Annotated in this window: 53 protein-coding genes (1 of these 53 only partly in view); 35 read left to right on the top strand and 18 right to left on the bottom strand. The window is 69.9% G+C overall.

Translation table 11 applies throughout. The features are described 5' to 3' along the window. Positions 1 to 112 precede the first annotated feature (112 nt). The 3 genes from ABZ434_RS13180 to ABZ434_RS13190 form a co-directional block, all read right to left on the bottom strand. On the bottom strand, positions 113 to 754 hold the full coding sequence (locus tag ABZ434_RS13180) for a DUF305 domain-containing protein (RefSeq protein ID WP_359134946.1): 642 nt from the start codon (positions 752 to 754) through the stop codon (positions 113 to 115). Beyond that, on the bottom strand, positions 751 to 1,401 hold the full coding sequence (locus ABZ434_RS13185; RefSeq protein ID WP_359134948.1) for a DUF3105 domain-containing protein: 651 nt from the start codon (positions 1,399 to 1,401) through the stop codon (positions 751 to 753). The genes ABZ434_RS13180 and ABZ434_RS13185 overlap by 4 nt, the downstream gene beginning before the upstream one ends. A gap of 82 nt (positions 1,402 to 1,483) precedes the next feature. Then, the gene (locus tag ABZ434_RS13190) at positions 1,484 to 1,909 is read right to left on the bottom strand and encodes a hypothetical protein (protein ID WP_359134950.1); all 426 of its coding nucleotides are present in this window, start codon (positions 1,907 to 1,909) and stop codon (positions 1,484 to 1,486) included. A 113-nt stretch (positions 1,910 to 2,022) separates the two neighbouring features. On the opposite strand from ABZ434_RS13190, the gene ABZ434_RS13195 reads away from it, so the two are divergent. Then, on the top strand, positions 2,023 to 2,913 hold the full coding sequence (locus ABZ434_RS13195; protein ID WP_359134952.1) for a phospholipid scramblase-related protein: 891 nt from the start codon (positions 2,023 to 2,025) through the stop codon (positions 2,911 to 2,913). A gap of 131 nt (positions 2,914 to 3,044) precedes the next feature. On the opposite strand, the gene ABZ434_RS13200 is transcribed toward ABZ434_RS13195, so the two are convergent. Further along, positions 3,045 to 3,740, bottom strand: coding sequence for a hypothetical protein (locus tag ABZ434_RS13200; RefSeq protein ID WP_359134954.1), 696 nt, complete (start codon positions 3,738 to 3,740; stop codon positions 3,045 to 3,047). Between the two features lie 353 nt (positions 3,741 to 4,093). Further along, positions 4,094 to 4,858 (bottom strand): VOC family protein, encoded by a 765-nt coding sequence (locus tag ABZ434_RS13205; protein WP_359134956.1) that lies wholly within the window; start codon positions 4,856 to 4,858, stop codon positions 4,094 to 4,096. 139 nt (positions 4,859 to 4,997) lie between these two features. Between ABZ434_RS13205 and ABZ434_RS13210 the strand changes: the two genes are divergently transcribed. Both ABZ434_RS13210 and ABZ434_RS13215 read left to right on the top strand, forming a co-directional pair. Then, on the top strand, positions 4,998 to 6,689 hold the full coding sequence (locus ABZ434_RS13210; RefSeq protein WP_359134958.1) for an FUSC family protein: 1,692 nt from the start codon (positions 4,998 to 5,000) through the stop codon (positions 6,687 to 6,689). Then, complete coding sequence (locus tag ABZ434_RS13215; RefSeq protein WP_359134960.1) at positions 6,686 to 7,192, top strand: MarR family transcriptional regulator; 507 nt, start codon at positions 6,686 to 6,688, stop codon at positions 7,190 to 7,192. Before ABZ434_RS13210 ends, ABZ434_RS13215 begins: the two co-directional genes overlap by 4 nt. A 27-nt stretch (positions 7,193 to 7,219) precedes the next feature. On the opposite strand, the gene ABZ434_RS13220 is transcribed toward ABZ434_RS13215, so the two are convergent. Then, positions 7,220 to 7,978, bottom strand: coding sequence for an IclR family transcriptional regulator (locus ABZ434_RS13220; RefSeq protein ID WP_359134962.1), 759 nt, complete (start codon positions 7,976 to 7,978; stop codon positions 7,220 to 7,222). 518 nt (positions 7,979 to 8,496) lie between these two features. Between ABZ434_RS13220 and ABZ434_RS13225 the strand changes: the two genes are divergently transcribed. From ABZ434_RS13225 to ABZ434_RS13250, 6 genes are all read left to right on the top strand, one after another. Then, positions 8,497 to 10,098, top strand: a complete 1,602-nt coding sequence (locus tag ABZ434_RS13225; protein WP_359134964.1) for an ATP-binding protein — start codon at positions 8,497 to 8,499, stop codon at positions 10,096 to 10,098. Further along, complete coding sequence (locus tag ABZ434_RS13230) at positions 10,095 to 10,502, top strand: roadblock/LC7 domain-containing protein (protein ID WP_024494673.1); 408 nt, start codon at positions 10,095 to 10,097, stop codon at positions 10,500 to 10,502. The genes ABZ434_RS13225 and ABZ434_RS13230 overlap by 4 nt, the downstream gene beginning before the upstream one ends. Further along, the gene (locus tag ABZ434_RS13235) at positions 10,499 to 10,870 is read left to right on the top strand and encodes a DUF742 domain-containing protein (RefSeq protein WP_359134966.1); all 372 of its coding nucleotides are present in this window, start codon (positions 10,499 to 10,501) and stop codon (positions 10,868 to 10,870) included. The genes ABZ434_RS13230 and ABZ434_RS13235 overlap by 4 nt, the downstream gene beginning before the upstream one ends. Then, entirely contained in the window at positions 10,851 to 11,465 is a 615-nt protein-coding gene (locus ABZ434_RS13240; protein WP_359134968.1) for an ATP/GTP-binding protein, read from the top strand. The genes ABZ434_RS13235 and ABZ434_RS13240 overlap by 20 nt, the downstream gene beginning before the upstream one ends. A gap of 93 nt (positions 11,466 to 11,558) precedes the next feature. Next, entirely contained in the window at positions 11,559 to 13,136 is a 1,578-nt protein-coding gene (locus tag ABZ434_RS13245; protein WP_359134970.1) for a cytochrome P450, read from the top strand. Between the two features lie 88 nt (positions 13,137 to 13,224). Beyond that, on the top strand, positions 13,225 to 14,565 hold the full coding sequence (locus ABZ434_RS13250; protein ID WP_359134972.1) for a 6-phospho-beta-glucosidase: 1,341 nt from the start codon (positions 13,225 to 13,227) through the stop codon (positions 14,563 to 14,565). 289 nt (positions 14,566 to 14,854) lie between these two features. Here the strand turns inward: ABZ434_RS13250 and ABZ434_RS13255 are convergent, their stop codons facing one another. The 3 genes from ABZ434_RS13255 to ABZ434_RS13265 form a co-directional block, all read right to left on the bottom strand. Further along, on the bottom strand, positions 14,855 to 18,472 hold the full coding sequence (locus ABZ434_RS13255; RefSeq protein WP_359134974.1) for a DUF4132 domain-containing protein: 3,618 nt from the start codon (positions 18,470 to 18,472) through the stop codon (positions 14,855 to 14,857). 169 nt (positions 18,473 to 18,641) lie between these two features. Next, positions 18,642 to 19,085, bottom strand: coding sequence for a hypothetical protein (locus ABZ434_RS13260; RefSeq protein WP_359134975.1), 444 nt, complete (start codon positions 19,083 to 19,085; stop codon positions 18,642 to 18,644). After that, positions 19,079 to 19,537: an ATP-binding protein gene (locus ABZ434_RS13265; RefSeq protein ID WP_359134977.1), complete on the bottom strand. Its 459-nt coding sequence runs from the start codon at positions 19,535 to 19,537 to the stop codon at positions 19,079 to 19,081. Before ABZ434_RS13265 ends, ABZ434_RS13260 begins: the two co-directional genes overlap by 7 nt. A 205-nt stretch (positions 19,538 to 19,742) precedes the next feature. Here ABZ434_RS13265 and ABZ434_RS13270 point away from each other — a divergent pair, with 205 nt between their 5' ends. From ABZ434_RS13270 to ABZ434_RS13285, 4 genes are all read left to right on the top strand, one after another. Next, positions 19,743 to 20,603, top strand: a complete 861-nt coding sequence (locus ABZ434_RS13270; RefSeq protein WP_359134979.1) for a helix-turn-helix transcriptional regulator — start codon at positions 19,743 to 19,745, stop codon at positions 20,601 to 20,603. Next, positions 20,603 to 20,839, top strand: coding sequence for a DUF397 domain-containing protein (locus ABZ434_RS13275; RefSeq protein WP_219567121.1), 237 nt, complete (start codon positions 20,603 to 20,605; stop codon positions 20,837 to 20,839). Before ABZ434_RS13270 ends, ABZ434_RS13275 begins: the two co-directional genes overlap by 1 nt. Positions 20,840 to 20,922: 83 nt before the next feature. Beyond that, a complete protein-coding gene (locus ABZ434_RS13280) occupies positions 20,923 to 21,729 on the top strand; it encodes an SAM-dependent methyltransferase (protein ID WP_359134981.1) in 807 nt (268 codons plus the stop codon). A gap of 149 nt (positions 21,730 to 21,878) precedes the next feature. Then, positions 21,879 to 22,319 (top strand): YchJ family metal-binding protein, encoded by a 441-nt coding sequence (locus ABZ434_RS13285; protein WP_359134983.1) that lies wholly within the window; start codon positions 21,879 to 21,881, stop codon positions 22,317 to 22,319. An 82-nt stretch (positions 22,320 to 22,401) separates the two neighbouring features. Here ABZ434_RS13285 and ABZ434_RS13290 read toward each other — a convergent pair whose 3' ends face one another. Both ABZ434_RS13290 and ABZ434_RS13295 read right to left on the bottom strand, forming a co-directional pair. Further along, positions 22,402 to 24,474, bottom strand: coding sequence for an MDR family MFS transporter (locus ABZ434_RS13290; RefSeq protein WP_359134985.1), 2,073 nt, complete (start codon positions 24,472 to 24,474; stop codon positions 22,402 to 22,404). A gap of 55 nt (positions 24,475 to 24,529) precedes the next feature. Then, a complete protein-coding gene (locus ABZ434_RS13295) occupies positions 24,530 to 25,357 on the bottom strand; it encodes a hypothetical protein (RefSeq protein WP_359134987.1) in 828 nt (275 codons plus the stop codon). A gap of 78 nt (positions 25,358 to 25,435) precedes the next feature. Here ABZ434_RS13295 and ABZ434_RS13300 point away from each other — a divergent pair, with 78 nt between their 5' ends. After that, the gene (locus ABZ434_RS13300; RefSeq protein WP_359134989.1) at positions 25,436 to 26,689 is read left to right on the top strand and encodes a cytochrome P450; all 1,254 of its coding nucleotides are present in this window, start codon (positions 25,436 to 25,438) and stop codon (positions 26,687 to 26,689) included. Between the two features lie 129 nt (positions 26,690 to 26,818). Continuing rightward, entirely contained in the window at positions 26,819 to 27,274 is a 456-nt protein-coding gene (locus ABZ434_RS13305; protein ID WP_359134991.1) for an SRPBCC family protein, read from the top strand. Positions 27,275 to 27,334: 60 nt separating this feature from the next. On the opposite strand, the gene ABZ434_RS13310 is transcribed toward ABZ434_RS13305, so the two are convergent. The 4 genes from ABZ434_RS13310 to ABZ434_RS13325 all read right to left on the bottom strand — a co-directional run bounded on the left by ABZ434_RS13310 (position 27,335) and on the right by ABZ434_RS13325 (position 30,811). Next, a complete protein-coding gene (locus ABZ434_RS13310) occupies positions 27,335 to 28,549 on the bottom strand; it encodes an acyl-CoA dehydrogenase family protein (protein WP_359134993.1) in 1,215 nt (404 codons plus the stop codon). A 5-nt stretch (positions 28,550 to 28,554) separates the two neighbouring features. Beyond that, positions 28,555 to 29,028, bottom strand: coding sequence for an SCP2 sterol-binding domain-containing protein (locus ABZ434_RS13315; RefSeq protein ID WP_359134995.1), 474 nt, complete (start codon positions 29,026 to 29,028; stop codon positions 28,555 to 28,557). 86 nt (positions 29,029 to 29,114) lie between these two features. Continuing rightward, on the bottom strand, positions 29,115 to 29,378 hold the full coding sequence (locus ABZ434_RS13320; RefSeq protein ID WP_359134997.1) for a hypothetical protein: 264 nt from the start codon (positions 29,376 to 29,378) through the stop codon (positions 29,115 to 29,117). Between the two features lie 218 nt (positions 29,379 to 29,596). Then, complete coding sequence (locus tag ABZ434_RS13325; RefSeq protein WP_359134999.1) at positions 29,597 to 30,811, bottom strand: helix-turn-helix domain-containing protein; 1,215 nt, start codon at positions 30,809 to 30,811, stop codon at positions 29,597 to 29,599. A 582-nt stretch (positions 30,812 to 31,393) separates the two neighbouring features. Here ABZ434_RS13325 and ABZ434_RS13330 point away from each other — a divergent pair. From ABZ434_RS13330 to ABZ434_RS13410, 17 genes are all read left to right on the top strand, one after another. After that, entirely contained in the window at positions 31,394 to 32,011 is a 618-nt protein-coding gene (locus ABZ434_RS13330; protein ID WP_359135001.1) for a hypothetical protein, read from the top strand. A gap of 177 nt (positions 32,012 to 32,188) precedes the next feature. Further along, positions 32,189 to 33,604: a DUF6801 domain-containing protein gene (locus ABZ434_RS13335; protein ID WP_359135273.1), complete on the top strand. Its 1,416-nt coding sequence runs from the start codon at positions 32,189 to 32,191 to the stop codon at positions 33,602 to 33,604. Between the two features lie 79 nt (positions 33,605 to 33,683). Continuing rightward, positions 33,684 to 34,640 (top strand): hypothetical protein, encoded by a 957-nt coding sequence (locus ABZ434_RS13340; protein WP_359135002.1) that lies wholly within the window; start codon positions 33,684 to 33,686, stop codon positions 34,638 to 34,640. Between the two features lie 717 nt (positions 34,641 to 35,357). Beyond that, positions 35,358 to 36,353 (top strand): ATP-binding cassette domain-containing protein, encoded by a 996-nt coding sequence (locus tag ABZ434_RS13345; RefSeq protein WP_359135004.1) that lies wholly within the window; start codon positions 35,358 to 35,360, stop codon positions 36,351 to 36,353. Then, the gene (locus tag ABZ434_RS13350; protein ID WP_359135006.1) at positions 36,350 to 37,198 is read left to right on the top strand and encodes an ABC transporter permease; all 849 of its coding nucleotides are present in this window, start codon (positions 36,350 to 36,352) and stop codon (positions 37,196 to 37,198) included. The genes ABZ434_RS13345 and ABZ434_RS13350 overlap by 4 nt, the downstream gene beginning before the upstream one ends. A 3-nt stretch (positions 37,199 to 37,201) precedes the next feature. Beyond that, positions 37,202 to 38,005 (top strand): ABC transporter permease, encoded by an 804-nt coding sequence (locus tag ABZ434_RS13355; RefSeq protein WP_359135008.1) that lies wholly within the window; start codon positions 37,202 to 37,204, stop codon positions 38,003 to 38,005. Further along, positions 38,005 to 39,318 (top strand): MCE family protein, encoded by a 1,314-nt coding sequence (locus tag ABZ434_RS13360; RefSeq protein WP_359135010.1) that lies wholly within the window; start codon positions 38,005 to 38,007, stop codon positions 39,316 to 39,318. Before ABZ434_RS13355 ends, ABZ434_RS13360 begins: the two co-directional genes overlap by 1 nt. Continuing rightward, on the top strand, positions 39,315 to 40,349 hold the full coding sequence (locus ABZ434_RS13365) for an MCE family protein (RefSeq protein WP_359135012.1): 1,035 nt from the start codon (positions 39,315 to 39,317) through the stop codon (positions 40,347 to 40,349). The genes ABZ434_RS13360 and ABZ434_RS13365 overlap by 4 nt, the downstream gene beginning before the upstream one ends. Next, positions 40,346 to 41,365, top strand: a complete 1,020-nt coding sequence (locus ABZ434_RS13370; RefSeq protein ID WP_359135014.1) for an MCE family protein — start codon at positions 40,346 to 40,348, stop codon at positions 41,363 to 41,365. Before ABZ434_RS13365 ends, ABZ434_RS13370 begins: the two co-directional genes overlap by 4 nt. A gap of 1 nt (position 41,366) precedes the next feature. Continuing rightward, positions 41,367 to 42,482 carry an MCE family protein gene (locus ABZ434_RS13375; RefSeq protein ID WP_359135016.1) on the top strand — a complete coding sequence of 372 codons (1,116 nt, stop codon included), beginning with the start codon at positions 41,367 to 41,369 and terminating at the stop codon, positions 42,480 to 42,482. Continuing rightward, entirely contained in the window at positions 42,479 to 43,633 is a 1,155-nt protein-coding gene (locus ABZ434_RS13380; protein ID WP_359135018.1) for an MCE family protein, read from the top strand. Before ABZ434_RS13375 ends, ABZ434_RS13380 begins: the two co-directional genes overlap by 4 nt. Next, positions 43,633 to 44,895, top strand: coding sequence for an MlaD family protein (locus tag ABZ434_RS13385; RefSeq protein WP_359135020.1), 1,263 nt, complete (start codon positions 43,633 to 43,635; stop codon positions 44,893 to 44,895). The genes ABZ434_RS13380 and ABZ434_RS13385 overlap by 1 nt, the downstream gene beginning before the upstream one ends. Next, on the top strand, positions 44,892 to 45,413 hold the full coding sequence (locus ABZ434_RS13390; RefSeq protein WP_359135022.1) for a hypothetical protein: 522 nt from the start codon (positions 44,892 to 44,894) through the stop codon (positions 45,411 to 45,413). The genes ABZ434_RS13385 and ABZ434_RS13390 overlap by 4 nt, the downstream gene beginning before the upstream one ends. Further along, complete coding sequence (locus tag ABZ434_RS13395; RefSeq protein ID WP_359135024.1) at positions 45,410 to 46,069, top strand: hypothetical protein; 660 nt, start codon at positions 45,410 to 45,412, stop codon at positions 46,067 to 46,069. Before ABZ434_RS13390 ends, ABZ434_RS13395 begins: the two co-directional genes overlap by 4 nt. Positions 46,070 to 46,177: 108 nt before the next feature. Then, positions 46,178 to 46,675, top strand: coding sequence for a hypothetical protein (locus tag ABZ434_RS13400; protein ID WP_359135275.1), 498 nt, complete (start codon positions 46,178 to 46,180; stop codon positions 46,673 to 46,675). A 47-nt stretch (positions 46,676 to 46,722) separates the two neighbouring features. Next, positions 46,723 to 47,442 carry a hypothetical protein gene (locus ABZ434_RS13405; protein ID WP_359135026.1) on the top strand — a complete coding sequence of 240 codons (720 nt, stop codon included), beginning with the start codon at positions 46,723 to 46,725 and terminating at the stop codon, positions 47,440 to 47,442. Positions 47,443 to 47,464: 22 nt separating this feature from the next. Beyond that, on the top strand, positions 47,465 to 48,724 hold the full coding sequence (locus tag ABZ434_RS13410) for a lytic murein transglycosylase (RefSeq protein ID WP_359135030.1): 1,260 nt from the start codon (positions 47,465 to 47,467) through the stop codon (positions 48,722 to 48,724). A gap of 15 nt (positions 48,725 to 48,739) precedes the next feature. Here the strand turns inward: ABZ434_RS13410 and ABZ434_RS13415 are convergent, their stop codons facing one another. After that, entirely contained in the window at positions 48,740 to 49,804 is a 1,065-nt protein-coding gene (locus tag ABZ434_RS13415; protein WP_359135032.1) for an ATP-dependent DNA ligase, read from the bottom strand. A 97-nt stretch (positions 49,805 to 49,901) separates the two neighbouring features. On the opposite strand from ABZ434_RS13415, the gene ligD reads away from it, so the two are divergent. Continuing rightward, entirely contained in the window at positions 49,902 to 50,912 is a 1,011-nt protein-coding gene (gene ligD, locus ABZ434_RS13420; protein ID WP_359135277.1) for a non-homologous end-joining DNA ligase, read from the top strand. Next, the gene (locus ABZ434_RS13425) at positions 50,909 to 51,988 is read left to right on the top strand and encodes an ABC transporter permease (protein ID WP_359135034.1); all 1,080 of its coding nucleotides are present in this window, start codon (positions 50,909 to 50,911) and stop codon (positions 51,986 to 51,988) included. Before ligD ends, ABZ434_RS13425 begins: the two co-directional genes overlap by 4 nt. Positions 51,989 to 52,003: 15 nt before the next feature. Here the strand turns inward: ABZ434_RS13425 and ABZ434_RS13430 are convergent, their stop codons facing one another. Beyond that, complete coding sequence (locus ABZ434_RS13430; protein WP_359135038.1) at positions 52,004 to 54,241, bottom strand: family 16 glycoside hydrolase; 2,238 nt, start codon at positions 54,239 to 54,241, stop codon at positions 52,004 to 52,006. Beyond that, positions 54,238 to 56,730 carry a ThuA domain-containing protein gene (locus ABZ434_RS13435; RefSeq protein ID WP_359135040.1) on the bottom strand — a complete coding sequence of 831 codons (2,493 nt, stop codon included), beginning with the start codon at positions 56,728 to 56,730 and terminating at the stop codon, positions 54,238 to 54,240. Before ABZ434_RS13435 ends, ABZ434_RS13430 begins: the two co-directional genes overlap by 4 nt. 279 nt (positions 56,731 to 57,009) lie before the next feature. Here ABZ434_RS13435 and ABZ434_RS13440 point away from each other — a divergent pair, with 279 nt between their 5' ends. Then, positions 57,010 to 57,111, top strand: the 5' portion of a protein-coding gene (locus tag ABZ434_RS13440) for a multicopper oxidase domain-containing protein (RefSeq protein WP_359135042.1). It continues 921 nt past the right edge of the window; only the first 102 of its 1,023 coding nucleotides appear in the window; the start codon lies at positions 57,010 to 57,012; its stop codon lies beyond the right edge, outside the window.

A 57,111-nucleotide genomic window follows, 5' to 3' on the forward strand; every position in this document is an offset into this window, starting at 1 on the left:
TCTTTGGGTGCCCGTGCTTTCGCGATGCCGTCGGTGAGTGGGGTTGGGGTGGGGGGTGTGCGGGTTGCCGTCCCGCCCCGCCGTGGGGGGCGGGACGGATCCCGTCCGACGCTCAGGCCGCGGCCCCACGCTCCTGGAGCATGTCCGCCATGAGCGCGATCTCCGACTGCTGGCCCAGGACCATGCCCGATGCCAGGTTCCGGATCTCCTCGGTCCCCGCCGCGGTGGCGGCCGCCCGAGCCATCTCCGCCCCGGCCCGGTGATGCCTGGTCATCAGCTTCAGGAAGCGCACCTCGGCGTCCTTGCCCTTCGCTGACCGGAGCGCGTCGAGCTCGGTGTCGGTCGCCATGCCGGGCATCAGCGCGCCGTCCCGTGCGGTGACGGTGTGCCCCATCCATTCCATGGGCGGCCCGGGGGAGCTCTTCGCGCGCCCCCACGTCTCCAGCCAGCCCAGCATCATGCCGCGCTGGTTGGCCTGGGTGTTGATGATGTCGTACGCGAGCCGGCGCACCGCCACGTCGGACGTGCGGTCCCGCACGATGAAGGCCATCTCGACCGCCTGCTGGTGGTGGACCGCCATGTCGCGCGCGAATCCGACATCGGCCGAGGCCTCGGCAGGGGCTGCCGAGGACGCCGCGGCGGCGGGAGCCGAGGAGGGGCGCAGGACCATCAGCGCGACCAGACCGAGCGCGAGCAACAGCACCGCCCCGCCGGCCAACGCCATCGGCCGTGACGCACGGGCCGCGGACGTCACTTGGCGATCCCGCCGGAGCAGGCGGCGCCCGGCTCCGGGGTCTGCGGGCCCTGGACGTACTTCGTGAAGAACTGCGCGACGCGGGCGTCGCCGGCGCTCTTCACGGCCAGCTGCTTGCCCCAGGCGCTGAGCACCAGCGGGGACTTCTGGTCCTCCACCGGGCTCATCAGGGAGTACGGGGTGGCCTCGACCTTCTTCTCGAGCTTCTCGACGTCGGCCGGGCTCGCCTTGCTCGTGTAGGTGACCCAGACGGCGCCGTGCTCCAGCGAGTGCACGGCGTTCTCCTTCGGGATCTCCTCGGTGTAGACATCGGCGTCGCAGTTCATCCACACCGGGTTGTGGTCGCCACCGACCGGCGGGTTCATCGGGTAGTCGACCTTCTTCTGCACATGCTCCTGCGAGAGCTTGTCCCAGCTCTTCTCGCCCTCGACCGGGGATGACTTGGCGGCCGTCTCCGCCTTGTCCTGCTCGTCGGCGGCGTTCATCAGGTAGCCGCCACCGGCGACCAGACCGGCCACGACCACGACGGCCGCGGTGATCGTGATGATGCGGCTGCGGCGCTCGCGGACCCGCTCCTTGCGGCGGGCCTCCTCCAGCTTGGCGCGGCGGGCGGCGGCAGGGGTGTGCTGCTTCTTGGTGGAGGCCATGGCGGGTCCTTCGGTTCGTGACACGGATGGGCTGCGGGCGCGCGGGAGCGCTTCTCGGGCTGTCCGAGAGCGGTAAGGGCCCTTAGATCCGTTGAACCTGGAGGCGCAGACGGTCGACGTCGTCCACGGCCCCGTTCGACGGGCCGCGGATGGCGGCGGCGCCGGTGAGCGGGGCCGAGGGGAGCGGCGCGGCGGCCGACGGGAGGGCGGCCGGAGCGGGCCGGCCGGGCAGCACGACGGGGGCCGAGTGTTCCGAGGCGCCGTGGCAGGAACTCCCCACCCCACGATCACCCGGGGCATCGGCCACCACGACCCGCGCTGCCGGTACCTGAACGGCGAGGGTGATCCGGGGCGCGGCCGCCGAGGTGGGGGCGTGATGCGCGGAAGCGGACGGCCCGGGTGTCGGCCAGCAGCACGAGGCCAGGGCGATCAGGACGAACACCCAGCCGAGCACCACCGACGCGCGGGTGCTCCGCCGCCGGTCCGTGCGCTCGCTCAGCCAGTCCATCCCGGCATCGTACCGGTGTGTGAAGTTTCAATGAGTGCGGGACCGGGATCGGTGAAACTGTGGATCCCGGAGCGACGGGGCCGCCTCCGGGCGTGCCGGGATAGTGTGCCCCGGTGACAACGCACTCGAACGTATCTGCGGGCTGGTATCCGGATCCGCACGGCGCCCCCCAGCTGCTGCGCTACTGGGACGGTTCCCAGTGGACCGAGCACACCAATCCTGCCGGCGGACAGCAGCAGGCCCAGGCTCCCGCCCAGGCGCCGCAGCAGCAGGCGGTCCCGCAGCAGCAGTACCAGCAGCAGGCGGCCCAGCAGCATTATCAGCAGCAGGCGGCCGGCCAGCAGCAGGCCGCCGCTGTTCCGCAGCAGGGCATTCCCCAGCAGCAGGGTGGCGCCCCCGGCGGGGTGACGCTGTTCAACCAGCAGGTCCTGGTCGTGAACCAGAAGGCCAAGCTGATCGAGGTGACGAACGAGTACAGAGTCTTCGACCAGCACGGCAACACGATCGGCTCGGTCGTCCAGGTCGGTCAGAGCGCGCTGCGGAAGGTGCTGCGCTTCCTGACCAGCATCGACCAGTACCTGACCCACCGGCTCGAGATCCGCGACGCCTACGGTCAGCCGCAGTTGCTGCTGACCCGCCCGGCGAAGTTCATCAAGTCCAAGGTCATCGTGCAGCGCCCCGACGGGCAGCCTGTCGGCGAGATCGTCCAGCAGAACGCCATCGGCAAGATCAATTTCGCGATCATGGTCGACGGCCGGCAGGCCGGCGCCATCAAGGCGGAGAACTGGCGCGCCTGGAACTTCGCGATCGTCGACCACAACGACGCCGAGATAGCCCGGATCACCAAGACCTGGGAAGGTCTCGCGAAGACCATGTTCACCACGGCGGACAACTACGTGCTGCAGATCCACTACCAGCTGCCCGAGCCGCTGCTGAGCCTCGTGGTGGCGACGGCCCTGACGGTGGACACGGCCCTCAAGCAGGACGCCCGCGGCCTCGGCTGAGGCCGGACCGCAGACGCGCCCGCCCGTCTCCCTCACCAGTCAGGCGAGGGACACGGGCGGGCGTATCTGCTCGGTGCGGGCCCTGGGACGGGTCCGCCGAGTCGGACGAACACGCCCGCCCGGCACCCGCCCTACGGCCTGGAGCTGGGACGCGGCTGCGGCAGGGGCCGGACGCACTGAAGTCGACGTTCGTGGACGTCACCCAGGGCGTCGATGACCTGAACTCTGATGTCGAACGCGGTCAGCCGCTCCAGAGCCCTCGGACCCAGTGCGAGCAGCTCCAGGCCTTCCCGGCCTGTGTTCGTCATCGGAACGGCCGCCCCGGGACCGAGATGCAGGAGAAAGTAGTCCTCGTCCGGGTCGAGGCCGAGTGCCGTGAGGGACGTGATGACCTGGGGCCGGCTCAACCACCCAGGGAGGATCGCGGCATCCGCCGCGAACGGTTCGGCTGCCCGGATCCGGTAGGTGACGGAGTGCACCACGGATCGCCCCCCACCGGCGTTGATGAGGGTGACCGTCCTCGACGAATCGGCCAGTTCGCGGCTGTGTCCCTTGAACCCGGACCAGCTCAAGGCAGGGCGCATGGTCTGGGACAGCTGGGATCGCGTCACGATGATGCCGGTCAGCAGCGCCACGACGGCCGCACAGGTGGAGGTGTCAAGAACGGTGAACCGCCACGGCCATGCGTCGCGTACAGAGTCGTTCAAGTTGGTCTTGATGACCTCCCAGACCAGATCGACAAGGGTGAAAGAAAGCAGCGCCCGCGGTAGTTGGAGCGTCTTGCCGCTGGTCGAGACCCTCCGCTGAGACCACGTCGACTCATCCACGCTGTTCCCCCGCCCCCGGGCCGTCCTGGTTACGTGGCCTCACCATCCCGCGAGCGGCCGTGCGGGGGCAACACGCCGCTCCCCGGCGCAGGGCCCGGCGCCCATCGACCGTGGAGCCTCACGCGTCCGCAGCCGTCGTCACGATCACCGCGTGGATGGTCGGTCCCACCGCGCTGACCACCGCACGGACGCGCTCGTCGGCCGCCGGTGGCCGAGGGAACCGGGTGCGCGCGTTCGCGTGGTCGGCACCGGCGACCACGTCCAGGTGTAAGAACGAACAGAGCGGCTGACGGAGGGCGACGGGGCTGGGGGCGTCGGGGCTGGAGGGCGACGGGGCTGGGGGGCGACGGGGGCTACCCCTCGTCCGCTGCCCGGTAGATCCCGAACGCGGCACCCTGTGGGTCGCGCACCACCGCGATCCTGCGGCCGCCCGCGATGTCCGTGGGGAGCATCAGCAGGTCGCCGCCCCCGCTCTGCGCGGTGGCCGCCGTCGCGTCGACGTCGGTGACGGCGATGTACGGCAGCCAGTGCGGCGGCACCTCGGCCGGAAAGCTGTCGTCCAGGGTCAGCACGCCACCGAAGTCCTCCCCGTCGATTCCCCACTGCGGGTACGTCTGCGAGGCCTTGACCGTCCAGCCGAAGACATCGGGGTAGAAGGCGAGCGCCCGTGCGCCCTCCCGGGTGACGAGTTCCGTCCATCCCAGCGTCCCCGGTTCGTTGAAGAGGTCGGCACCGGCGAAGGCGCGGCCCTGCCACAGCGAGAACACCGCGCCGGAGGGGTCCGCGAGGACGGCGAACCTGCCCTCCTCGAAGACGTCCATCGGGCCGACCAGCAGCGAACCGCCCGCCCCGGTCGCCCTCCGGGCCGTCGCGTCCGCGTCCTCGACGGCGAAGGAGACCGTCCAGGCCGGCGGCTGTCCGGGCTGGTAGGTGGGGCTGAGTGCCGCGACCCGGTCGTCCCCCAGGTGCGCCACGGTGTAGCCGCCTGCCTCCTCGCGCGGGTCCGTCTCCGCCCGCCAGCCGAAGAGGGCGGCGTAGAACGACTTGGCCGCCGGTACGTCGGAGGTGCTCAGCTCGATCCAGCAGGGACCGCCGGGCACCGGTGCGGTGAGCTTCATTCGGATTCCTCCGGGCGTGGGTGGATGTGTGCCCGGCTTCCCGGCACACGTGCACGCTATGACCGTGCGCCGGGGCGGGCCATCGGGCACGCGGACCGACAAACTCGTTTACGTGTGTAATACCTGCTAAGGTATTTGGGTGAGTAATACAAGCATCAGGTCCCGGCGGTCCTCCGCCCGCAGAATCCCGCTGGCGGCCCCGCTGCGCCTGGCCCGGCCCTCGGACATGTGGTTCAAGCCCGCGACCAGCGTGGTCGTGGCCACGGCGATCCCCAACCTGGTGCTCTACTCCCTGGACCGCCTCGACCTCGTGATGTACACGATGGCCGGTTCGCTCTGCGCCCTGTACGGCCACAACCTGCCGTACGCACGTCGTGCCAGGACCGTCGTCGGCGTCGTCCTCGGGATGCTCGCGGGGCTGGCCGTCTCTCTTGTCGCGGCCTCGCTGACCGGTTCCACCGCGGTCCTCATCACCGTCGGCGCCCTGCTGGCCGCCGGGCAGAAGCTGCTCTGCGACGCCACCCGCATCGGGCCCCCCGGGCCGGTGATCTTCACCTTCGTCAGCTCTGCCGCCCTGTTCTCCCCACAGACGACCGGCCAGGTGCCGGGTCACCTCGCCCTGACCCTGGCCGCGGGTGCGGTCTCCTGGGTCGTGACCGTCGCCCCCGCGCTCGTCCGCCGGGAGGGGCCCGAGCGCCGCGCCACGGCCCGCGCTCTGGACGCCGCGGCAGCGTACGTCGCCGAACCCGGCCACCGCACCCGCCGCGCCGCGGTCGCCGCCGTGCACGCGGCCTGGCAGACCCTCCTCGCCGCCGGACGCCCCACCCCCGTGCGCGACGCACTGGAACGACTCGTCGTCCACGCCGAGACCGCCCTCACCGGGAGTGCGCAGGACGCGGCCGCCGACGTGGCCCGGCTCCGCGACTGGTCCCGGCGGACCCGGTCCCGCGGTCCCGTCCCCACACCGGTGCCCGCTCCCGGGACCGCCGCGGAACTCTTCGGCGTCGACGCCGAACGCACCGCCCGACGCCAGGCCGCCCGCGAGGGTTCCGTGCGCGCGCTGCTGCACCGCCTCGCCCCCGGCTCCCCGCTGCTGCCGGTCGCGGCCCGCACGCTCATCGGCTGCGCCCTTGCCGGGTACATCTGCTCCGCCGTGGGTGTCGGCCGCCCCTACTGGGCGATCGTGACCGCCGCCTCGCTCTACCAGGCCAACGTCATGCTCTCCTGGAACCGCACGCTGCAGCGCACCCTCGGCAACCTCCTCGGCGTCCTCGTCTTCGCCGCCGTCCTCCCGGCCGCCCGGATGGACCCACTGGCCCTGATCGGCTTCTGCCTCCTCTTCGGGTTCGCAGCCGAGGCCCTGATCACCCGCAACTACTGGCTCGGCTCCGTGGCCGTCACCCCGATGGCGCTGCTCGTCCTGGAGTACGCCGGCAGCCACCCGGCCGGTGAGCTCATCGGTGACCGGGTCCTGGACACCGTCATCGGCGCCGGCGTCGGATTCCTCGCTGCGGTGCTCGTCACCAACCGCCGCGCCACCGGCCGCGTCGAGAAGGCCCTCGCCGACGCCGAGCGGGCCCGCGCCCACGCCGTACAGACCCTGGCCGCCCCCGCGCCCACGCCCGCCGCCCTGGACGCGGCCCGCCGCAGGCTCACCGGATCGCTGGTCGAACTGCGCGAGGCCGAGGACACCGCGGCCGGCGAGTGGTGGCAGCGCGCCCTGCCGCAGGAGGCGGTGCTCGCGGCCGAGCAGGCCGGACACCGTACGCTCGCGGCGACAGCGACACGGCAGGGGATGATCGCCCCGGCCCAGGAGAACGGAGCGGTGTGACCGACGACATCGTCGCCTCGGTGGTACGGCAGTGGCAGGCCGTCAACCCGGAACTCGACACCGGGCCGATGGAGCTCATCGGCCGTATCAACCGCTGCTCCGCCCTGCTCCAGCAGGCCGAGGACGCACCCTTGCGGAGTGCCGGACTGACCCGCGCCGAATTCGACCTGCTGGGCGCCGTGCGACGCACCGACCGTGAGCTCACCCCGGGCGAGCTGGCCAGGGAGACGTTCTCCTCCGGGGCCGCCGTCACCAAACGGCTCCGGGTCCTTCAGGAGCGGGGCCTGATCGCACGCCGCAGCGACGCCCGGGACCGCCGGGTCGCGCACGTCGGCCTCACCGACGAGGGGCGGGAACTCGTCGACGGACTGCTGCCGCAACAACTCGCCTACGAACGTGCCGTGCTCTCCGGTCTCGACGCGGAGTCCCGCGACCGGCTCAGCGCGCAGCTCAGCGAACTGCTGGTCCAGTTGGAGGGCCGGCTCGGCGGCGCCCGTCGCTGACCCGTCGGGTCGTCCGGGCCCGCAGCGCTACCCGGCCGGGCCGAACCGTGCGACGGACCGGAGGAGTTCTCCGGCGCGACGCCCCAGTACGGCGTCGTCGCCGCGCCCGGCCGGTGCGCACGCCGCCAGTGCCAGCCGGTCGCGGAAGGTGGAACCGGCCAGCGGTACGGCGACCGCGTGCACGCCCTGCACCGACTCGCCGCGGCTGAGCGCGTATCCGCGGTCACGGATCTCGGCCAGTTCGGCGAGGAGGCCCGGCCGGGAGGTGAGCGTGCCGGGGGTGACCGGGTCCAGCCGCTCCCGCGGATACAGGGTGCAGACCTGTGCGGTGGTCAGCCGGGAGAGCAGCAACTTGCCGCCCGCCGTGGCGTATGCGGGACGGACGCGGTTCCGTTCCAGCACCACCCGTACCGGCCGGCACGACTCCCGGCCGTCGGTGACCACGACCTGATCGCCGATCAGCGCGAGGCTCAGCACGGTCTCGCCGGTGCTCCGCACGGCATCCTCCAGTACCGCGCCCACCTGTTGCCTGACGGGGGCGCCGAATCCGGCCGGACGGCCCAGGCGCACCAGTTCGGGGCCGGCCGAGTACCCCCGCCCCGCGGTCTCCCGGATCGCGAAGCCGCGTCCCTCCAGGGTGCTGAGGACGCGGTGGGCGGTGGAGCGGCCGATGGAGAGCAGCTCTGCCGCCTCGGACACGGTGAGCGCGTCATGGGTGAGGAACAGCCTCATCAGTCGCAGGCCGGTATCGAGCGATTCGATGGTGTAGTCCCGTGCCGGTCCCATGAGACGTCTGTTCCCCTTCGTGCCCCGGAATGCCTTGCACCCCTGCGGTGGTCATCAATCTGCTCCTTTCGATCCGCTTCGATCACATGTGCCCTTGTCCCTCTCTGTGGGACTCCTCCCTGGGTGTTCGCCATGGACGCGAGGCGGCTGCGGTTAGCAAGGACCTCGGTGATCCGCCTCCTCGCCGTACGGATCGGACGCGGGGGCCGAGCCGTGTGGGAGCGGATCCACGGAACCGTGTCCCGCACAGGAGGACGGATGCAGGCGCGTCTTCCGAATCCATCACCCTCGTCACTCCCCGCACACGCTTGTTGGCGTTGCGTGTAAAAACTCGTGAGTGTATTACCGCGAGAGCGCTCGCGCAGGGGGTTGGGCGAATGTGCCGAAGCACTGTTTCGATCTGACTAAGCTCACGCGCAGTGAAGTCGAGTTGATATGAATTCGAGCGCTTGTTCCCTACTGCCCTGCAAGCGCTGTACCTCCCGATTACCTCCCGAATCAACCGCCAGAGGTTTTAGATGGTTCGTGTCGAATCACCACCGATCGACCGAGAAACACCCGTCGCCCGCGCCGTGTTGCTGCCCGTCCTCGGGATGGCCGGCGCAACCGCGGCCGCCGTGGCGCTGGTTGCCGAGGCCGCGCGGATACCAGTCGTCTGGTGCGGCGTCGTCGCCACCGCCGTGGTCGCCGTGCTCACCGTCCGACTCGCCCGCCGCTCACGCACGAACCGGCGCCAGCGCGCCCACTACGAGCAGCGCGTCAGCGCGCTGGAGCGGCGCATCGCCAATCACGACGAAGAGACCGTACGGATCAGCAAGGAACTCCTCCCTGCGGCGATCCACCGGCTGCGCGTGGGCAATTCGCCCGACGAGGTGCTGCGGGACGTCGTCGACGCGGACGAGGTCTACCGCCACCTCCCCGACGCGCAACGCGCGCTCGTCTACACGGTGCTCGACATCATCGACAACGAGGAGGCGACGCGTGACTCCGCGCAGCGCGCCTTCGTCAACGTCGCCCGCCGCGTCCAGGCGATCGTTCACCGGCAGGCCAGTGAACTGCGGGAGATGGAGGAGCACCACGGGCGCAACCCCGACGTCTTCGACGACCTCCTGCGCATCGACCACGGCACCGCGCTGATCGGCCGGCTCGCCGACTCCATCGCCGTACTCGGCGGCGCCCGCCCCAGTCGTCAGTGGCCCAAGCCCGTACCGCTGTTCAGCGTGCTGCGCGGTGCCATGTCGCGCATCCTGGAATACCCGCGCGTCGATCTGCACTCGATCGCCAAGGTCGCCATCATCGGCACCGCGGTCGAACCGCTCATCCACGCCTGCGCCGAACTCCTCGACAACGCCACCAGGTACTCGCCGCCGCAGACCCGGGTGCACGTCACCGCCGTAGAGGTCCAGACCGGCATCGCCATCGAGATCGAGGACGGAGGCGTCAGCCTCAGCGAGGAGGCCCGCGCCCGGGCCGAGAACATGCTCGCCAGGGCCCAGGCCGGCTCGAGCATGAACGACCTCGGCGAGTCCCCCCGGCTCGGCATGGCCGTCGTCGGCCGGCTGTCGCGGATGTACGACCTCCAGGTGTCGCTGCGGCAGTCCGCGTACGGCGGTGTCCGCGCCGTGCTCATCGTGCCCCGCGCCATGATCACCACCGGCCCCGCGCCCGGTATCGCCCACGGCATCGGCGCCACGTCGCGGCCCACCAGCGACATCGACCTCGCGGACATGAAGCATGTCGTCCCGGCCCGCAGCAGCCACCGCAAGCCGAGTCCCATCGCCGCACGTCCGGCCACCGGACCGGTCGCGCCCGAGACCCGGCCCGCCACTCCGGCCGTCGCCATGGAGGACGAGGCCCCCGTGGTGACCGAATGGACCCCGGGAGGGCTCCCGCAGCGCCGCAGCCGCGGCCGCGCGCCGCTGGGTTCGCACAACCTCCCCGCCCAGTCCACCGAGGGAGCCGGCCGGAGCAACGGCCACGGCAACGGTCAGGCCAACGGCAAGGAGCCGCCTCCCGGGATCTGGCTGGAGGCGTTCACCAAGGCCGCCAACGGCGTGCCCCGGGAGCCCAGGGCCGACGAAGACTCCGACGATGCGTGGGACAAGGGAGACCTGAAGTGATCCAGCAGCGGGGCAACATGGACTGGATGCTCAAAGAGCTCGCCGACGACGTCCCGGACATCCATCAGATCGTCGTGCTCTCCGCGGACGGCCTGCGCATCGCCCGGCACGGTGGGGACCCCGACGTGGCCGACCGGCTCGCGGCGGCCTGTGCCGGGCTGCAGAGCCTGGCCGCCGCGGTCGCCTCCGAAATCCCGTACAGCGACGGCAGGATGCGCCTCGTCGTCATCGAGGTGACCGGCGGCTTCTTCTACCTGATGGCCGCCGGCGCCGGCGCCTACCTCGCGGTACTCGCCGGCGAGACGGTCGACGCGGGACTCGTCGGATCGCGGATGCGCGACATGGTCGTACGCATCGGTGCCCACCTCACGAGTCCGCCCCGACACGACGGGCAGGCCGGATGAGTTCTTCCCGACGAGAACGCCGCAAGGCCGATCCGGCACTGAGCGATCCGGAACGGCTGTACGTCATCACCGGCGATCCCGACGGCAGCGAGCGGGCAGCGCTCGACCTGGTCACGATGGTGGTCTCGAAGTCGCAACCCTCACCGACGGTGCAGCCCGAGCAGGCCGTGATCCTGCGGCTCTGCCAGGCACCGTTATCCGTCGCCGAGATCTCCGCCTACCTCAGCCTGCCCTTCAGCGTGGTGACCTCGCTCCTCACCGAACTCCTCGCCACGGAACTGATCGAATCGCGCGCGCCGATCGTCCGCGCGACCCTCCCGGACAGGTCCCTCCTCGAAGCGGTGATGCATGGACTTCAGAAACTCTGACACGATCACGGGCCCCCGGAGCGAGGACGTCCTCCCCACCACGGCCACCGCCGCGGTGAAGGTCGTGATCGTCGGAGGGTTCGGGGTCGGCAAGACGACCATGGTCGGCTCGGTCAGTGAGATCCGGCCGCTCACCACCGAAGAGACCATGACCCAGGCCGGCGTCGGCGTGGACGACAACTTCGGGGTGGAGAGCAAGACCGCCACCACCGTCGCCATGGACTTCGGCCGGATCAGCATCAGCGAGGAGCTGATCCTCTACCTGTTCGGCACCCCTGGCCAGGAGCGCTTCTGGTTCCTGTGGAACGGACTGTTCGAAGGCGCACTGGGCGCCGTCGTGCTCATCGACACCCGCCGCCTCGAAGTCAGCTTCGACGTCATCGGGCGGCTGGAGGAGCGCGGCGTGCCGTTCGTCGTCGCCGTCAACACCTTCCCGGACGCGCCGAAGCACCCCGTCGACGCGCTGCGCAGCGCCCTGGACCTGCCGGACGAGGTGCCGATGATCGACTGCGACGCCCGGCTGCGTGCCTCCAGCCGCGACGTGCTGATGACCCTGATGCGCTATCTGCACAGTCTGGCCGTGCCGCTCGGCTGACGTCGCCCGCACGCCTCGCCCGCACCCGATTCGCGCGCCCCCACCGCGTACCCCCATCCGTCCGGCCATGGCAGCCTGATCCCTGGAGCGATCGTGACATCCCCATTCCACTACGAACCCGGCGAGGCCACGGGGCCGGTACCGCCCCCCGAGTGCCCGGCCCACGGCCTCGGCATCGGCCCCGGCGGCCTGCGACGACTGTACGGCCCCGAGGCGGAACAGGACCCGCACGGCCTGTACGACAAACTGCGGGCCGAACACGGCTCCGTGGCACCCGTACTGCTGCACGGCGACGTACCCGCCTGGCTGGTCCTCGGTCACAGCGAGAACCTGCACATGACCCGTACGCCCTCACAGTTCTCCCGGGACTCGCGCCGCTGGCGGGCCCTGCAGGACGGCAGCGTCGCGCCGGACCACCCCTTGGCGCCCATCTTCACCTGGCAGCCGATCTGCGTCTTCGCCGACGGTGCCACCCATGAGCGTCAACGGGGCGCCGTCACCGACTCCATGGGCCGGATCGACACCCGCGGCGTCCGCCGGCACGTCAACCGCTACAGCAACCGGCTCGTCAACGACTTCTGCCGGGAGGGCCGCACCGACCTGGTCAGCGGCTTCGCCGAGCGGCTGCCCATGATGGTGATGTGCGCGATCCTCGGCATGCCGGAGGAGTACAACGACCGGATGGTGCAGGCCGCCCGCGACATGACCCGGGGCACCGCGACCGCCGTGGAGAGCAACGCCTATGTGCTGGCCGCGCTGAGCCGCCTCGTCGAACGGCGCCGCCGTGAACCGGCGGACGACTTCGCTACCTGGCTCGTCGAGCACCCCGCCGACATGAACGACCAGGAGGTGGCCGAGCATCTGCGGCTCATCCTGATCGCGTCCTACGAGGCGACCACCAACCTGATCGCCAACGTGCTCCGCATGGTGCTCACCGATCCACGCTTCCGGGCCCGGCTCAGCGGCGGCCACATGACCGTCCCCGAGGCGGTCGAGCAGACCCTCTGGGACGAACCGCCCTTCACCGCGGTGTTCGGCCGCTGGGCAGTGGGTGACACGGAACTGGGCGGGCAGCGCATCAAGGCGGGCGACGCGCTCATCGTCGGCATCGCCCCCGCCAACACGGACCCGGTGGTGCGCCCCGACCTCGACGCGAACATGGAGGGCAACCGCGCCCATCTCGCGTTCAGCGGCGGGCCCCACGAATGCCCGGGCCAGGACATCGGCCGTGCCATCGCGGACGTCGGCGTCGACGCCCTGCTGATGCGCCTGCCCGACCTCGAACTCGCCGTCGACGAGAGCGAACTGCGGTGGGTCGGCAACATCATGGGCCGCCACCTGGTGGAGCTCCCGGCCGAGTTCGCGCCGCGCGCCCCGCAGGACGACCGGGAACCGCCCTCCATGGGCAAGCCGAACCCGGCGCGCCAGGACTGGGAGGTGCAGTCCGCGGTACGGCACACGGCGCCCACCCCGGTGCGCGCGCCCGTTCCCTCGCAACCGGCCGGCGCGGCGACGGGCGCGGGTCCGGTGGGGGCGACCGTAGCGGTCGACGGATCCGTCGACGGACGGGCCGACACAGGCTCCGCGGCCGGGATGATCCCGCAGCAGCGCCGGCCGGCGGTCCCGGCCAGGCTGTGGCGCGTCGTGACCCGCTGGTGGAACGGGTACTGACCGCAGGCGGCGCCGTCGGGCGCGGGCGTACCGGCCACCGGCCGGTCGTCCGCGCCTCGTTCCGCCACCCCACGTACCATGCGGAAGCGTGAAGCTGACAATTCTGGGCGGCGGCGGATTCCGGGTTCCTCTGGTGTACGGCGCGCTGCTCGCCGACCATGCCGAGGGCCGCGTCTCGGCCGTCACCCTCTACGACTCCGACGTCGACCGGCTCACCGCCATGGCCAGGGTCCTCACCGAGCAGGCCGAGGGAATCCCGGACGCGCCCACCGTCGTCGCCACCACCGACCTGGACGAGGCGGTGCGCGGCGCCGACTTCGTCTTCTCCGCGATCCGGGTCGGCGGCCTCGCCGGTCGGGCGGCGGACGAACGGGTCGCTCTCGAGGAGGGTGTCCTCGGCCAGGAGACGGTGGGCGCCGGAGGCATCGCCTACGGGCTGCGCACCGTGCCGGTCGCCGTCGATCTGGCCCGGCGCATCGCCCGGCTCGCCCCGCACGCCTGGGTCATCAACTTCACGAATCCCGCAGGCCTGGTCACCGAGGCCATGTCCCGCCACCTCGGGGACCGCGTCATCGGGATCTGCGACTCACCCGTCGGTCTCGGCCGCCGCATCGCCCGCGTCCTCGGCGCGGACCCCGACCGGTCCCGTATCGACTACGTGGGCCTCAACCACCTCGGCTGGGTGCGCGGCCTGTACGTCGAGGGCCGCGACGAACTCCCGCGCCTGCTGGCGGACCCGGAGCTGCTCGGTTCGTTCGAGGAAGGCCGGCTCTTCGGCACCGACTGGCTGCGCTCCCTGGGCGCGATCCCCAACGAATACCTGCACTACTACTACTTCAACCGGGAGGCTGTCCGGGCCTACCAGGACGCCGAGCAGACCCGCGGCGCCTTCCTCCGTGAACAGCAGGAGGGCTTCTACGGCCGCATGAAGGACCCGGCGACCCCGGCCCTGGCCACCTGGGACCGCACCCGCGCCGAGCGCGAGGCGACGTACATGTCGGAGAACCGGGAGGTCGCGGGGGCGGGCGAGAGGGAGGAGAGCGATCTGGACTCCGGGGGCTACGAGCAGGTCGCGCTCGCGCTCATGCGGGCCGTCGCCCGCAACGAACAGACCTCCCTGATCCTCAACGTCCGCAACTGCACCACCCTTTCCGTGCTCGACGCGGACGCCGTCATCGAGGCTCCCTGTCTCGTGGACGCGAACGGCGCCCGCCCTGTCGCCGTCGATCCGCTTCCGTACCACGCCGTCGGACTGGTCACCGCCGTGAAGGCCGTCGAACGCGCGGTGCTCGACGCGGCGACGACCGGCTCACGTGCCGACGCCGTCCGCGCCTTCGCGCTGCATCCCCTGGTGGACTCCGTCTCGGTCGCCCGCCGGCTCGTCGACGGCTATGTGAAGGTGCATCCGGGGCTCTCCTATCTGCACTGAGCTGCTGCCCGTCGGGGCGTCCCACGTTCTTGCGCTTCAGCAGCAACCCGGTCCCGGTCCCGGCACCGGGGTGCGCGAAGTACACCTCGGTGACCGGGGCTTCGGCCGTGCCCCGGATTCGGCAGCCGAGCGAGGTGAGCCGGACCCGGCGCAACGGTGTGTCCGCGGTCTCGCCGGTGCCGGGCGCACCGGGGGCCGCCGAGGCGAGCCGGCACCTGTGCGGGCGGGCGTGGTGCCCGGGTCGCGCCCTTCCCGCCGACGGGACCGGCGGACGCGTGGCTCCGTACGGTCATGACGCGACCCCCTCGGTGAGCCCGGCCAGATCGGCAAGCAGTTCGGACACGGTGACCGCGTCCAGCTCGCCGAAGCGCTGCGCGTAGCCGCGGCTCGGCCGGTAGTCGTCGGGCCGCGTGTCGAGCCAGACGGTCTCCAGGGTCTGGTCGGGGAACATATCGACGACGCCCACCGCGATACCCGTGTCCAGTGCGATCACCAGATAGCAGTCGGCGCCAAGACGCTTGGAGATCCAGCGCTCCACCCCCGCGTCCTGCGGCACCCCGCGCTGCCAGCCACGGCGCTCCAGACCGAGGACTTTGCCCGTCGGTACCTTGAGGCCCTCGAAGCGGGTCAGGCGGTTGGTGCCGGCCTCCTCCTCGGTCGGCGTGAACACGGCACGTCCCAGCTGGGGGAAGGGCTGCAGGATCTCGTGGTCAGCGAACACCTCCGACCAGGCGGTCAGCTGCTCGCCCAGGTGCAGGGGATGGGCCAGGCGCACCGTCGCTTCCCCGGAGAGCACGAAGGTCTCGTCGTCGGCGTCGGCGAAGGTGCGGTCCGCCGCCACCCGGAAAGCGGTGGTATTCCCATCCGTCTCGCTCAGCCACACCAGGCGTCGCACCAGGTGCCACAGCAGCGGATGGCCGACGAACAGCTCGCCGAACTCCCGCGCCGTCCACGCCCGGCCCGCCACCATCGCGGCCTCCAGTCGGCGCACCTGGTCGGAGGCGACCGTCCGCACGTCCTTCTTCAATGCCATGAACCGCTTGCGTTCGGCGGATGCCAGCTCCGCGTCGTCCCGCGCACCCGGCTTCGGGAGGTCCTTGCGGCGCTTGCCGTCGCTGTCCCGTACGTACGGCCGCAACTGCTCGTCGAAGCCCACCGTGAAGGTCCGGGTCCCGTAGTCGACGACGGTCGAACCGTCCGCGGCCAGGCCGAAATCGGGTACCAGGCGGTCGGAGAGCTGCTCGCCGGTGAGTCCGAGGCCCGCGGCCACCTCGGCGATCTTCTCCCCGGCCCTGACCTTGAGGGCCTTGAACTTCACCCGCTGGGAGATGCCGTGCAGATGCAGGAGCGCCACATCGCTGCCGATCGCCGCGAGGACGTCGAGACCCTCGACCGCGCGGTGGTGGGCGCCCTCCCCGGGCCAGGACCGGATCACCGGTGTCAGCCGGCGCACCGTCTCGTCGTCACCCAGCCGGCCCAGGGCGTTCAGCGCCCACGACTCCTTGGCGGGAAGGGAGGCGAGCCGCCACTGCTCGAAGAGGGCCCAGGCGAACTCGGCCAATGAGGCACCCTCCGCCGTCCGCGTGACCTCGGCGAGGCCCGGGTACGGCTCGCCGGGTCCCGACATCGCGAGCATCGTCAGGACATGGCGCACCGCCGCCTGCGGCAGAGCGCCGCCCTCCGTGACGGCGATCTGCGGCAGCAGCGCAGGATCGGCCCACCGCGGCAACGCCGGCATGGCGGCGGGCAGTGCCCGTTCCAGCGGATCCGCTGTCAGCAGCCCGGCCACCGCGTCCGCCGCCTGAGCGCCGTACGCCTCGGCGGCGCGGAGCACGATGTCGTCGCCGTGCAGCGCGGCGATCTGGATCAGGGCCGCTTCGGCGGCGCGCCGCGCGACGCCGGCCCTGCCGACGGCGTCCGGTACCAGCAGCCGGGCAGCCCGGGCGCCATGCCGCTGGAACCATGAACGGGCGGTGGCCGCGGTCGACTTGAGCCGCACCGCCCAGTCGGCCATGTGCCGGGCGACCGACCGGTCGACGAAGGGCAGGAGCAACGGCGCGAGGGAGCTCGGCTGGCGGGGCACGGCGCGCAGCAGCAGCGGGAGTGCGGCCAGTCCGAAGCGGGCGGCGATCGGCTTCAGTGTGTCCGAGCCGTCCCACAGGTCGGTGGGGTCCCAGGTGGCGAGCAGTGGCGTGACCAATTCCTCCGGGCCGTGGACGTAGACCCACGCCGGCTGCAGGTTCGGTGCGTCGAGTCGGTAGCGCAGCGCGGCGACAGCGCTCTCCCAGTCGCCCTCGTCCTGCCGCCGGGTGTACCAGCTGGTGGAGGCCGCCCACTGGTCCCGTTCGCCAGGCAGCCACTCCACCACGGGCTCAGCCGCAGCGGTCGGAACGGTCACGACCGTGGGCTTCGTCCTGCTCCGCTGCCGGGTCCACGGCGGGGCCGTCAGTACGGCCGGCAGGGCCTCGGCCGGTGCGTCGGCGAGCCGGTTCACCGGGTTGAGGAATGGCTCGACGGTCTCCGCCAGGTCGGTGCCCAGCGTCGGCAGGGCCCTCTCCACGAGCGCGCGGTGGGCGGCGATGTGCCCCGCCAGCAACTGGCGCGAAACGCTGGATGCCGTACCGGCGTGGCCTCGGACCTCTGCGGCGAGCAGCCGCAGCGCCCGGACGGGGTAGCGGCGCATCGCGTCCATGAGAGCGGGACGGACGTGCTTGGCGTCCGAGTGGGCGAGCAGGAGTTGGAACGCCTCGTCGGTCGGGAATTCCACCAGGGCGTTGGCGACCTGCTTCACACGGTCCGCGTAGGAGTAGGTGTGGTTCAGGTCCTTGCCGATCAGCGGCACGACGGCTGTGCCGATCCCCTCGGCCGCTGTCGCGATCAGGGCGGCGCTGTGACTGATGGTGGGCGTGTGCGCGAAGGCCTGGGCCTGATCAGCGGAGCCGAGAGTGCAGAACACCAAGGACAGGACGGCGTCGTCCTGTTCCGCAGTGACTTCGGGATCCGTGCAGAGTCCGTCGACCCAGTCGGTCTCGCTCGGCGCCAGATAGGCCGTGATGATCTTGCGGTAGGCGTCGGTCCGACAGCGGGACAGGGCCTCGATCGTGGCCCGGTAGGTCTCGTCGTCCGCAGCGGCGAGGAGCGACCGCACCCGGTCGAAGGCCGGACTGCACGACCGCGTCCAGTAGGACTGAGGGGTGCGGGTGCACGCCTCCAGCCAGGGGTCCTCGCGCCTGCTGCCGTACTGCATCCAGTGGGCTTCGGTCAGGAACAGCTCCACCGCCGCCCGGGCCGCGAACGGCAGTCCGCCGAGTCGCACCCAGCTGTCGGCCCAGGAACCCGCGTGCGGGGAGACGAGGCCGGCGATCGAGGCCACGGCCGCCGCTCCGGCCGGTGAGCGACTGCCTGCGAGGTGCAGCCGCGTCAGCTCCACGAGCCCCGCGTCGCTGGCCGGTGCGTCCAGGAACTCCTGGATCCATGCCTTCTCGGCGACTGTCCGTGCCTCGACGGCGTCCAACTGCCCCTTCTGGGCGCGGGCAGGCGTGCGCACCACTCCACCCCGCCGGGGGACGAGCAGACGCCGCCAGGCGGCCGGCATGACGAAGGAGTCCTCGTCGGGCAGCGATCCGGGGTCCTCGGCCGCCCCGCTCGGCCCCGGCCCGGACGGCGCGTCCGTACCGCCCGTGGACGGCATCGACGCAGGGGCTCCCACCTCCTGGTACCCCTTGCGCTCCTTCTCCGCGATCGACCTGGTCACCTGCGCGTCCGCCGCCTCCGGGGAGCCGTACTCCTTCGTCTGCGTACGTCCCTCGCTCCCGCAGCGTCCGTACCGCACCGTCACCGCGGCGCCATCCGATCCGGTCTCCCAGAACTTCGACGCACCGCCCTCGACGTACTCCCAGCGACGCACAGGTCCGCCCCCTTCACACCCGTCTGACCCGCACTGCCACGGGCTTTTCGATCAGTGGTTCCACAGTAGGACCGACCACTGACAACGCAGCGTGACCGGAGCGTGGAGCGAGTGAAGAGGTCGCTGCGCGCAGGTCGGACCCTCGTTCCACGCACACGGGGGAGAGGGCTCAGGGAGCGGAGACGGCGTGCGGTCCGCCCGCGGGCGCCGCCCACGAAGGTGCCACACCCATCACCTGGCAGACCATCAGGAAGAGGGGAATGGGCGGGGTGTACGGCGTACGGCTGTCGGGCTGGTGGATCAGCCGGGGCCGCACGGCGGGGACGTACGCCCCGCGCGCGTACGCGGCCTGCGCGGGCCAGTCCAGATCCAGATCGGAGCCGGACGGCACGATCCACCACCAGCGGTCGGCATCCGCGAAGACGCAGCCCGTACGCGGCAGGTGAGACAACAGCCGGAAGCCGTGGCGCGCGGGCACGCCTACGGCGTCACAGCCCAGGCTCGCCGAGAGGGCGGCCGGCAGCGGCAGTTGCACCATGCCGCCGCCCGGTGAGCAGCCGGGTTCGCGGGAGCGCCTGGCTCCGAGCAGATGGGACATGGCGTTCTTCAGCATGAGTGCTCCGAGCTGTGCGGCAGTTCCGCCCAGACGATGCGGCCCGAGCCGTTCCCGGCGTCGCGGGACCCCCAGGCGCTGCACATCGCGTCGACGAGCAGCAGGCCGCGTCCGTGCTCGTCGTCGGAGCCGCCGCCCAGTCTCGGCCCGCCGGGCTGGTGTCCTTGGTCCTGTACGGCTATGCGCAGCCGCGTCTCCAGGCAGCGCAACTCGCATACGACGCGCGCGCTGGCGGTGTGCACCACCGCGTTGGTGACCAGCTCGGACACGATGAGGACCGCCGCGTCGTGGGCGTCGTCGTCCAGGCGCCACTGGTCCAGCCGGGCACGCGTCAGCCGCCGGGCGCCGGCGACCGACTCCGGTTGCGCGGGCAGCGCGAAGCAGTACCGGAGCGCTTCCGTCCCGGGGCTGAGGTCCATGAGCCGGGGGATGAGCGCACTGCCAGGTGCCACGACCGAATCCTCACAGTGGGGGCTGTGTCACGCTTCGCGATCTTCGTCAGAGAGGGCGGGCATGACGAGTGAACTGGTTCACTCACCAACTCTCCCCCTGTCGTGAACACTTGGCAAGAGGCACTCTGAAAAATTCAGAGTGGCTGTGTTCTTGGTGGCACGCGCATGGCACACTGCTGGCAAACAGCGCATGGGGAGGTCTCAAGTGAGCGAACCGCGGTCCGCCCCGACCGTGGGTCAGGTCGTTCTCGGCAAGCGCCTGCAGGATCTGCGGGAGCGTGTCGGCCTGAGCCGGGACCAGGCAGCCAAGGTGCTCCGCGTCGCTCCGGCGACGATCCGCAGGATGGAGACCGCCGAGGTCGCTCTCAAGATTCCCTATGTGCAGTCGCTCCTGAGGGCCTACGGGATCGCCGAGGAGGAGACCGACGCGTTCGTCGACCTCACCGAGGAGGCCAACAAGCCGGGCTGGTGGCAGCGGTTCCATGACGTGCTGCCCGACTGGTTCAGCATGTACGTCAGCCTGGAGGGCGCCGCGAGCCTCCTGCGCATGTACGAGCCGCACTTCATCCCCGGCCTCCTGCAGACCGAGGACTACGCACGCTCGGTGATGCGCACCGGCGCCGTCGGCCAGACCAGGCCCGAGGACATCGAACGCCATGTGGCGCTGCGGATGCAGAGGCAGTCGCTGCTGACCCGGCCGGACGCCCCGAGGCTGTGGGTGGTGATGGACGAAACGGTGCTGCGCCGCCCGGTGGGCAGCCCCGACGCCATGCGCGCCCAGACCGACCGGCTGCTGGAAGCCACCGAGATGCCCAACGTGACCCTGCAGATCGCCGAGTTCTCCACCGGTCACCACCCGGGCACCTACGGGCCGTTCGTCCTCTTCCGGTTCGCCGTTCCCGAACTTCCCGACATGGTCTACAGCGAGTACCTGACCGGGGCCGTCTACTTCGACTCGCGTCCCGAGGTGGCCTCCTACCTCGAGGTCATGGACCGCATGGCGGCCCAGGCCGCGACTGCACAACGCACGAAGGAAATCCTCCGGGACTTCCGCAAGGAGCTGTGATGACACCCATATACAACGGCATGCCGGCCGCCGATCTCGGCTCCGAGGGCTGGTACAAGCCGTGGAGCGGTGGCAACGGCGGCAACTGCGTCGAGGCGATGAAGCTCTCCGACGGACGAATCGCCATGCGTCAGTCGGCGGACCCCGACGGTCCCGCCCTCATCTACTCCCACCGCGAGATCGCCGCTTTCATCCAGGGCGCCAAGGCCGGTCAGGCAGACTTCCTCCTGACCTGACCTCATCGCGCGGACGGTTCCCGGTCGCCGCGCGCACCGCATTCGTTCTCTGTTCGCCGGCCCACGGATCCAAGGAGCGCGCTATGACCGGGCACGAGCCCCCCGTCGAGATCGACACCAGCAAGCCACATCCCGCGCGGATGTACGACTGGTTCCTCGGCGGCAAGGACAACTATCCGGTCGACGAGCAGATGGCCCGGCAACTGCTGGCCGTGGACGCGCGAGGCCGTGACATGGCACGCGTCAACCGGGCGTTCATGCACCGAGCCACCCGCTGGCTCGCCGAGAACGGCATCCGGCAGTTCCTCGACATCGGCGCCGGGATACCGACCGAACCCAACCTCCACCAGATCGCCCAGCGGACCGCGCCGGACGCGCGCATCGTCTACTGCGACAACGACCCGATCGTCCTGGCCCACGCGGCGGCCCTGCTGCGCTCGACCCCGGAGGGCGCCACCGAGTACATCCAGGCCGACGCCCGCAGGCCCGAGGTCATCCTGGAAGCGGCCGGAAAGGTCCTCGACTTCAGCAAGCCGATCGCGCTCTCCCTGCTGGCGCTGCTGCACTTCCTGGACGACGAGGACGGAGCCGCGGAACTGGTGGACAGCCTGGTCGACCAGCTGGCCCCCGGCAGCTACCTCGTGCTCTCGCAGACCACCGGCGACTTCGACCCGGAGGGCGCCGCCCAGGCCGCCGCGATGTACAGGGCCCGCGGCATGACCCTGCGCCCGCGCAGCCGGGCCGAACTCACGGCCTTCTTCCACGGACTCGAACTCGTCGACCCGGGTGTCTCGCTCTCCGCCGAGTGGCACCCGGAGCTCGGCGAGGTCATCGACGTCCCGGGCGACGAGCCGATCCCGGGCTACGCGGGTGTGGCACGCAAGGCGTGAGCGGCGAGGGGGCGGAGGCGTGGCGAGGCCATTCGCCGCACGCCCAGGCACTCACAGCGGCCGTCGCGCAGAACCCGTTGCGCGACTCTTCGCCCGGGTCTGTGCAGTCCCCCGCACGACCCGGCTCCACCGCAGGTCACAATGGACCCATGTCCCGACGCACCGCACGTCCCCGGCGGCCCTCCGCCGCTCCCGCCCCCCAGGTCACGGCCGCCTCGCCGTGCCCCTGCGGGCTGCCCGCCGCCTACGGCGAGTGCTGCGGGCGGTTCCACGCCGGGGCGCAGGCGCCGACGTGCGAGGCGCTGATGCGCTCGCGGTACGCCGCCTTCGTCGTCGGGGACACCGCCCATCTGCTGCGCACCTGGCACCCGGACCACCGGCCGGGTGTCCTCGACCTCGATCCCGGCCAGCGCTGGCAGGGCCTGGAAATCCTGGAGACGACGGAGGGAAGCGCCTTCCACACCACGGGCACGGTCACCTTCCGGGCCCACTACACGGCCGACGGCCACCGCGACTCGCTCCACGAGAAGAGCCGCTTCGTCCGGTACGAGGGCGCCTGGGTCTACGAGTCCGCCGTCTTCGCCGACTGACGGTCCGCCGCGGGGCAGGCTCCGAGCGGCTCCGCCGTCTTCGCCGACTGACGGTCCGCCGCGGGGCAGGCTCCGAGCGGCCTCAGACCGGCGCGCCGGCCGGGGCCACGGGGGCGAGTTCCTGCGTGAGGTCCTCCGCCAGCAGCCGCTTGGCGATCACGTCGACCGCGGCGCGCAGCCGGGTGTCGTCCGCCTGCTCCCGCTGGTCGCCCAGCTGCTCGCCGAGCCAGTGGGACCATGCGTCGTTGATCGTCCTGGCCTCCCGGCTGCCCGCCTCGGTGTGCGTGAACACATGGCCGTCCCCGGTGAGGTAGCCCTCCTCGATCATCCGGTCGAAGACGGGCACCAGCACCTCCGGCGGAATCCTGTGCCGGGTGGCGATCAGCCGGAGCCCCGCATGGCCGACCATCCGGGTGAACAGCTCGACCTGCATCACCGCCCAGGCCCCCGCCATGTCGAGCCGGGTGTCGGACGAAGCCACGATGCGCCGGGCGGTTTCCGGGTCCACCCGCCGCAGGATCTTGGCCACCGAGAACTCCAGCAGCCGGGCGGAGTCCCCGGCGCTGGGTGACGCGAACCCCTCGCCCATGTCGGTCGAGCCGGCCCGTGCCGTGTCCCGCAGCTTCACCTGCTTCAGGAACAGCGCCACGACGAAGCCGAGCACCGCGACCGGCACCGTCCACAGGAAGACGGTGTGCAGGGTGTCGGCGTAGGCCTGGGCCAGGGGCGCGGACTGGGCGGCGGGCAGCGAGTGCAGACCCTCCGGACTCTGCGAGGCCTTCGCCACCACCGCCGGATCACCACCCGCCCGCAGCGCCGCCGCGACCCCGTCCTCGAGGTTCGGGCCGAGCGAGTTGGCGTAGATGGTCCCGAACACGGCGGTGCCGAAGGAGCTGCCGAGCGTACGGAAGAACGTCACGCCCGACGTCGCCGTGCCCAGGTCCGCGTAGTCGACGGTGTTCTGCACCGCGATCGTCAGCACCTGCATGCACAGCCCGATGCCGAGGCCCAGCACCAGCATGTACAGCGACTCCAGCCAGACCCCGCTGTCCGGGCCCATCCGGGAGAGCAGGAACAGTCCGACCGCCATGACCAGCGAGCCCACGATGGGAAAGATCCGGTAGCGGCCGGTCTTGCTGACCACATTGCCGCTGAAGATGGAGGCGGCCAGCAGACCGATGACCATCGGCAGCGTCCGGACTCCCGAGAGTGTCGCCGAGTCCCCGTCCACGTACTGCAGATAGGTCGGCAGGTAGATCATCGCGCCGAGCATCGCGAAGCCCACGATGAAGCTGAGGATCGAGCAGACCGTGAAGACCGGGTTCCCGAACAGCCGCATCGGCAGCATCGGTTCCTTCGCCCGGAACTCGACGAGGCAGAAGGCGGCCAGGGCCAACAGGCCGAGGACGAACAAGCCGATGATGACGGGGGAGCCCCAGGCGTACTCGTTGCCGCCCCAGCTCGTCGCCAGGATCAGTGAGCTCGCCCCGATCGTCACCATCGCGATGCCCAGGTAGTCGATCACCGGACGTCCCGCGGCCTTCACGGACGGAATGGTCCGGGCCGCCGCGATGACCACCACGATCGCGATCGGCACATTGACGTAGAACGCCCAGCGCCAGGTCAGATGGTCGGTGAAGAGGCCGCCCAGCAGCGGTCCGATGACGGTGGAGACGCCGAAGACCGCGCCGATCGCACCCTGGTACTTGCCGCGGTCGCGCAACGGGATCACATCGGCGATCAACGCCATCGACGTGACCATCAGGCCGCCCGCGCCGATGCCCTGCAGACCGCGCCACACGATCAGCAGTGTCATGTTCGTCGCGAGACCGCAGAGGAACGAACCGGTGATGAAGATGATCGCCGAGAGCTGGAAGACGATCTTCCGGCCGAACAGGTCGCCGAACTTGCCGACCAGGACCGTCGCCACCGTCTCCGCCAGGAGATACGCCGTCACCACCCACGACATGTGGGCCGCGCCCCCGAGGTCCGAGACGATCGTGGGCAGCGCGGTGCCCACGATCGTCTGGTCCAGGGCGGCCAGCAGAATGCCCAGCACGATCGTGACGAAGACGATGTTGCGGCGGCGCGGATCGAGCAGGGGCGGTGCGCCGGCAACCTGCGCGGCGGGGGCGGTCTCGCTGGCAGTGGTCACCTTTGCACCCTCACACCGGCCCTTGTCACCCGCATACCGGGGACGTCCGGACGGGTCAGCCCAGCAGGTCCTTCAGCGACGCCTTCATCCGCGCCACGAAGGCCTCCCGCACCGGCTCGCTCACCCGGTCCAGCGAGAGATACGGATTGAGGTCCTCCAGCTCGACGAGCAGCAGCTCACCCGTCGCGGTCCGGCACGCGTCGACCCGCTGGATGCCGTGGTCGAGGGTGTTCCAGTCGATGAACGAACGCGCGAACGCCAGATCCGCCGCGCTCGCCTCGTACGGTTCCAGCACCCACCGCCGCTCCGGGTGCGGTGCGTTCAGCGCGTACTGGTAGTCGTGATCGACGAAGTAGAAGGACACCTCGTAGCGGAAGTCGATCCGCGGCTGGACCAGCTGCGTGCCGTCCGCCCCGGGGGGCAGCGCGGGGGTGCGTACGAACTGGAGCCCGACCGAGTCCGCGCCCAGCTTCGGCTTGATGACATAGCCCCCGGCCTCGGGCAGCAGACCCAGATCCGCCGCCCGGTCCACGGTGGGGATCACCGGGTATCCGGCCCGGCTCAGGTCGACGAGGTACTGCTTGCCCGCCATGTCGCCGCGGCCGGTCAACGGGTTGTACACCCGCGTGCCCAGGCGCCCGGCCCGTGCGCGGAACGCGTCGTACGCCTCCTGGTAGTGCAGCACCGGGCCGCTGTTGCGTACGACGACGGCGTCGAAACCGGCCAGCAGCGCGGCGGCGTCCCGGGGGTGACAGAGAGCGATGTCGAAGTCCTCGCGCAGCCGGGACGTCAGGTGGATGTCCTCGTCGCAGTAGCGGCGTCCGCGGGCCTCGTAGGCGAGATCGGTGACGAACAGGACGGACGGGCGCGGGCCGGCGGGCATGGTTCCCCCAGGGGGTTTCAGGTCGGACGGTGGGTCAATAGCCTTGGCGGCGTTGCCCGTCAACGACCCTGGAGCGCCATGACGTCTGCCCCACAAGAGTCACTCGCCTCGCAAGCACCGCCCGTACCCGACATTCTCTCGCCCGCCTTCGCCGCCGATCCCTACGGGGCCTACCGGATCATGCGCGAGAGCCATCCGCTGATCCGGCACGACGCCACGAACAGTTACGTCGTCTCCCGGTACGAGGACGTCGAGCGGGTCTTCAAGGACAAGGCCGGCGAGTTCACCACCGAGAACTACGACTGGCAGATCGAGCCCGTACACGGCAGGACCATCCTTCAGCTCAGCGGACGTGAGCACGCCGTGCGCCGGGCTCTGGTCGCCCCCGCCTTCCGGGGCGCCGACCTCCAGGAGAAGTTCCTCCCGGTCATCGAGCGCAACGCGCGCGAGCTGATCGACACGTTCCGGCACACCGGTCAGGCCGACCTCGTCGACGCCTTCGCGACCCGCTTCCCCGTCCTCGTCATCGCCGACATGCTCGGCCTCGACAAGGCCGACCACGACCGCTTCCACGGCTGGTACACCAGCGTCATCGCCTTCCTCGGCAATCTCGCGGGCGACCCGGAGGTGGCGGCGGCCGGTGAACGGACCCGGCAGGAATTCGCCGCGTACATGATCCCGATCATCCAGGAGCGGCGGAAGGCCCCCGGCGACGACCTGCTCTCGGCACTCTGCACCGCAGAGGTCGACGGCGTCCGGATGAGCGACGAGGACATCAAGGCCTTCTGCAGCCTGCTGCTCGCCGCCGGTGGCGAGACGACCGACAAGGCCATCGCCTCGATCTTCGCCAACCTGCTCACCCACCCCGAGCAGCTCGCCGCCGTGCGGGAGGACCGCGGTCTCATCGACCGGGCCTTCGCCGAGACACTGCGGCTCACCCCGCCGGTCCACATGATCATGCGCCAGACGGCCACGGACGTGGAGCTCGGCGGCGGGCGGGTGCCCGCGGGCTCGACCGTCACCTGCCTGATCGGCTCCGCCAACCGGGACGCGTCCCGCTACACCGACCCGGACCGCTTCGACCTCTTCCGTACCGACCTGACCAGCACCACGGCGTTCTCCGCGGCGGCCGACCACCTGGCGTTCGCCCTGGGCCGGCACTTCTGCGTCGGTGCCCTGCTGGCCAGGGCCGAGGTGCAGACCGGGGTGAACATGCTGCTGGACGCGATGCCCGACGTGCGACTCGCGGAGGGGTTCGCCCCGTCCGAGCAGGGCGTCTTCACCCGGGGCCCGGCGTCGCTGCCGGTGCGGTTCACGCCCGTGACCGGCTGAGCGTACGACGGCCCCCCCGGTGAGGTGACAGCCATCGAGGGGCCGTCACCGTCCGGCGGATCTACGATCGGATGACGAAGCGACGCGAACCGGCGGGGTGCGGGCCGGCGCTGATCACAAGGAGCAGCCATGGCCACGCGGTTCGACGCGACGGTGGAGATCGACCGGCCGATCGAGGCGGTTTTCGCCTACCTCGCCGACGGGACGCACGATCCGGAGTTCAGCCCGCGGGTCCAGCGGATCGACAAGGTGCCCGCCGGGCCTACCGCCGTCGGGACGCTCTTCCGCAGCACGGTCAAGGACGCCGGCATGAAGTCCCGACGGGAGTTCGGGATCACCGAACTCGTGGCGCCCGGCCGGATCCGCTGGCAGGAGCGGTCGAAGAACCTCGTGACGGCGGCGGACGGCGGCTACGACCTCGAACCGACGGCCGGCGGAGGCACCCTGGTCCGGCTCTTCAACTCTCTGGAGGGCCATGGCGTCGGCAAGCTCCTCGTCGGATTCGCCGGCAGCGCGGCCCGCAAGGACGCACCTGCCTTCGGGCAGCGCATCAAGGCCGCGGTGGAGGCCTCGGTCGCCCGGTGAACGGCCCCCTTCGCACCGGATGGCGCAAAGGGGGCCGGGCGACCCGGTTCGGGCCTTCGGTCAGCGGATGTGGCGCCCTGAGATCGCCCGGGCGATGACCAGGCGCTGGATCTCGCTGGTCCCCTCGAAGATCGTGTAGATCTTGGCGTCCCGGTACATCCGCTCCACCGGGTGCTCCCGGCTGTACCCGGCGCCCCCGAGGATCTGGACGGCCTTCTCCGTCGCGGACACGGCGAGCTCGCCTGCCCGCAGCTTGGACATGGAGCCCTGGCCCGCGTCGAAGGTGCGGTCGTTGCGGGCCATCCACGCGGCTTGCCAGATCAGCAGCCGGACGGACTCGATCTCCGTACGGATGTCGGCCAGCGCGAACGCTATCGACTGGTTCTCGATGACGGGCCGGCCGAACGCCTCGCGCTGACCGGCGTACTCCAGCGCGTACTCGTACGCCGCGCGCGCGATGCCCAGCGCCTGGGCGCCGACGGTGGGACGGCTGACCTCGAAGGTCGCCATGGCCGCCTGACCCTTGGCGTTGCCGCCCTCCCGGGCGCGCGCGAGCCGGGCGTCCAGCTTCTCCTTGCCGCCGAGCAGACAGTGCCCGGGAACGCGTACGTCGTCGAGGAAGACGTCCGCCGTGTGCGAGGCCCGCAGGCCCAGCTTCTTGATGGTGCGGCTCGCCTCCAGGCCCTTCGTGGCGGGAGGCACGATGAACGCGGCCTGCCCGCGGGCGCCGAGCGACGGATCGACCGAGGCGACGACCACATGGATCTCGGCGATGCCGCCGTTGGTGATCCACGCCTTCTGGCCGGAGAGCACCCACTCGTCCTTGGCCTCGTCGTAGCGTGCCTTCGTGGCCATCGCGGAGACGTCCGAGCCGGCCTGCGGTTCGGAGACGCAGAACGCCGCCACCTTCGGGTCGTCCTCGTCGCCGTAGCACTGGGGCACCCACTCGGCGAGCTGGTCCGGAGTGCCGGAGGCGAAGATCCCGGCGACGGCGAGGGAGGTGCCGAAGAGCGCCATACCGATTCCGGCGTCACCCCAGAACAGCTCCTCGTTGGCTATCTGGAGCGAGAGTCCTGACGGATCGCCGTACATGTCGGCGAGGGACTCGAAACCGTACAGACCGATCCGGGCCGCTTCCTGGATGACGGGCCAGGGCGTCTCCTCTCGGGCGTCCCATTCGGCGGCCGCCGGGCGCACCACCTGGGCGGCGAAGCCGTGCACCCAGTCGCGCAGGTCCTGCTGTTCCTCGGTGAGGGCGAGGGAGAAGTAGCTCACCGGCCTCAGGCCTTCGGAATGTCGAAGTAGCGGGTGAGGCCCGAGGCGAGACCGACATCGCCGGCCACCTTCAGTTTGCGCATCATGAACATCGTCACGGGATTGCCGTTGCCGGAGACGAGCTTCAGGAACTCCGCGTCGGCCATGACCAGCGTCGTGCGTGGCTCGGCCTCGGAGCGGCCCTCGCTGATCGTGCAGGTGCCGTCGGCGATCGCGGTCTCGTAGACCGCATCGGTGTCACCGGTGATCTTCCAGCGGATCAGTGCCTCGAGCTGTCCCGCCGCCTCCGGGCGGAACTGCTGCCTCATCCGGCCGAAGACCTCGCCGAGCACCCGGGTGCGCAGTTCGCCGTGCATGACCTCGCCGAGCTGCTTGGCGGACAGGCCCTTCACGATCCGTGCGAACTCCTGCGGGGAGACGGCCGCGAAGTCGAGGGCGGTCAGGTCGTCGGTGAGGTTGCCGCTGCTGTTGTCGGCCACGCCAGTTCCTTACTCTGGAGTAAACTTACTTCGGAGTAAGGTAAGCGCATGGTGGCGCCTCCGCAAGATGGAGGAGCCACGGGGAGTCACCAGGAACTGCCGGGGCGCACCGCCAGCCGGGGGTGGTGGGCGGAGAGCACCTTGTTGGCGCGGGCGAGTTCGGCGAGGGCCTGTTCACGGTCGGCCTGGTCCTCGATGTCGAGCCGCGGACCGCGGAAGCTGCGGACCTCGCGCGCGGCGCACTCGGCGTCGAACTCCGCCTCCAGGATGTGCGAGGGGGTGCAGGAGCCGATCAGTGCGGCGATGCGGTCCGGGATCGGTACGGGGACGAGCAGGTGCGAGGCGGTCATGGGGGTTCCCTCTCGAATGGTGGCCAGGAGGTCGGACGTCGCGACCGCCGGGTGGGCGGACGACTCCTCCATATGTACGGGACGCAGTTCCGGGTTTCTCGTTGAGAACGTCTCCGTGTGGCAACCGTCTGGGAGTGACCGGGTATTTCCCCTTACCCATAAGTAAGTTGACGCGCAGTGAAGGCCGTGTTCTGGCCGGAAACGGTTCTGCGGACGGATTACGGCGTGGAGTCGTCGGCGCGGGACTGGAGTTGGAGCGCCCGCAGAACGGCCTCGGTGGAGAACCTGCTCTGCGGATCGGTCAGTTGCTGACCGAAGATGGACTCCAGGTTACGCATGCGGTAGCGGACCGTCTGCGGGTGCACGTCCAGAAGTTCGCCCATGTGGGCGGCCGTGCCACGGGTGTCGAGCCAGATGCGCAGAGTTTCGATCAGCCGTTCCCGTCGGGTGGCGCTGATGCCGGCGACAGGAGCGAGCTCCCGCCGGGCGAGCTGGTCCAGGAGGACCGGGTCGGACAGCAGCCACAGGGTGATGAGGTGGTCCTCGCAGAGGATGGACGGCGCGTCGTCGATGACGCCCGCGTCGACGAGTTCGAGGACTCGCCTGGCCCAGCGGATCGAGTCCGACGCCAGGGCGGTGGGAACGGTCAGTCCGATCGCCACCCGGGTGCCGAGGAGCGTCCGGTCGAGCATGGATCTTCGTGCGTCGTCCAGGGGGCCGGGGATCAGCAGATGGGGCTGGGGATCGCTGAGGTCGACCAGGATGTCGCGGTCGGCGCCGGCCCGGTCGATTCCGGCAGGGGAGCGGGCGGCCACGAGAGTGACCTCCTCGGGGAGCGTCCACCCGGTCTGCTCGCACAGTTCGGCGATGGCGGTACGGGGCACGGGGCGCCCGGCCAGGATCAGGTGGAGCAGACGCCGGCGCATGGCCTCGCTCTGTTCGCCGGTCTGGGACTGCACCTCGAGGAAACCCTCGCGGGACAGCGATTCGAGCTCGTCTATGTAGGTGAAGAGGGCGTCCGCGAAGCTGAGCATCAGGGTGGGGGAGAAGTTGTAACTGCGGCCGACCTTCTTAGCCCGTCGCAGTGCCACGCGCGCACCGAGCCGATAAGCGCCCTGGAGCGTTTCCATGGTCCGGCCTTCGTAGGCCTCGAAGCGTCCGAACCGGCGGCACATGTCGTCACGTAAGGAGGTCGAGGTGGATGGTTCGGCCACCAGGTCGACGAACGAGGAGAGACTCCGTTCCACGCCCACGCGAATGGCCTGGCCGTTGGGGCCGCTGAGCAGCCGCGCGTATTCCGGATAGGCGCGGGTGACCTCGACGCCGATCTCCTTGATGAGGCTGGGAAGTTCGGGCCGCATAATCGTGGCGAACTCCTGGGGAAGCGGTCCCAGCGGATCCCCCGTGTCCAATGGAGAAATGACTTTCGGCATGACGTGTCCCCTTGCTCTCCAGAACCCGGTGGGGGGTGAGGCGGTGGGGGAAAGCGCTCCCACGTACCGACAGGTGCGTACCAATTCCGCGACGAAGATAGACCAAGTCGACTGCCGTGCACACCACTTGTGCAAGATCGAAGTGCAGGGTGCACACAGTTCGGCGCGGTTGCGGGGCTCCGGTGCAGGTGGGGAGGGAGTGGTCAATTTCGGACAACTGCCGGGAGTGTGGCCGATATCGCCAGGTGCCGGCCGGGAGGCACCGCCCCGGCCGGCACGGTGGCGGCTGTGGGCCCCGGCGGCCTGTTCGGCCGGAATTTTGCGCACCAAGTGACAATCGGTCTCCGCCGTTTAGTGACCTGCGGACGACAAAAGAAGCTGGTGGCGAGAATCTTGGCCAGCAACATTGTGCTGGAAGTTTCTCGCAAGTAACGTCACGGCCTGTCACAGATTATATGTGGCCGAGAGTGTACGTCTCCCCTCGGAGAAGTGGTTCATAGACGCGCTTCGTGCCCTTGGGCAGCCGTGGAGCGCGTCCCCGCAAGCAGTGCCACCCGCATTGTCGAATCGGAGGAACTAACTGTGCGTAATACCCTCAAGAAGATCGCCGTCGCAACCGGCGTCGCTTCTGTGGCTGTCGTGCTCGGGGCCACCCAGGCCATGGCATTCCCCGCCACCACATGGACGGTCACGCCGAACCCGGCGCCGTTCACCGCCGTGTCCACCAACACGGTCCTGTCGGTGAGCGGCATCCCGCTCACGTGTCCGACGGCGACCGCGGGTGGTTCCGCGTTCAGCGCCACCGGCAACCCCGCGACGGTCGGCAACATCACGTCGGCCACCTTCGGGACGACGGCCAGCCCGTGCACGAGTGCGCTCGGCCCGGTGACGCCGGTCGCCACGACCTCCCCGGCCTGGCAGCTCGTGGCCCAGGACTACACCTCGGGTGTGACGACCGGCTACATCAAGAACATCCAGGCCAAGCTCACCGTCCTCACCTGCAGCTTCAACGTCACCGGTGAGGTCGACGCCAAGTACACCAACAGCACCAAGAAGCTCAACGTCTCCAACTCCAGCGCCCACCAGCTGACCGTCTCGGGCGCCACCGCCGCCTGTGCCGGGATCGTCGCCAACGGGGCCCACCCGACCTTCACGGGCACCTACAGCGTCACGGGAATCACCAGCATCATCGGCACCTGACGGACTGCCGGGCAGCCGGATGCTCCAGCAGACCGCACCGCGTGACCCTGCAGTGCGGTCTGCACCGTCGATGAGAGGGAATGACGAAGGATGATGATGCGCGGGACAGCAGGGCGCAGTCGCGGGCGTGCGACAGTGCGGGGTGGAGCCGTCCTGACCGCGGTCCTCGTGGCCGGAATGATTCCGGGTGTCCAGGCATCCGCCGGTGGTCATGACGTTCGTATCGACGTGCAGTACGGCTGTGATTTTCCCTCCGGGGCCGCCAAGGCCACTGTGCGGGTGTCCGCGACGGTTCCGGAGGGCAGTGCCGTCGACAAGCCCGTTCGGCCCACGGATGTGAGCACCGAACTGACCCTGCCCGAGGCGGGGCTGCCGGACCTGGCTGCTGTCGGGGCGGAACAGGTCGAGGTGGAGACGAAACTGACCGTCGGTGTGGCGCAGGGCGACCACACCGCCGAGACGGTCTGGATCGGGACAGCCGAGGGTCCGGTGGCCGTTCCGGATGCGGAGAACCCCACCCTCACCTCCTCCGGTGGCGTTCCCTCGGTGACCGCGGGTTCTTCCGGCGATCTCGTCTTCACCGCGGGGAAGCTGACCGCGCTGGTGACTTCGCCGCCGTCCGGCGACGTCACCGCCGAACCGTCCGCCCTGCTCCTGACGTGTACTCCGGACCCGGACCAGGACCTGACACTCGCAACGGTGCGGATTGCCGGGGATCCCGCATGGCCGTCCCCGGAGCCCCCCGAGGCCAGGGAAGGAAGGGCGGCCGGTGGCGACTCCGATGCCGACGAGGCGACACCGAAGGTGGGACAACCGGGCAAGCAGGCCCTTCGGGACGGGAAGGCGCCGCCCTGCACGGGTGACCCGGACGACCAGTTCAGCCTGAACGCCTACGTCACCGGCTACGCGGACGTTCCCAAGCTCAAGAGCGCCACACTGTTCCCGGTCGCCTGCACACAGATCGAGCAGGGCCTGACCCAGATCAAGTTCCAGGACGGTCTGATCCATGTGCTCCAGGACTCGACGGCGACCCTCGACTACCAGGGCAAGCTGCAACTGCCGCCTGCCACGGGCACGTTCCTGACCTTCGGCTTCATGCCGACGACAGCGACACTGGAGATGACGCAGATTCCTCCGGCCGCCGGCCCGGACGGCGAACCGGTGCCCAACGTCCACTCCGACCTGACGATCCTCAGCCCCGGCAACAGCGTGGGCACGACGACCATCGATCTGAACCTCCGGCTCCGGCTGTTCGACGTGAAGGTCAACGGCGTCGCCCTGGACGTCGGCCCCAACTGCCGTACGGAGCGCCCGTTCGCCCTGCCCCTGCGGGGGGAGATGGTCCTCAAGGACGGGGTCCAGTCCGGCTACACACTCGTCACCGGCGGTGCGCTCACCGGGCAGGTCACCGTGCCGCCGTTCTCGGGGTGTGGTGTGGGTGAGGACCTCGACGACCTCTTCACCGCCTCCATCTCGGGCGTCCCTGGTGCCGTGAAGCAGATCCAGGGGGCTCCTTGTGCGGCGGCGCAGCACTCGCCGACCGTGTGCACGGAGGACAGCCAGCCGGTTCAGATTCCCGAGCCGCAGCGCTGAACCGCGGCCGGTCCCGCTGTCTTCTCCGCCGAAACCGAACCATTCCATTCCGCTCGGCCCACCATGAATTGAGGGAGTAATGAGAGCTGTCCCGAAGAGATGGCGCACCGGCCTCTTCGCCGCCGTTGCCGCCGCGGTGGTCGCGATCCCGCTGACTCCTCTTTCCGCCTCCGCCGCCGTCAGCGCCGCGAACCTGAACGGGGACTGGGCGCCCTTCTCCCGCTGCCCGGTCGACAACCCGGCCATGCTCGCGGCGGACGGCCAGGACCTGGTCGCGTCGTGCGTGTCCTCCTACTCGCCCGGCGGAGCCATCAAACTGGGTACGACCGTGGCCACCACCGGCGCCAACGACATGCAGTTCGGAGTCGTCCAGGACACGGCCGCCGGCACGTTCAAGGTCATTCCGCCCGCGGGCGGAGCCCTCGTGGGAGCGCCGACGACCATCCCCGGCGGGCTGCTCGGGCTCATGTGTCCCAGTGACATCCCGGTGGTCACCGCCGTCTGCAACCAGATCACGGACGTCAGTCTGAACAAGGTGAAGGCAACGGTGGAGTCCGCCGGGACACCCACCGAGTTCAATCTGCTCGCCGGGCTGAGTACGGGGCAGCCGATCGTGAAACTGCCGGTCCGCATCCACCTGGAGAATCCGCTTCTCGGCTCCAACTGCTACATCGGCACGGCCGCGGACCCCGTGATTCTGCGGCCGCAGAACACCACCGCTCCGGCCGTCGCCATCCAGCGCTTCGACGGTGACGGCACGCCCAACGCCGACGAGGGTGCGATGCTGAGGTTCGCGCTCACCGGGAACACCCAGGGCGACACCACGTTCTACGTGCCGAAGGCCACCGGCTGCGGTCTGGCCGGAATCCTGAGCTGGGCGGTGAACCTGAAAACGGGCCTGCCGTCGCTTTCCGGGGACAACCACCTCACGCTCAACAATGCGTCGACGTACAGCGGTGCGCTCACCGCACCGGGTCTTGTCCTGCCCGACGCCGGCAAGGTGCTTTCCCGGTACTGGCACTCCGCGGTGAAGTAGGGCCGGCGGGCGCGCGGAGGCTGCGGTGCTCCGCTCCGTTCCTTGCGCGCTTTCCGCTGTGCGGCCGATGCCCGCCCCGTCCGAGAGTTATTCGGACAGGGCGGGCATTGTTGTGGGGCCGTTCCCTCAGGAAGTGAGCACGGGCGGGAGTGACGGGTACCGCGGAAAGACTCACTTGCCGACAAGCCCGGGTCGGGCCTTGCTCACCTCCCTACAAAAACAATGCCGCTGCCGATGGCCGCGCAAAAAGTTCAGGGACCGCTATTGCGAAGGTAGGTTACTGAGTCGTAGCGTCCAGGTGAGCAGCGCGGGAACGTGTCCGCGATCGCTCGTCGGACGTACGTGGAGTCCAGGTCGCACCCCCTTCGACCCGGATTTCGGACCGGGAATGCCTTGGACTCGATTGCGCTCGCCAGGGGCGAACGGCCTGCAGTCGGGGCCCCATGGCTCCGGCCTCCACGGACCGGCGGCACCCCGACCCGCCCGGAGATCTTGCGCAGTTTTCGACAAAGCCGTCCAACGGCTTTGTCACTCGGTGACAAGTGATCCACATGTAGTGCCTGATTCGTCGATTTCCGCTGTTCAACGGCTTGTCCTGGCGGTTTCGGCGGACATAACGTGCGCCTCCTGGTGCATGTGTGACGAGCCGCCATTGGATTTCTCAGAGCCGGAGCGCTGACAGATGACTTCGTTCACCGATACGTCGAGGGAGGGCCGATGGGAATCGAAGTAGTTGTTGAAGGCCTTACGAAATCCTTCGGCAAGCAGAACATCTGGCAGGACGTCAGCCTTACCCTGCCCGCCGGCGAAGTGAGCGTGATGCTCGGGCCTTCCGGCACCGGAAAGACCGTCTTCCTCAAATCCATCATCGGTCTGCTCAAGCCCGAACAGGGACGCGTGCTCATCAACGGCGTCGACATGGTGAACAGCCCCGAGAAGCAGATCATGGAGACCCGGAAGCTGTTCGGGCTCATGTTCCAGGACGGCGCACTCTTCGGATCGATGTCCCTCTTCGACAACATCGCCTTCCCGCTGCGCGAACACACCCGCAAGAAGGAATCGGAAATCCGCCGCATCGTCATGGAGCGGATCGACATCGTCGGTCTCCTCGGTGCCGAGGGCAAACTGCCCGGTGAGATATCCGGCGGTATGCGCAAGCGGGCCGGACTGGCCCGCGCACTCGTCCTGGACCCGCAGATCATCCTCTGCGACGAGCCGGACTCCGGGCTCGACCCGGTACGCACCGCGTTCATCTCGCAGCTGCTGATCGACCTCAACGCGCAGATCGACGCGACGATGCTGATCGTCACCCACAATCTCGACATCGCCTCCACCGTCCCGGACAACATGGGCATGCTCTTCTGCCGCAACCTCGTCACCTTCGGGCCGCGCGAGGTGCTGCTCACCAGCGATCTGCCCGTCGTCTCCCAGTTCCTCGCCGGGCGCCGCGAAGGACCCATCGGCATGTCGGAGGAGAAGGACGCCGCCACCCTGGCCGCCGAGGAACTCAACGGCTACGGGCGAGGCATCAGTTCGGCCAACGCCCCGCGCACCGTCGTCCCGCAGCTGGAACCCTCGCCGGGGCTGCCGGTGCGGCAGGGCGCCCTGCGCCGCCGGGAGCGGGTCATGTCGATGATGGGACAGCTGCCGGAGGCGGCCCGTACCGCCATCCTCAACAGCTACAGCCCGGCCGCGGGCGGTGGGCGCCCATGACGGCCCCCCCACCGGTGCGGCCCCCCGAGCCGCCCGCGGACCGGGTGCCGGAGAAGACGCCCGAGGCCGGACGGCCCACCCGGCTGCTCGCCCCGCTGCGCGAGACCGGAAAGCTGTTCACCCTCGCCGGGGCCGTGTGCCGGGAGACCTTCCGCCGGCCCTTCCAGGTGCGGGAGTTCATCGAGCAGTTCTGGTTCGTCGCCAGCGTCACCATCCTGCCCGCCGCCCTCGTCTCCATCCCCTTCGGCGCGGTCATCGCCCTTCAGGTGGGGTCCCTCACCCAGCAGCTCGGCGCCCAGTCCTTCACCGGCGGCGCCAGCGTCCTCGCCGTCATCCAGCAGGCCAGCCCGATCATCGTGGCGCTGCTGGTCTCCGGGGCAGCCGGTTCGGCCATCTGCGCCGACCTCGGATCGCGCAAGATCCGCGAGGAGCTCGACGCGATGGAGGTCATGGGCGTCTCGCCCGTCCAGCGCCTCGTCGTGCCACGCGTCCTGGCCACCATGCTGGTGGCCGTCCTGCTCAACGGCCTCGTCTCCGTTGTCGGCACGATGGGCGGCTACTTCTTCAACGTGATCATGCAGGACGGCACCCCCGGGGCCTATCTGTCCAGCTTCTCCGCCCTGGCCCAGCTGCCCGACCTGTACATCAGTGAGATCAAGGCGCTGATCTTCGGCTTCATCGCAGGCATCGTCGCCGCCTACCGCGGGCTCAACCCGCGCGGCGGTCCGAAGGGGGTGGGGGACGCTGTCAACCAGTCCGTCGTCATCACCTTCATGCTGCTGTTCTTCGTGAACATGGTCCTCACGGCGATCTATCTCCAGATCGTCCCCGCGAAGGGGAGCTGACCGATGTCGATGCTCAGCTGGCTCGACCGATCCGGTGACCAACTCACCTTCTACGTACGGGCTCTGATCTGGATCCCGCGAACGCTGCGGCGCTACCTCAAGGAGGTGCAGCGCCTCCTCGCCGAAGTCGCCTTCGGCAGCGGCGGCCTCGGCGTCGTCGGCGGCACCATCGGCGTGATGATCGCGATGACCCTCGCCACCGGAACCGTCGTCGGCCTCCAGGGATACGCGGCCCTCAACCAGATCGGCACCGCGGCCTTCACCGGATTCATCTCCGCGTACTTCAACACCCGCGAGATCGCCCCCCTTGTCGCCGGACTGGCCCTCTCCGCGACCGTCGGCGCGGGTTTCACCGCCCAGCTCGGCGCCATGCGGATCAATGAGGAGATCGACGGCCTGGAGTCGATGGGCGTGCGCTCCATGCCCTATCTCGTCACCACCCGGATCATCGCCGGGGTCGTCGCCATCGTCCCGTTGTACGCGATCGGGCTGCTCTCCTCGTACGTCGCCTCCCGCTACGTCACCGTCCTGTTCAACGGACAGTCGGCAGGCACCTACGACCACTACTTCAACCTCTTCCTCTCTCCACAGGACGTCCTGCTGTCGGTGCTCAAAGTGCTGATCTTCAGCGTGATGGTGATCCTCGCGCACTGCTACTACGGCTTCCACGCCTCCGGCGGACCCGCCGGGGTGGGGGTGGCGGTCGGCCGGTCGGTGCGCAACGCGATCGTGCTGATCAGCGTCACGGACTTCTTTCTGTCGCTCGCCATCTGGGGCGCCACGACGACCGTGAAGGTGGCCGGCTGATGAGGAACCGGACCACACGCACGGCCGGCCGCAGACTTGCGGGCGTCACCTTCCTGCTCGTGCCCGCCCTGCTCATCTGGGTGTCGGTCGCCGTGTACGAGAAGGAGTTCACCGACGACGCCACCGTCACCGTGCGCACGGGAAGCGTCGGCAACGAGATGCACGACAACGCCGACGTGAAGCTGCGGGGCGTCGTGATCGGGCAGGTCCGTGACATCTCCGTCGACGGCGAGGGGGCGCGCCTCACCCTCGCGATCCAGCCCGGGAAGCTCGACCGGATCCCGGCCGACGTCACCGCCCAGATGCTGCCCACCACTCTCTTCGGCGAGCGGTTCGTGGCACTCGTGCCACCCGCCGTACCGTCCGCGCAGACCCTGCGCGCCGGGGCCGTCATTCCGCAGGACCGCTCCAGCAACGCCATCGAGCTGGAGGAAGTCCTCGACAACGTCCTGCCGCTGCTGACCGCCGTCCAGCCGGAAAAGCTCTCCGCCACCCTCAACGCGGTGTCGCAGGCACTGCAGGGCCGCGGCGAGAAGCTCGGCGACACACTCGTCACGCTCGACAGGCATCTCCAGAAGTTCAACCCCCAGCTGCCCACGCTCAACGCCGACATCAAAGAACTCGTCAAGGTGAGCAGGGTGTACGCGGACGCGGCCCCCGACATCCTGGACGCCCTCACCGACTTCACCACCACCAGCGGCACCATCGCCGAGCAGCAGGCGGAGCTGGCCGACCTCTACGGCTCGACGACCGCCACCGCCCAGGATGTCACCTCGTTCCTGAAGGAGAACAAGGACAACCTGATCCGGCTCTCCGGCACGGGCCGGCCGACCCTGGAACTCCTGGCGAAGTACTCGGCCGAATTCCCCTGCACCCTGCGCACGATGGCCGGATTCGTCCCCGCCATGGACAAGGCGCTGGGCAAGGGCACCGACCAGCCCGGTCTGCACGTCACCGTCAAGGCCGTGGCCTCCAAGGGGAAGTACGTGCCCGGCAAGGACACCCCGGTCTACGACTCCACCGGCGGGCCGCACTGCTACTCGGTGCCGTACGTAGGGGCGACCGAGCCGACCGCCGCCGGACGGGGCGCCGGATCGGTCGCTCCCGGTGACAGGGCGGACGCCGACGAGCAGTCCGCCACGGCGCCCGCGGCCCAGGACGCCGCCCTCGGCATGCCCAACTCCCCCGCGGAGAGCCGGCTCGTCAACGAGCTGGTCGCTCCCTCACTGAAAGTCCAGCCGCAGACCCTGCCCGACTGGAGCAGCGTGCTCATCGGTCCGGCCTTCCGCGGTGCGGAGGTGAAGCTCAAGTGAAGCGCCGTTCCCTTGCGGGTCCGCTCGCGAAATCGATCGTGTTCATCCTGGTGACCGTCCTGGCCACCACCGTCCTCGGTCTGTCCATCGCCAACACCGGAGTCGGCGACACCCTCACGTACAAGGCCAGGTTCACCGACGCCACCGGTCTGATCGTCGGTGACAGCGTCCGGATCGCCGGGGTCAAGGTCGGACAGGTCGAGTCCATCGAGGTGGCCGACAAGCGGCTCGCCGAGGTCGGCTTCGCCGTGCGCAAGGGGCGCAGGCTCCCCGCGTCGGTGACCGCCTCGATCAAGTACCTCAACATGGTCGGCCAGCGCTACATCGACCTCGACCAGGGTGCGGGGCCGGTCGGCAGGAGCTTTCGGTCCGGAGAGACCATTCCGCTCTCCCGCACCACCCCGGCGCTCGACCTGACCCAGCTCTTCAACGGCTTTCAGCCGCTCTTCGAAGGGCTGTCCCCGCCGGACGTCAACCAGCTCGCCGGCTCCATCGTCCAAGTGCTCCAGGGCGAGGGCGGCACCGTGGACAGCATCCTCCAGCACGTCGGATCCCTGACCACCACGGTCGCGGCCAAGGACGAGGTGATCGGCGAGGTGATCAAGAACCTCAACACGGTCCTGAAGACCGTGAACGACCGGGAGGCCGGCTTCGACGACCTGGTCGACACGCTCCAGGAACTCGTCACGGGCTTCTCCGGCGACCGCAAACCGCTCGGGGAGGCGGTCACGGCGATGGGCGCACTCACGACGGTGACCGCCGACCTGTTGCAGGACGGGCGCAAGCCGCTCAAGGACGACATCAGACAACTCGGCCGCCTGTCTGCTCAGTTGGACAAGGGGTCCCCGCAGATCGAGAACATGCTGACGAAGACCCCGGCCAAGATGGAGGCGATCAGCCGCCTCGCCTCGTACGGCTCCTGGCTCAACCTCTACCTCTGCGAGGCCAAGGTCAGCGGTGTGACGACAGAGGACGGCAGCGCACCGCCCACGGGGATCGGCATCACCACACCGAGCAGGTGCCTGGCATGAGAATCAGACCCCTGCGGGAACGCAACCCCGTGGCCATCGGCGTCGTCGGCCTCCTCGTCCTGGCCCTCGTCGGCTTCGCCGCCTACCGCGCGGACTCGTTGCCCTTCATCGGCGACGGCACCACGTACACCGCCGACTTCACCGAGTCCGCCGGCCTCGGCGACGGCGACGAGGTACGGATCGCCGGCGTCAAGGTCGGTGAGGTGACCGGTGTCTCCCTCGACGGCGCCAAGGTCAAGGTCAGCTTCCGGGTCAAGGACGCCTGGATCGGCAACTCCTCCACCGTCGGCATCGCCATCAAGACGCTCCTCGGGGACAAGTACCTCGCCGTCGACCCGCTCGGCACCGGGCCCCAGGACCCGGACCTGCGCATCACGGCGAGCCGGACGACCTCCCCCTACGACGTCACCCAGGCGTTCAACGGGCTGGGCGAGACCATCGGGGAGATCGACACCGCACAGCTCGCCAAGAGCTTCGAGACGATCTCCGCCACCTTCAAGGACTCGCCCCCCGACGTGCGGAGCGCCGCCGACGGGCTCTCCGCCCTCTCCCGGACCGTCTCCGAGCGTGACGCCCAGCTGGCCACCCTGCTGAAGGGCAGCAAGCAGCTCACCAGGACACTCGCCAACAAGAAGAGCAGCTTCGAAACCCTGCTGAAGGACGGAAACCTGCTCCTGGGAGAGATCCAGGCCCGCCGCGACTCCATCCATCTGCTGCTCACCGGCACCCGGAGCCTGAGCACCGAGCTCACCGGACTGGTCGCCGACAACAACAAGCAGCTGAAACCGACCCTGGACTCACTGGGCCGGGTCACCGCCGTCCTGGTGAAGAACCGCAAGAGCCTCGACAAGGTGCTTTCGCTGGCAGGTTCGTACAACCGGCTCGTCGGCAACACCCTCGGCAGCGGCCGCTGGTTCGACAACTACGTCTGCGGGGTCGTCCCCAAGGACTACCTCCCCGCCGGCACTCCTCCGGCTACCGGATGCATGCCACCCAAGCAGCAAGGCGGCAGCTGACATGAGAATCACGCGCATCGTCGGCATCGGCGCCGGCCTCGCCGTCGTGGCCGTCGCAGCCACCTCCGGAGTGATGGCCATGGACGAGGAGGGAACGACGACCGTCACCGCCTACTTCGACCAGGCCACCGGCGTGTACGCCGGATCGGACCTGCGCATCCTCGGCGTCAGGGTCGGCAAGGTCGAGAGCGTCGAGCCGAAGGGCACGGAGGTCCGGGTCACGCTCCGCGTCGACAAGGGCGTCAAGGTGCCCAAGGACGCACACGCCGTCGTCGTCGCCCCCAGCCTGGTGGCCGACCGGTATGTGCAACTGGCCCCCGCGTACGGCGGGGGACCGGTACTCGCGGACGAGGCCGTCCTGCCGGCCGCGAGGAACGCGACCCCGGTCGAGGTCGATCAGCTCTACGCCTCCATCACCGAACTCTCCACCGCGCTGGGTCCCGACGGGGCCAACGCGAACGGCGCCCTGGCCAAGCTCCTCGACACCGGCGCCGAGAATCTCGACGGCAACGGAAAGGCGATCGGGGACTCCATCGAGCAGTTCGGCAAGGCAACGAAAACCCTCGACAAGAGCAGCGGAAACCTCTTCGACACGCTGTCCTACCTCCAGACCTTCACCACCATGCTGAAGGACAACGACGGCCACGTCCGCGCCGCCGAACAGCAACTCAACTCCGTCACCGGATTCCTCGCCGACGACAAGACGAACATCAGCGCCGCACTGAAGGAACTGGGCACCGCCCTCGGCCAGGTCAAGAGCTTCATCCAGAAGAACCGCGGCGCCCTCAAAGCGAACGTGGACGCCCTGGTGCCGATCACCCAGACCCTCGTCGACCAGCGTGCCTCGCTCGCCGAGTCCCTGGACACCCTGCCGCTCGCCGCGGGCAACGTACTCAACGCCTATGACCCGTTGAACCGCACGCTCAACGGCCGCACCAACCTCAACGAACTCTCCATGGGCGGGCCGCTCACCGAGGGGTCCGCCGCCCCTGCCGGACTCACGCCGGTGGACGCCGTACGGCAGAAGGCCCTGCCCTCACTGCCGCTGCCCGCCGTGGGGACCGTCTACGGCACCCCCGGGAAGACCGCCACGCAGAAGAAGGGGGCGAAGCGATGAGCCGCGTCCTGCGCAGACCCGGCGCCCGCGTGACCGGCGTCGCCGCCGTACTCGCGGTGGGTGTCGGCCTGGCCCTGGTCGTCACCACGGTCGACCTGCCGACCTTCACCGGCATCGACCAGGTGGCCCTGCCCGGTGGCGCGGATCTGGGGGACCACCCGTACGAGATCACCGCCGAGTTCGGGGACGTACTGAGCCTCGCCCCGCAGTCCTCGGTCAAGGTCAACGACGTGGCCGTCGGCCGTGTCACCAAGATCGCGCTGGTCTCCGGGAGCTGGAACGCCAAGGTCACCATGCGGGTCAACGGAAAGATCAGACTGCCCGCCAACGCCTACGCACACCTCGAACAGTCCAGCCTCCTGGGCGAGAAGTACATCCAGCTCTCCCCGCCCGCCGCCGGCACCGCCCAGGGGGCACTCGCCGACGGCGATCGCATCCCGCTGACCCGCACCAACCGGAACCCGGAGGTCGAGGAGGTGTTCGGGGCGCTGTCGATGCTGCTGAACGGCGGCGGCATCAACCAGCTCAAGACCATCACCACCGAACTCAACAAGGCACTTGCCGGACAGGAACCGCAGGTCCGTTCCATGCTGAAGCGGGTCGACACCCTGGTGACGAACCTGGACGGGCACAAGGAGGACATCACCGACGCCCTCGACGGAGTCAATCGGCTCTCCGCCACCCTCGCCACCCGCAAGCAGGACGTCGGTACGGTCCTCACCGGGCTCAGTCCCGGCATGAAGGTCCTGGAGAAGCAACGCGGCTCGCTCATGACCATGCTCCGCTCGCTCGACACCCTCTCCACCGTCGCCGTCGACACGGTCAACAGGAGCAAGGCCGACATGGTCGCCGACCTCAAGGCCCTCGCCCCCACCCTCCAGTCCCTCGCCGACTCCGGCCAGGACCTGCCCGACTCCCTTCAGGTGCTGCTCACCTACCCGTTCACGGACGAGGTGCTGCGCGGGGTGAAGGGCGACTACCTCAACGTCTACCTGGATGTGACGGCCATGCCCGGCACACAGATCATCCCGCCGCTCGTCCCCGCCGGCACCACGCCCCCGGCGGCCGGGGGCAGCACGGCCCAGAAGTCCGGCTCGGTCCTCCCGCTGCCCCTTCCCCCGGTCACCTCGACGACGAAGGGGAGCAACTGATGATCACCCTGGCGATCCGGCTCAAGAACATCGCGTTCCTGATCATCGCGGTACTCGTGCTCGGCTATCTGGGAGTGCGCTACGCCGACCTCGGCCACTACGTCGGCATACGCAGCTACTACACCGTCAAGGTCCAGCTTCCCCGGACCGGCGGCCTGTTCACCCACTCCAACGTCACCTACCGGGGCGTTTCGGTGGGCCGGGTCGGGCCCATCGAACTCACGGATGACGGGGTGGAGGCCGAACTGCGCATCGAGAAGGACGCCCCGCCCATCCCGGACGCGCTGAAGGCCGTCGTCGCCAACCTGTCGTCGGTCGGCGAGCAGTACGTCGATCTGCGGCCGGCCCGCACCGACGGGCCGTACCTGGCGAACGGGTCCGTCATCGACCAGGCGGACACGACCGTTCCGGCGCCCGTCACCGACGTCCTCACCAGCGTCGACGACCTCGCCGGCTCCGTCGACCTCGAATCGCTGCGCACGGTGGTCGACGAATTCGGCACCGCCTTCGAGGGACGCGGTGACGACCTTCAGGTGCTGCTGGACACCGGCAGCGACTTCGTCCAGGCGGCCGACGACGCTCTGCCCGTCAACACGCGGCTGATGATCGACGGCGAGACCGTGCTGCGCACGCAGGCCGAACAGGGCAACGCACTCAAGGGATTCGCCTCGGGCGCCAAGGAACTGGCTGCCGAGCTGAAGGGCTCCGACACCGATCTGCGCAAGCTGATCGCGGTCGCCCCCGATGCGACCGGCCAGATCAGCGGACTCCTGCGGGACCTGGATCCGAGCCTCGGTGTAGTGGTCGCCAACCTCCTCACGACGTCGGACATCGCCGTCACCCGGCAGCGCGGACTGGAGGAGCTCCTGGTGAAGCTTCCGGCCGTCGCGGCAGCGGGATCCAGTGCGGTCGACGAGAACGGTGCCCGTTTCGGCATGTCGGTCACCTTCTTCGAGCCGCTCCCCTGCACAGCCGGGTACGGCGGCACGACCTATCGCAACGGACTCGACGTCACGGCCGGCCCCGCGGCCAACACCAGGGCCCGCTGCGCCTCGTCACCCGGAACAGGCATCAACGTCCGCGGCAGCGCGAACGCCCCGAAGGGCGGGGCCCTGCCACCGCCGGCCAAGCCGGGCTCGATGCTCCTCTCCGACGACGCGCAGGACCGGCTGCCCGGAGCGCTCGGCGTACCTGCCGACACCGCCCCGGCGACCGGCGGAATGGCCGGTCTGCTGGGCCTCGGACAAGGAGGCGGCGCATGACGCCCCGTACGAAGACACTGGGCGGCTGGGCCGTCCTGCTCGCCGCCGTACTGATCTGCGCACTCGGCGGCTGGTCGTACGCACAGGCACGCGGTGACGACGACCTCGCCTACGCCAAGAGCCGGGACGCCGCGCTGGCCGACGGGAAGCTGCACCTCGCGCGGCTCAACAGCCTGGACGGGAAGTCCGCCAGGAGTGTGGGCGCGGGGCTCGGTACATGGCTCGACTCCTCGACCGGGCCCCTCCACGAACAGCTCGCACGCACCCGGACCAAGGACGCGGACGAGCTGACGAAGTCCGGTTCCACGGCGCGCGGGAAGGTCACCGACGCGGCGCTCACCGCCCTCGACCAGCGGACCGGCACCGCCGAGATGATCGCGACCGTCGATGTCCAGGTCACCCCGCGCACCGGAAAGGGAGGCACCGAACGCAAACGCTTCGAAGCCACCCTCGCCCGGACCGCCGGCGGCTGGAAGGTCAAGGCGCTCACGGCGATAGCGGTCGGGAGCGGCACATGAAGCGGCAGGGAGGGGCGGCGGTCGTGACCACCGGCACGGATCCGGAGGGCGCCGGCGGGCCCGAGGCCACGGCGGACGAGGCACCGGGCGGCGAGCTCGGGCAGGTCACCGCGGCGGACGCCGGGGCCGTTGAGGACGGACCGGCGCCCGGCACGCGCCGCCGCCCGCTGCGCGTGGCGGCCGGGGTCCTGGTCGTCGCGCTGCTCGTAGCGGGTGGCGGGCTCTTCGCGGCGGGACGTCAACTGCGCGATACGCCCGCCACGTCCAACAGGGCGCTGACCGACAGCGGGGCGACCGTCCGGGTGGCGGGAGACGTCACCAACGCGCTCGGCAAGGTCTTCTCCTACAGCCCGGATGCCACCGGCGTCACCAAGGAGGCCGCGAAGCAACTCCTCGCCGGCAAGGCGCTCCAGCAGTACGCGGCGCTGTTCGGTCAGGTGGAGAAGCAGGCGGCCGACCAGAAACTCACCCTCACCACCCACGTCGTGCGGGCCGGGGTGACCAGGCTGACCGACGAGAGCGCCCACCTGCTCGTCTTCCTGGACCAGGTCTACGAACGCGAGGGGAAGGCCGCCAACAGGGCCGCAGCTCAGCTCTCCGTCACCGCTCAACTCCGCGACGGGCGCTGGACGATCGTGGAGATCAACTCCAGATAGCCCCCCGACGGCAGCGCGGAGCAGTACCGCAGAACAGCACGCACAGCACAGACCGGCCGGCAGGGAGAGGCAACGATGGCACGGGTACGGATGACGAGGAATCCGCTGGTGGCGGCGGCGATCGTGCTGACGGTCGCGGCGGCGGGCGCCGCGGGCTGGGGCGGGGCGTCCTGGTACCGGGCGGAGCACGACGGCTCGGCGGCGTACGCCCAGGCGCGCGACGACGCCCTGGCCGCCGGCGAGCAGGCCGTGCAGAACATGAACACGCTCGATCACGAACAGCTCGCCAAGGGTCTCGACAGCTGGGAGGACTCCACCACCGGGGACCTGCACCAGCAACTCGTCGACGGGCGGGACGGGTTCGTGAAGCAGATCCAGGCGGCGAAGACCGTCAGTACGGCCAAGGTGCTGTCCGGTGCGGTCACCGAGCTCGACGACAGGGCCGGGAAGGCGGGCGTGATGGTGGCGCTGCGGGTGACCGTGACCGCGCCCAAGGGCAAGCCCGCGGTGAAGGAGAGCCGGATGCTGGGACAGCTCACCCGCACTCCCGAAGGGTGGAAGCTCAGCGCCCTCGGCCAGGCGCCCGTCGGCAACACCGCCGGCTGACGGCTCACGCCACCGACTCCCACCCCGCACCGAGAGGACCCACGGACATGTCGACGACCCGCCACCTCGTGAACCGGCAGCGACGCCTGGCCACCGTCGCCGCCGAACGCACAGCCACGTCCGCCCCCGTGCGCGAGCCCGTGGACCCCGGGACCGTCCTGGACGGTTCCGGGCACGACGAAGCCGCCGTCGACGAGGCGGAACCGCAGGAGAAGCCCGGAAAGGAAACGCCGCGCTCCGGCCGTCCGCCCCGGCTCCGGATCGGACTGCCCACCGCACTCTGCGCCCTGACCGTCCTCCTTGGCGCGTTCGCCGCGTGGGCGTTCACCTCGGCCGCCACCCTGGACGACGACCCGGGCAGGCGGAACACCGCGCTCACCGACATCGCCCGCACCAGCGAGGTGAAGGGGCAGATCACCGAAGCCGTCGGCGCGGTGTTCTCGTACAACTACGCCTCGCCCGCCAAGGCCGACACCGCCGTGAAGAAGTACCTGACGGGCAAGGCCGTGCAGCAGCACGAGGACATGCTCGCCGAGGTACGGGCGCAGGCACCGAAGCAGAAGCTCGTCCTCACCACGACGGTCACCGAGAGCGGTGTGGAGCTGCTCGACGGCGACCGTGCCCGGCTGATCGTCTTCGCCGACCAGAGCAACACCCGTACGGGCAAGTCGGAGGAGACCACGTACGCCGCGGCGATGTTCGCCGTGGACGCCGTCCGCCGGGGCGGCACCTGGCGCATATCCGCCATCGACACGTTCACCCGGTGACCCGGGGGAGAGGAGAGCACGCATGAGGTTCAACGGCACCATGCGCCGCGGAATCGGCGGCACCGCCGCCGCCGTCGCCGCGATGGCAGCGCTCACCGCGTCCCAGGCACCGGGGCTCGTCGCGCACGCGGAGACGCAGAAGCAGAAGCAGAAGACGGAGACTGACGAGGTCAAGTGGTCGCAGGTGGCCAATGACGACGCGTACCACACCGAACTCCCGCCCCTGAAGAGCCCCGAGCCGCCCGAGCCCGGCGTCAAGCGGAGCAAGGCCGCTGTGCAGTCGTGGTCCGAGGCGGGGATCCCGTCCACGGTGCTCGCCGCCTATCGCAGGGCGGAGAGCTCGCTGGGGCGCAGTGACCCGGGCTGCCGGCTGCCGTGGCAGTTACTGGCGGCGATCGGCAAGGTCGAGTCCGGGCACGCGGGCGGTGGGCGGGTCGACGCCCACGGTGCGACGCTCTCCCCGATCCTGGGGCCGGTGCTCAACGGCGCCGGGTTCGCGAACATCCCGGACACGGACGGCGGCGGGTACGACGGGGACAAGACCTACGACCGGGCCGTCGGCCCGATGCAGTTCATCCCCTCGACCTGGGCCCACTGGGCGAGGGACGGCAACGGCGACGGGCGCAGCGACCCGGGCAACATCTACGACGCCTCCCTGGCCGCCGGAGCCTATCTCTGCGCCGGCACCCGCGATCTGACGGCGCGTGCCGACCTCGACCGGGCGATCCTGAGCTACAACCACTCGGACACCTATCTGCGAACCGTGCTGTCCTGGCTGGCGTTCTACCGCATCGGCGTCCATGTGGTGCCCGACGGCAAGGGGGCGGTGCCCACGAGCCCCGGAGCCGGCAGCCCGAGCGAGCCCGAGCGCCCGGTGGGCGGGCCCGGCGCGGGGAGCGACGGGGGCGGCGGCGGAGGCATCGAGGTCGGCCCGCAGCCCAGCCACTCCACGCGTCCGACGGCACCCGGCACCGCGGGCCCGGGCGCGAGCCCCTCACCGGGCGACACCGGGTCCCCGGACCCCGGTGTGCCCACGGCCCCGGGCACACCCGATCCCACCGACACGGGTTCCGCGAGCCCGGACCCGACGACGACTCCCGACCCGGGCACCTCGCCCGACCCCGGCACCACGCCACCCGGCCCGGGGGAGACCGGCTGCCCGACGGACCCCGCCTCGCCGGACCCGACGGACACCCCGGGAGCTACGGAGACCCCGTCGCCGGACCCCACGGACACCGAGGAGCCCTGCTCCACCGCGTCGGTGCCGCCGGCCGCCGACTGATCCCCGGCGGTGCCGTCAGCCGCCCGCCGACAGCACCTCGGCCAGGTCGTACCGCACCACCTCTTCCAGTTGCGCGTACGTGCAGCTGTCGGGGGTGCGGTCCGGCCGCCACCGGCGGAACTGGGTCGTGTGCCGGAACCGGTCGCCCTCCATGTGGTCGTACGCCACTTCACAGACCCGCTCCGGACGCAGTGCCACCCAGGACATGTCCTTCTTCCCCGACCAGCGGCTCGGTGCGCCGGGCATCCGGGAGCCCGCGTGCGCCTCGGCGTCCGCCCAGGAGCCCCACGGGTGCTCGGCGACATCGGTCACCAGGGGTTCGAGCTCGGAGACGAGTTCGGCGCGGCGCTTCATGGGGAAGGCCGCGCAGACGCCCACGTGCTGCAGGGAGCCCTGCTCGTCGTGCAGCCCGAGCAGCAGCGAGCCGACGATGGGACCGCTCTTGTGGAAGCGGTAGCCCGCCACCACGCAGTCGGCCGTGCGCTCGTGCTTGATCTTGTACATGGCCCGGATGTCCGGCCGGTACGGCAGATCGAGCGGCTTGGCGACGACCCCGTCCAGGCCCGCCCCCTCGTACCGCTCGAACCACTCCTGCGCCACGGCCGGATCGGTGGTCGACGGAGCGAGATGGACCGGGGCCGAGGCCTCGGCCAGCGCGGCCTCCAGCACCGTCCGCCGGTCCGACTGCCGGGTGTCCAGGAGCGAGTCGTCGCCCAGCGCGAGGAGGTCGAAGGCGACCAGGCTCGCCGGGGTCTGCTCGGCCAGCAGCCGTACCCGGGAGTCGGCGGGGTGGATGCGCTCGCTGAGCCGGTCGAAGTCGAGCCGCCCGTCGTACGCGACGACGATCTCACCGTCCACGACACAGCGTGGCGGCAGATTCTCCCGGGCCGCGGTGACCAGCTCGGGGAAGTAGCGGGTCAGGGGCTTGCCGGTGCGGCTGCCGATCACCACCTCGTCCCCGTCCCGGTGCACGATCGCCCGGAAGCCGTCCCACTTCGCCTCGTACTGCATGCCCGGCGGGATCCGTTTCACGGACTTCGCGAGCATCGGCTTCACGGGCGGCATCACCGGCAGATCCATGCTCCGATTGTGAACCGTGCAGCGTCCGGAGTCTTCCGATATGCGGCATATGTGTGCCCGGCCTACGGTGGCCGACATGGCAGCAGCGGGCAAAGCGGTGGAGCTGGAAGCGGCGGGACGGGCCGTACGGCTGTCCAGTCCGGACAAGGTCTACTTCCCGGAGAAGGGGTACACGAAAAGGGAGGTGGCCGAGTACTTCCTTGCCGTGGGCCCCGGGATCCTGCGTGCCCTCCGCAACCGGCCCACCACGCTCCAGCGGTTCGTGGACGGGGTCGAGGGCGAGTTCTTCTACCAGAAACGCGCCCCGAAGAACCTCCCCGAATGGATCCCCACCACCGAGATCTCCTTCCCCAGCGGCCGGTCCGCCCGCGAGATGTGCCCCACGGAGGTGGCCGCCGTCATCTGGGCGGCCAACCTCGGAACGCTCACCTTCCATCCCTGGCCCGTCCGCGGCGGCGACACCGACCACCCCGACGAGCTGCGCATCGACCTGGACCCCCAGCCCGGCACCGACTACACCGACGCGGTCCGTGCCGCCCATGAGCTGCGCTCGGTCCTGGACGAGCACGGACTGCGCGGCTGGCCCAAGACGTCCGGCGGCCGGGGCATCCACGTCTTCGTGCCCATCGAGGCACGCTGGACGTTCACCGAGGTCCGGCGGGCGGCCATCGCGGTGGGGCGCGAGCTGGAGAGCCGGATGCCCGACCGGGTGACGACCGCATGGTGGAAGGAGGAGCGGGGCGAGCGGATCTTCGTCGACTACAACCAGACGGCCAGGGACCGGACGATCGCCTCCGCCTATTCCGTGCGCCCCCGCCCGCACGCCCCGGTCTCCGCCCCGCTGCGCTGGGAGGAGATCGATGACGCGGAGCCGCGCGACTTCGACATCCGGACCATGCCGGTGCGCTACGCGGAACTGGGCGACGTGCACGAGGACATGGACCAGGAGGCCTTTCGGCTCGACTCCCTGCTGGAGCTCGCCGACCGGCACGAGAGCGACGGCGGCCCGGGTGATCTGCCCTATCCGCCGGAGTACCCGAAGATGCCGGGCGAACCGAAACGGGTGCAGCCCAGCCGCGCCCGCCACGACGAGGACAGCGACGCATGAGCACATCCGGCCAGGAGCCCGGGGCGCACCACGGAGCGCACAGCAGGCCGCTGACCGGGGGAGAGAAATGGGCGGCGTTCAAGGAGTCGCCCTACTTCCCGGCAACCGTCCTGGTGTTCATCCTCGCCGCCGCCGCAGGGCTCTTCGCCGGCTCGTACACGTACGCGATGGCCAACCCGACCCCCCACCGGATTCCGACCGCAGTGGTCAGCCAGCCGGACACGGGCCGCGGCAAGGAGTTCGTCGCCGCGATGGACGAGGCACTGGACGCCTCCCTCGTCATCCATGTCTACAGAACGCCGGCCGCCGCCCGTGAGGCGCTCGAGGAACAAGAGGTCTTCACCATCGTGCGGTCCGGCAGCCGCGGGGTCGCGCTCGACGTGGCCGGCGCCTCCGGCGCGGCCGTCGCGCAGCTGCTCGCCGAATCCGCGGTGAAGGTGGGGGACACCCTGGACATCCCGGTCGCCGTCATGGACGTCAAACCTCTCCAGAAGGGTGACCCCCGCGGACTCGCGCTGTTCTACATCTCGCTCGCCGCGGTGATCGTGGGATTCGTCGGCTCCATCCAGCTCAGCGTGCACGCCAGGAGCCTGATCCCTCTGGAACGGATCGCGTTCACCATCGTCTACTCACTGCTGGGCGCCTTCGCCATCGCCGCGGTGGTGGACTGGGGGCTCGGCGCCGTCGATCTGCCCTTCGCCGAGTCCTGGCTGATCCTGGCGTTCACGATGTTCACGTCGGGCATGGTCTTCACCATGTTCAACACCCTGATGGGGCGCTGGGCCATGCTGCCGACCTGGGGAGTGATGGTGCTCCTGGGAAACCCGTCATCCGGCGGTGCCGTGTCCTGGCCGCTGCTGCCCTCGCTGCTCGGGCACATCGGGCGGTGGCTGCCGCCGGGCGCCTCGGTCAACGCCCAGCACACCGCCGTCTACTACCAGGGCTACCAGAAACTCTTTCCCTTCCTGGTGCTCGGGGTCTGGTGCCTGGTCTCCATCGCGGTCTTCTGGGTGTGGCGCCACCGGCACCCAGGAGGCCGCGACCACATGCCCGGGCATGCGGCCGCGGCCACCTGATGCGCAACGGTGCGACTACAACTCCTTGATCCGGATGTCCCGGTAGGAGATCACGTCCGAGGTGCTGTGGACCTGGAGCCCGATGTAGCCGGAGGCGTACCGCCGGCCGTCGGTGCCCGGGTCGTCACCCCGCGGCGGCTCGAAGAGCTGACCGCCGGTGTTGTCGAACTCGTTGAGCAGGACACCGTTGCGGAAGACGGAGTAGTGCTGGTCCACCACCCGGATCTCGTAGTCGTTCCACGTGCCCTTGGGAGTGACCCCGGCACCGGCGAGACCCACCCGGTCGAATCCGTACACGGAGCCCGTCTTGTACATGTCGCCGTCCGGCCGGTCGTTGACCTGGATCTCATGGCCGTACTTGATGGCGACCCACTCCGGATTCGGCTCCTCCGGATTGTCGTGGACGTTGGGGAAGCGTACGAACACGCCACCGTTGGCGTTGCCCGTGCCCGGGGCGTCGTCCCGCCACTGGAGCTTCAGCGAGAAGTCCCCGTACTGGCGGCCCGGGAACCACAGCATGCCCATGCCGTCCACCGTGGTGGAACTGGTGATGGCGCTGTCCGCCTCGTTGAGCGCGAACTGCCCGCCACCCACCTGCTGCCACTTGGCGAGCGAGGCGGCCGTGCCGTCGAAGAGCTTGCGGTAGCCCTCGTCCTGGCCCGGCTTGCCGATGCCGGACTGCTTGGCCGCGCGGTAGATCTTCTTGTGCTCGCGGGCGTCGATCACCCCGGCGGTGAGCAGCTTGTCGAGGACCTTGTCGACGTGCTTGAGGAACAGCGCGTGCGACGACCAGTCCTTCTCGTCCTCGATCAGCTCGTTGATCGTGCAGCGGTTACCCGTGATGCGGTTGGGGACCCCGGTGTCGACCGTGCCCACGATGACGGTGAGCCTTTCGTCGAACTCGGGGCAGTTCGGCGCCGGGACGCCGCCGCTCTGCGCGACGGTGAACGACACCTGAGCTGCCTCGGAGGTGTTGCCGGCCTTGTCCGTGGCCCGGTGGGCGAGCGTGTGGTAGCCGATCCGGTCGACGATGACGGTGGTGGTGTAGGCCAGGTAGGGGCCGCCGTCCAGGGAGTACTCGACCTTGTCCACCCCGCTGCCGGCGTCGGTCGCGGTGACCGTCACCTTGGCACTGGTGAGGTAGGCGCCGTCCGAGTTCTTGTCGCCCTCGACCTTCGCTGACGTCTCGGGCGCCGTCGTGTCCTCGGTGGGCGGCTCGATGACGGTGAAGTCCACCGCCTTCTCCGCGGCCGCGTTGCCCGCCTTGTCGGTCGCGCGGTAGCGGACGTGCTGCGCCCCCACCGCGTGCACCATCACGGGACCGGTGTACGGCTGCCAGGCGCCGTCCGCCCCGAGCGCGTACTCGATGGTGTTGACGCCCGAACCGGTGTCGGACGCGGTGACGGTGACCGTCGCCATGCCCAGGTACCGCCCCTGGTCGTCCTTCTCCCCGGACACGGTCGCCGAGGTCTCGGGCGCCGTCGTGTCGTCCGTCGGCACAGGGGCGACCGCGAACTCGGCCGTCTTCTCCGCGGCCGCGTTGCCCGCCTTGTCGGTGGCGCGGTACCGGATGAGGTGCGAGCCGACCTCGTTCACGACGACCGGCACGGTGTACGGCTGCCAGGCGCCGTCGGCCCCGACCGCGTACTCGACGGTGTCGACGCCCGAACCCGCGTCGGTGGCGGCGAGGGTGACGGTGGCCTGGCCGATGTACGCGCCGGCGGCGTTCTTGTCGCCGTCGACCTTCGCCGAGGTCTCGGGCGCGGTCGTGTCCTCGCCGCCGCCCCCGTCGGTCACGGTCAGGATGCCCTGCATCGTCTCGTGCCCGGGCATCGTGCAGTGGTAGAAGTACCGGCCGGGGGTGAGTGTGACCTCGGCCGTGTGCTTGCCGCCCTGGTCGTCACCGGGATTGGCCAGCAGGTTCAGACCGACGTCGTTGTTGAACTCGGGGTCCGACACGCTGAAGGTCAGCGTGTGCGGCATGCCCGTGGTGTTCCCGGTCGCCTCACTGTTCTCGAAGACGATGGTCGCCTTGCCGGCCACCGCTGTCTTCGGCGCGGAGAGGTAGTGGTCGATGGGGTCGCCCGCCGTCCAGGTCAGCACCTGGTCGGCGGCCGCGTCCGCCGGCGCCGCCGTACGGCCGTACGCAGCCGTCGAGGTCAGCCCCAGCACCATCAGGAACGACCCCAGCAGCGCGAGCCACAGCCGCGCGGGCCGGAACCGCCTTCGGAAGAAGATCGAACGGTGTCTCACTGCACTGCCGCCTTCCTGGCCAGATCCTTGGCGGCCGGGGTCGCTGCGCCGCCCTTGTACGTCACGCGCCACAGCGCGGACTTGGAGTCGGAGGTGAAAAAGCCGCGCCCGTAGTCCAGGACGTACAAGGAACCGTCCGGGGCGAACTTCCAGTCCATCAGGTTGCGGATGCCGTTCGCGCCCACCGGGATGATCTCCTTGAGCGACTCGGCGTGCGTGGGCAGTCCGCCCTTGCCGACCGTCCTCGGATCGGTGAGTACGGCGTGCCGCGGCTGGGTGTCGTCGTAGAAGTCACCGACGAACCACTTGCCGTCCCAGTACGCCGGCCACTTGCCTGCGCTGGTGCTCGCCGCGTCGTACCGGTAGACCGGGCCGTTCATCGTGGCCTGGCCGCCGCCCTTGAGCCAGGGCAGGAGCTCCTTCTGGTCCTCCACCTTGTAGCTCGGGATGCCGTTCGCGTCGCGCGGGTAGTCCACGCCGCCCCCCTGGGGCGAGTACCAGATGGTGTTGGACGTGATCGGCGGCAGCTTCACGAGACCGTCGTTGTTCGGCGACTCGTTCTTGGGGTGGTCGCAGTCGTACCAGCCGAGCGGCTTGCTCGGATCGGGCAGATTGCGGTCCCGGTAGGGCTGCTTGTTGCCCATGCAGTACGGCCAGCCGTGGTTGCCCGCCTGGGTGATCGCGGCGAAGGTGTCGTACTTGGCCGGGCCCCAGGTGGTGCTCGGGGCGCCCGCGTCGGGGCCGACCCAGCCCGCGTACAGCGTGTCGGTCGACTTGTCGACGGAGATCCGGGCCGGGTTGCGCACACCCATCACGTAGATCTCGCCGCGGGTCTTTCCACCGCCCTCGTCCGGCTCCTTGCCGGTGAAGAGATTCCCCGCGGGCAGCGTGTACGTGCCGTCGTCCTCGGGGTGGATCCGCAGGATCTTCCCGTTGAGGTTGTTCGTGTTGCCCGCGGTGCGCCGGGCGTCGGAGAACGAGACGCCCTTGTAGTTCGGCTGCGGGTTGTTGCCCGAGTAACCGTCGCTGAAGCCGGAGGAGTTGTTGTCACCGGTCGCGATGTACAGGTTGCCCTTGGAGTCCCACGCCATGCCGCCGCCGGCGTGGCAGCAGCTGTGGATCTGCACCGGCCAGTGCAGCAGCACCTTCTCGGACGACAGGTCCAGCTTGTTCGTCGCCAGGTCGAGGGTGAAGCGGGAGACCTGACGGACCGCCATCTGTTTGTCGCGGTCGATCTTGTCGTGGGGTGTGTAGTGCAGGTACACCCAGCCGTTCTTCTCGAAGTCCGGGTCGAGCTCGATGCCGAGCAGGCCCTCCTCGACCTTGATCAGCTCGTCGCCGCCGCCCTTGTTGCCGAAGACCGTGAGCTCGCCGGCGAGGGTGACCTTCTTGGTCGCCGGGTCGTAGACATGGATCTGGCCCAGGCCCTTGCCGACGTTCGGGTCGTTCCAGTCGGTGACGACCGGCACGCTGCTGTCGGCGCCGCCGCGGCCGATGTACAGCACCCGTCCGTCGGGAGCCGTCACCAGCCCGTGGGGTTCGCCGATCTGGTCGTTCCTGCCGGGCTGATTGGGCTGAGTGACCCGCTCCGCCGTGTAGTTGGAGGTGATCGTCGCCTTGCAGTCCGCCTGCGAGATCCGGGTCGTCCAGTCCAGTGCGCCGCGCAGATGGTCGCGGAAGTCCGCCTCGGCGAAGCTGTCGACGGTCCCGCCCATCGCGGTGTAGAAGGACCGGCCGCCGTCGTAGTCACGGCACCAGGAGACCGGGTGGTCCCAGCCGTTGGCGCTCGTGCCCGGCTTGTAGGTGATCTCCCGGACCCGCGCCACGGTGTGCACGTCGCCGGACGGATTGTCCTTCCAGTTCAGCCACTTGTCCGGGCGCTTCCACTCCAGCGGCAGGTTCTTCGTCGCCGGGTGCTGCCGGTCGCCGATCTCGACCGTCGCACGCTGCACGGCGGTGGGGCTGCCGGCTGCCGGACGTGCACCGACGAGGCCGGTGAACCAGTCCGAGTACGGCTCGGTGCGTGCCGCGTCATGGATGCCGAGGAAGCCGCCGCCGGCCTCCATGTACGCCTCCAGACCGGCCTCCTGCTCGGGGTCTAGGACGTCACCGCCACCCGTCAGGAAGACGACGGCGTTGTACTTGCCGAGCTGCTTGCCGTTGGTGAAGACGGAGGCGTCATCGGTGGCGACGGTCTTGAACCGGCCCGCCTCCGGGCCGGTGAGCCCGATCCGTTCGACCGCCGCGATCCCGGCGTCGACCGTCGGTGACTCGTCGGTGGCGGAGGCGTGGAATACGAGCACCTTGACGTTGGCGCCGCCCGGTGGCGACGGCAGGGACAACGTTGTCGCCAGGGATTCCGGAGCCCGGGGATCCGTTCTGGCGCTGGCGGCATTGCCACCGAGCAGGGATGCGGTCAGTGCGCCGGCCGCAACGGCCGCCGCGAGCCCGCGTCGTGATCTGGACCTGTGATGTGGTGTGCGCTGCATGTGGTCACCCACCCCTCTTTGGTCACTGCAACAGCTTTGGCACTGCAACAGCGCATGAAGCTAGACCTCTTTTCGCGACTCGCCAATAGCTATGGCAGCAATGACACGAACTTTGTCCTTAGTGTGGATAAACGAAGCTCCCCGGGCTACGGTATGGCCCGTTCCGGCGGTGGGCCGTGCACGCGGCCCACCGGCCCACGAGGCCTGCGCACTTCCTGCTTCTTTCCGTGGCTGCCTCGGCTTTCTCCGTAAAACCCTTCCAGCAGTGGGGAGTTCGACATGGACCGAAGGAGCTTCAACCGGCGGGTTCTGATGGGTGGCGGGGTGGCGGCGGCGACCGGCGTGACATCGTTGTCCCTCGGCGCGATCGAGGCCACCTCG

It is taken from the genome of Streptomyces sp. NPDC005761, assembly GCF_040630635.1.
GTDB lineage: Bacteria > Actinomycetota > Actinomycetes > Streptomycetales > Streptomycetaceae > Streptomyces.

Bases quoted from the DNA above. Each gene is read 5' to 3' on its own strand.
- ABZ434_RS13355 (WP_359135008.1), top strand. From the start codon at position 37,202: ATGTCGATGCTCAGCTGGCTCGACCGATCCGGTGACCAACTCACCTTC.
- ABZ434_RS13395 (WP_359135024.1), top strand. From the start codon at position 45,410: ATGAAGCGGCAGGGAGGGGCGGCGGTCGTGACCACCGGCACGGATCCG.
- ABZ434_RS13190 (WP_359134950.1), bottom strand. From the start codon at position 1,909: ATGGACTGGCTGAGCGAGCGCACGGACCGGCGGCGGAGCACCCGCGCG.
- ABZ434_RS13225 (WP_359134964.1), top strand. From the start codon at position 8,497: ATGGTTCGTGTCGAATCACCACCGATCGACCGAGAAACACCCGTCGCC.
- ABZ434_RS13415 (WP_359135032.1), bottom strand. From the start codon at position 49,804: ATGGATCTGCCGGTGATGCCGCCCGTGAAGCCGATGCTCGCGAAGTCC.
- ABZ434_RS13350 (WP_359135006.1), top strand. From the start codon at position 36,350: ATGACGGCCCCCCCACCGGTGCGGCCCCCCGAGCCGCCCGCGGACCGG.
- ABZ434_RS13405 (WP_359135026.1), top strand. From the start codon at position 46,723: ATGTCGACGACCCGCCACCTCGTGAACCGGCAGCGACGCCTGGCCACC.
- ABZ434_RS13370 (WP_359135014.1), top strand. From the start codon at position 40,346: ATGAGAATCAGACCCCTGCGGGAACGCAACCCCGTGGCCATCGGCGTC.
- ABZ434_RS13345 (WP_359135004.1), top strand. From the start codon at position 35,358: ATGGGAATCGAAGTAGTTGTTGAAGGCCTTACGAAATCCTTCGGCAAG.
- ABZ434_RS13220 (WP_359134962.1), bottom strand. From the start codon at position 7,978: ATGGGACCGGCACGGGACTACACCATCGAATCGCTCGATACCGGCCTG.
- ABZ434_RS13425 (WP_359135034.1), top strand. From the start codon at position 50,909: ATGAGCACATCCGGCCAGGAGCCCGGGGCGCACCACGGAGCGCACAGC.
- ABZ434_RS13185 (WP_359134948.1), bottom strand. From the start codon at position 1,401: ATGGCCTCCACCAAGAAGCAGCACACCCCTGCCGCCGCCCGCCGCGCC.
- ABZ434_RS13280 (WP_359134981.1), top strand. From the start codon at position 20,923: ATGACCGGGCACGAGCCCCCCGTCGAGATCGACACCAGCAAGCCACAT.
- ABZ434_RS13235 (WP_359134966.1), top strand. From the start codon at position 10,499: ATGAGTTCTTCCCGACGAGAACGCCGCAAGGCCGATCCGGCACTGAGC.
- ABZ434_RS13385 (WP_359135020.1), top strand. From the start codon at position 43,633: ATGATCACCCTGGCGATCCGGCTCAAGAACATCGCGTTCCTGATCATC.
- ABZ434_RS13390 (WP_359135022.1), top strand. From the start codon at position 44,892: ATGACGCCCCGTACGAAGACACTGGGCGGCTGGGCCGTCCTGCTCGCC.
- ABZ434_RS13340 (WP_359135002.1), top strand. From the start codon at position 33,684: ATGAGAGCTGTCCCGAAGAGATGGCGCACCGGCCTCTTCGCCGCCGTT.
- ABZ434_RS13360 (WP_359135010.1), top strand. From the start codon at position 38,005: ATGAGGAACCGGACCACACGCACGGCCGGCCGCAGACTTGCGGGCGTC.
- ABZ434_RS13305 (WP_359134991.1), top strand. From the start codon at position 26,819: ATGGCCACGCGGTTCGACGCGACGGTGGAGATCGACCGGCCGATCGAG.
- ABZ434_RS13285 (WP_359134983.1), top strand. From the start codon at position 21,879: ATGTCCCGACGCACCGCACGTCCCCGGCGGCCCTCCGCCGCTCCCGCC.
- ABZ434_RS13435 (WP_359135040.1), bottom strand. From the start codon at position 56,730: ATGCAGCGCACACCACATCACAGGTCCAGATCACGACGCGGGCTCGCG.
- ABZ434_RS13325 (WP_359134999.1), bottom strand. From the start codon at position 30,811: ATGCCGAAAGTCATTTCTCCATTGGACACGGGGGATCCGCTGGGACCG.
- ABZ434_RS13240 (WP_359134968.1), top strand. From the start codon at position 10,851: ATGGACTTCAGAAACTCTGACACGATCACGGGCCCCCGGAGCGAGGAC.
- ABZ434_RS13335 (WP_359135273.1), top strand. From the start codon at position 32,189: ATGATTCCGGGTGTCCAGGCATCCGCCGGTGGTCATGACGTTCGTATC.
- ABZ434_RS13300 (WP_359134989.1), top strand. From the start codon at position 25,436: ATGACGTCTGCCCCACAAGAGTCACTCGCCTCGCAAGCACCGCCCGTA.
- ABZ434_RS13205 (WP_359134956.1), bottom strand. From the start codon at position 4,858: ATGAAGCTCACCGCACCGGTGCCCGGCGGTCCCTGCTGGATCGAGCTG.
- ABZ434_RS13275 (WP_219567121.1), top strand. From the start codon at position 20,603: ATGACACCCATATACAACGGCATGCCGGCCGCCGATCTCGGCTCCGAG.
- ABZ434_RS13320 (WP_359134997.1), bottom strand. From the start codon at position 29,378: ATGACCGCCTCGCACCTGCTCGTCCCCGTACCGATCCCGGACCGCATC.
- ABZ434_RS13260 (WP_359134975.1), bottom strand. From the start codon at position 19,085: ATGCTGAAGAACGCCATGTCCCATCTGCTCGGAGCCAGGCGCTCCCGC.
- ABZ434_RS13295 (WP_359134987.1), bottom strand. From the start codon at position 25,357: ATGCCCGCCGGCCCGCGCCCGTCCGTCCTGTTCGTCACCGATCTCGCC.
- ABZ434_RS13380 (WP_359135018.1), top strand. From the start codon at position 42,479: ATGAGCCGCGTCCTGCGCAGACCCGGCGCCCGCGTGACCGGCGTCGCC.
- ABZ434_RS13375 (WP_359135016.1), top strand. From the start codon at position 41,367: ATGAGAATCACGCGCATCGTCGGCATCGGCGCCGGCCTCGCCGTCGTG.
- ABZ434_RS13410 (WP_359135030.1), top strand. From the start codon at position 47,465: ATGAGGTTCAACGGCACCATGCGCCGCGGAATCGGCGGCACCGCCGCC.